The organism is Micromonospora sp. CPCC 205546, assembly GCF_036902715.1.
Taxonomy (GTDB): domain Bacteria; phylum Actinomycetota; class Actinomycetes; order Mycobacteriales; family Micromonosporaceae; genus Micromonospora.
Genome location: NZ_JBAKHL010000016.1, coordinates 56,470 through 111,168, shown reverse-complemented (window position 1 = coordinate 111,168; position 54,699 = coordinate 56,470). Strand labels below are relative to the sequence as shown.

Sequence of the window (54,699 nt, the reverse complement as noted above, 5' to 3'; positions counted from 1 at the left end):
ACCTTGCGGATCTCCAGGTCGTAGTCGAGGAACGGGATGAACTCCGCCCAGGCGTTGTCCCACAGGCGGATCACCGCCGGATACCGGCTGCCCCACTTGTCGGCCAGGTCGTCGAACGCCGCCCTGGCAGCGGTGGCGTTGACGGCGGTGTAGATCGGTTTGATGTCGCGCTTGATCTCGTCCCAGTAGCGCCGTGAGGTGAGACGGAAGGTGTTGCGGATCAGGTGGATCACGCAGGTCTGCACCACCGTCTGCGGCCACACGTTCGTCACGACCTCGGGCAGGCCCTTGAGACCGTCGCAGACGAGGAAGAACACGTCTTTGACGCCGCGGTTGCGCAGGTCGGTCAACACGCTCATCCAGAACTTCGCCCCCTCACCGCCGGCGCCGGCCCACAGCCCGAGGATGTCCTTCTCCCCGTCGAGGGTGACCCCGATCGCGGCGTAGAACGGCCGGTTCGCGACCTGCCCGTCACGCACCTTCACCACGATGGCGTCGATGAACACCGCCGCGTAGATGGCATCCAACGGGCGGTGGGACCAGTCGGTCATCTCCTCGATCACCTTGTCAGTGATCCTCGAGATCGTCTCCTTACTGACCGAGGCGCCGTAGATCTCGGCGAAGTGCGCGCAGATCTCCCCGGTCGTCAGGCCTTTGGCATACAGCGACAACACGACCTCGTCGACCCCGGACAGACGCCGCTGCCGCTTACGGACGATCTGCGGCTCGAACGTGCCCGCCCGGTCCCGCGGCACGTCAATCTGCACCGGACCGTTGGCGTCGGTCAGCACGGTCTTCGAGCGGGTCCCGTTGCGGATGTTGCCCGACCCGGCGCCGGCCTGGTCGTGTTTCTCGTAGCCGAGGTGCTCGGTCATCTCCTCGTTCAGCGCGGTCTCCAGGACCGTCTTGGTCAGCTGCTTGAGCAGCCCGTCCGGGCCGGTCAACGACAGCCCTTGTTCCTTCGCGGCCCGGACCAGCTCGGCGGCAGCCTTCGCCTCCGCCGACGGTTCAGACCGCTTCTTACGTCCGGTCGGGTCGTTCAGTGTCGCGGTCATCACGGCACCCTCCTCACCAGGCACAACGCCCGATGGGTCAGGCCGGAAACACCGTTAGATCCACACTCCCGGGCACGGAACCTGCCGTCCCCGGCCTCCGCAGTTGAGGACCGCGGGTCACACCCAGGTGATGACCCAGTTCCATTGGGCGGTGAGCGTGCCGTTGCCGCCGCCGCCCTGGTTGTGCCGGAAGGCGAACGTGATGATGGTGCGGTAGGAACACGTGTTGGTGAGGCTGCCCCGGCTACCGTGGAACAGGTAGCTGGGGGCAACGACGTGCTGGCCGTAGTTGGTCACCTTGGAGCTGCCGCAGTACAGGTCGCCGTTCTGGGTGACGTTGCCGACGATGATCGAGCGCACGTAGGCCGACAGCTGGTAGCTCCACTGTTCGCTCAGGGAGCTGCCGTAGTTGATCTGCTCGGTGCCGCTGCCGTTGCCGTCACCGAACGACCACGACGGCGCCTGCGGGGTGAACGCGTGGTTGCCTGACGGCGGGAACACCATCGGCGTGGCACCCGAGGCGTTCGGCGCCGGTCGACCATCGAGGGTCAACACGCTGCTGAACCCGGCGACGCTGACGACGGGCTGCTGCGCCGGGGCCGCCGTGGCTGCACCGCCCGGAGCGGCGGCGATGACGCACGCGATCGCCGCGACGAGCGCCATCAGCACGCGGGGCACTACCCTTGAATACGTCCGTTGCATGGTTCCTCCTGGATGAGACCCGGGTTGGGACACAGGACGTGAGCGGCGGCTCGCGCGTGCTGGCAGGCCTCGCGAGCCGCTTCTCGCAAGCAGACTCGAACGCGTCGCGGCGACAATCAAGGCCGATTCAGTAGGGGCCACACGGACCAAAGCCATCGACTACAGTGCGCGAATCAAGCGACACGCTCTGCTATAAGTCCTGCTTGTCGGGCCCGTGGACGCACGCCGTCGCCGCCATCTGAAACTTGCAGATGCTGCTGATTCGCATGCGTCAAGATCTCGTCCACGGTCACGTCCCCTGGCAGGGAAACCCGGACCCGCGAAATCGCTCAGCAGCAAGCCACTGATCAGATTCAGTGGTCTGGGTCGCAGATAGACGGCCCGACGCCGCCAACCTCCGTGGGACATCTCAAGTTCGCTGGAACAGAACAGCCGTCGTGCCAACGCGGTCACTGCGCCGATGACGCCGAAACCCCATAACAGTCATTATGGTGTGCGTCCGATTTGCGGCCTTCGTCTGGGCTCTTTGTCGGTTTGCTATTACCGGTAATTCGATAATCGAGGTAGGGGCGCCCGTCTCGTCGCGAGGTGAGCTGAGCAGCCTTCCCGCGGTCGTCGGGAGGGCCGGCTGGGCGAGTGGGAGGGGTCGTCCATACTGGTCCGCCATGGACCTGGACGAGTACCAGCGCGGGGCCCTCCGCACGGCCGCCCCGCGCGACAAGAAGAACGAACTGCTCCACCTCGTGCTCGGGCTGGTCGGCGAGTCCGGTGAGGTCGCCGAGAAGTTCAAGAAGTGGGTCCGGGACCTCGACAGCGACGAGTCCCGCATCGACCGGGCCGACATCGCCAAGGAACTCGGTGACGTCCTCTGGTACGTGGCGGTGCTCGCCGACTACCTCGATCTCGCGCTGGACGACATCGCGACCGCCAACCTGGCCAAGCTGGCCAGCCGTCAAGGTCGTGGCGTGCTGGGTGGCAGCGGCGACAACCGCTGAGCCGGGGGTCGGCTGGCGCACCTGAACCCGACCTGCGGCGCCCCGAGGGGTTGACGTACCGCCTGGCTACCATGCGGCCATGATCGAGGAACTGATCCGGGCGGCCGCAGCCGGCGACGACGACGCGCTCGAGGAACTGATCGAGATCGCCGCCGCCGAGCCGGCGCGCCTCGTCGGACACCTGAGTCTGCTGCTCGACGCGGGCGTGCTCTGGCCACCGACCTTGTATCGCGGCGCGACCGGAGACGTGGTCCGCCGGATCATCGACGACGTCGACGCCGGGCGCGCGCCGCACCGGCTCAACCATCTGCTGCTCATCCTCGCGCACGCCTCCGACCCGCGCGCTGAGCAGGCCCTGCGACGATGGCAGGAGCAGCCGCCGGCCGGCGCGGACAAACTGCACGTCGGGGCGCTGGCCTACGCCCGCCAGGCCGGCTGGACGGTCGCTCCCGACGGCAGCCGCCGGGAGCTGTGCACACCCACGGCGTACCGGTTGATTCCGAACGAGGTGCCGAGGCCCGCCGACGGCCCTGCCTGCCCGTGGTGCGCCTCCCCGCTGTGGACCATCGCCGACCTCGACACCGGCACCCCCGAGGTGGGTGAGGTCCTGGCCCACACCGGCTGGGCCGGCCGGTTGAGGATCGTGACCTGCCACCTGTGCGCCTGTTACGCGGCGCTGTGCTGCGAGGTCACGCCCGACGGCGAGGCCGTCTGGTGGGCGGGCAACAGCCGCCCGGACTACGCGCCGGTCGCCAACGGACCGGAAGAGCCGCCGGCTGTGCTTCCGGTCGTCGGCCCCCGCCGGGCCTCGCCGTTCGAGGCCAGCGCGTGGGACGAAGGCGGCTCCACCCTGGGCGGCCATCCCGACTGGATCCAGGACGCCGAGCACGTCGACTGCCCCACCTGCCGGCAGCCGATGGACTATCTCGGCCTGGTCGGCGGAGCCGACGTGGACTTCGGTGAGGGCGCCTACTATCTGCACCTGCACGCGCCCTGCGGGGTCGCGGCGGTGAACTACCAGCAGAGCTGACCGCTGCGGCCCGCACGAACACCCCGATCGGCGTCGGTACGGTGAGGCGATGACGACCGAATCCACAGTGCTGATCTCGGCCGGCATGCGGGGAATCTCGGGAACCGTCCACCAGCCCGGCTGCCCCTCACCCGTCAGCGGTGGTCGTTCTCCTTCAACTCGATGACCCAGGCGCGCCGCTCGGCGATCTTGCCGTCGCGCATGACGAACACCTCGGCCATCGACATGCGCATCTCCTCGCCGGTGTCGCGTCGCACCGAGCCGACGAGTTCGGCCATGACCGTGTCGCCCTGCTCCACCATGCGTACGACCTCCAGGAAGCCCGGCCCCTCGATCGCCGCGTCGTACGCCTGCTTGCCCTTGAGATGGAAGGCGCCGAACACCGTCCACTCGATGTCGTCGGTGAGGCAGGACAGGATCTGCGCGTGGTCGTTCTTCCGGAAGCCGTCCAGGTAGGTCTCGACGGTCTGGGTGTTGCGCGACATCAGGCGGTGTCCCCTCGTCTCGGCGGGCCTGCCCGACGGCAGACCTGCCGACGCTAACCCCGAGGTGTGACGGCCGGCCCGTGGGACGCGCCGGCCGTCACACGTCTCAGGACGAGGCCTGCCGGGACCGGTGGTTGGCGTGCTTGCGGGCCGCGAAGTCGTACGCCTCGGCCAGTAGTTGCCGCACCGTGTCCACGCTCGCCTCGCCGGGGTTCACGACACTCACCCAGTGCTGCGGGGCGTAGACCGGATGCGGCAGCACGGTGTCCGTCACCGTGTGGTCGAGTTCCGGCTTGTGGCGCTGCGGAAACAGCGCCCCGTACGCCGAGCGGGACAACCCGATGTTGAGCCGCCACGCACCCGGCCTGTCCAAGGCGGAGGCCTCGTCGTAGTGGTCGCCGGTCACGATCGTCGCGAACGGCAGCTGTCGCTCGGCGGGCAGGTCCCGACCCGGGTCGTAGATGTAGAAGGTGTCCCCGTTCGCCTCCACGACGCTCACCCCGTCGAAGGTCTCGCGGACGTACCGCTTCATGTCCTCAACGTCCATGCCTCAAGTTTTTCATTGAAGTGCCTCTTGAGGCTTACGCCCGATTTCCGCCACCGGTGCGCCGTGCACCCTCAAATCGGGGAACAACCACCCGCGCCGGGCCGCCCGCGACCGGGGCCGGCTCGCGCCGGATCCGGTCGCGCGCGCCGCCGTCAGCCGGTGCCGTCGAGGACGGGGATGAGCTGCTCCTCCTCGTACGTCAGGTGGGCCTCCAGTTCGGTGGTGAGACGCTCGACCTCCCGGCGGGCCTGGGCCGGGTCGGCGTCGGGGTCACCGACGACCTGCTGGAGGCGTTCCACGAGCGCCGCGATGCGACGGTGTTCCTCGCGCAGCCGTGCCAGCGTCGGGGCGAGGTCCGGACGTTGCCCCTCCAGCCTGGTGAGCATGCCGTCGTCCTCGTTGCGGTGGTGGTGGTGCAGGCCGTGGCAGAAGGTCAGGCAGTTGACCCGCAGCTGCGCGCCCAGGCCCGGGCCGCTGCGGGCGACCTCGTCGCGGATCAGCGTCAGCTCACGACGGAACGCGTCGTGGACGAGCTTGAGCGCCGCGCCCCAGGACGCCGCCTCCGGTGGCCCGCCCGCCACCTGGTGCAGGGCCACCACGGGGATCACCCGCGTCGTCCTCGCCTGGTAGGTGGCCCAACCGGGGTCGGCCTCCACGGCCCGGGCGAAGATCTCGTCGCGTTCGGGGCCGGTCAGCACGACGGCGCGGGCCTGGTAGGTGAAGACCCCGTCCTCGACGGTGGCGAGCGGGTCGGCGAGCAGGTTGTGGTACCAGTCCGGGTGCTTCGGGCCGCCCCCGGCCGAGGCGATGACGAGGATGCGTTCCTCGCCGTCTGGCAGGTAGCCGACCGGGGTGGTGTGCGGGGCGCCGGAGCGGGCCCCGGTGGTGGTGAGCAGGATCAGCCGGGCCCCCTCGAAGGGGCCGCCGACCCGGCCGGAGTTGGCGCGGAACTCGTCGATGATCTGCTGGTTGAAGTCGTTGGGCAATGCTCTGCTCTCTGCTCGGGCAGGAGGGTGCGGCCACGGTGGATCGCCCGCCCGGCGACCGGTGGCGGCGAGGATGCGGATACGCCGGCGGACGACCGGCGCGGACGGTGCGGGAAGCGTGATGCGGTGGACGTGGCGTCGACACCGGCGGGGATGCAGGGCATGGGCGGGCCGCGGGCCCGCCCCGGGCTCACCTGGCGGCCGGGTGCCCTGTCCGCTCGTGGCCAATGGCCGACCCGGCAGTCACGCGTCCGACCCTAGTGGTCGGTGGCGGCGGCGGGCAAGCACCGTCGGGTTGCGGGGCGGCGTTCGGGCTACGCCACCCGGCGGCGCCAGGGCGGTCGCCAGCCCCGCCGGCGCGGTGGAGCCGACGGCGCCGGGGTCGGGGCCGGGGCGGCGGTGGCCTCCCGCTCGCTCCGCCAGTGGCGGACCACCTCGTCGGCGTTGACGGGGCGCACCGCGACCCGGGGGCCGGTGGGCGTACGCAGCCAGGAGAGGATCTGGGCGTTGAGGTCGGCGACGAACGCGCGCACGGAGGCCTCGGTCGGCAGGTCCCGCACCTCGTCGGGCACCTGTTCGATGCGGCGGCGCAGTTGCAGCGGCGTCGGCAGCAGCAGGTCGGTGGGGAGCTTCTCGCGCTCCAGGAAGCTCTTGATCCACCACGACTCGTCGTAGGGCTCACCGCGTCCGGGGATGGGCTTGCCCATGCCGGGCAGGTCGTCGAACTCCCCCTGCTCCTGCGCCGCGCGGATGCGCGCCTCGACCGTCGCTTCCCAGCTGTCCACCTGCCGACACCTCCCCCGGCCCCACGGTAACGCGGCCACCGCGTCGCGGCCGACGGAAGAAGTCAGCACCCCGACCGGGCCGGGCATTCCCGGGCGTGCCGGTGGCCGTCGCGGGGGAACGGCGGCCGGGCCGGCAGCACCTCCTGGAAGAGGTAGCCGGCCTTTTCCGCGACGCGGCAGGACGCCGGGTTGTCGATCTGGTGCAGCAGGTCGAGCCGGCGCAGGGCGGCGAACCGCGCGAACGCCCAGTCGGTGACCGCCACCAGGGCGTGCGGCGCGACGCCCCTGCCCCGGGCCGGCGCGGCGGTCCAGTAGCCGACCTCGGCGTCCGCGCCGCCCTCGGTGACGTGCTTGACGATCACCTGCGCCACCAGGGTCTCACCGGCCGGGTGCGGCTCGAGCACGGCGAAGCAGAACCGGTTGCCGTCGACCCAGTCCCGGTGCGCCGCGGCCAGGAACCGGCGCGCCTCGGCGGCCGTGGTCACCGGCGCCCGGGTCGAGCGCCGCAGCACCGGGTCACGGTACGCCGCGATGAGCGCCTCGGCGTCGTCGTCGCGCCACGGGCGCAGCAGGAGTTCCGGCAGGGTCGGGGTGGCCGGGGCGTGCAGCATCGGCACAGTGTGCCCGTCGCCGCGTCGGCGGTGGGGGCGGGCGGCACGCCGAAACGGGTCGGCGGCGCGGCGGCGTACGGCGTAGGGTCGGCGCGAGCCGGGTGCGACGGGGGGACACGGCATGGTCGGTACGGGTGCGCTCGTGGGTATCGCGCTGGTGGCGCTGGGGATGGTGTTGACGCCCGGCCCGAACATGGTCTACCTGGTGTCGCGGTCGGTGACCCAGGGCCGGCGGGCGGGGCTGGTGTCGCTGCTCGGCGTCGCCGCCGGGTTCGGCGTCTACCTGGCCGCCGCGGTCGCCGGCATCGCCACCGTCTTCGTGCTGGTGCCCGCCCTCTACACGGCGGTCAAGCTGGCCGGCGCGGCCTACCTGCTGTGGTTGGCCTGGCAGGCGCTGCGACCGGGCGGGCAGTCGCCGTTCGCCCCGGAGCCGCTGCCGCCGGACCGGGCCCGGCGGCTGTTCACCATGGGGCTGGTCACCAACCTGCTCAATCCCAAGATCGCGATCCTCTACGTGTCGCTGCTGCCGCAGTTCATCGACCCGGCGCGCGGCCACGTGGCCGCGCAGAGCCTGTTGTTGGGGCTGACCCAGATAACGGTGGCGCTGACGGTGAACGCGCTGATCGTGCTCAGCGCCGGCGCGCTCGCCGGGTTCTTCGCCCGCCGGCCGGTGTGGCTGCGGGTGCAGCGCCTGCTGATGGGCACGGTGCTGGCGGGGCTGGCGGTGCGCATCGCCGCCGACCGGTCGCGCGCCGCCGTCGCCATGCCCTGACCGCGAGGCCGTCGGCGACGGCGGGCCGGGCACCCGCGCCGGACCAACGGCGATCGGTGTCGGGGGTACGCCGGGCGGCGGCTCAGCCGTCGGCGCGTTCAGGGACGGCACGGTTCTCCCGGAGCACGGCGACGCCCCCGGCGGGCAGGTGCACGTGCGCGTCGATCGTCGCGCCGGTGAGCAGGTCGATCCCCGCCGCCGGCACCCGCTGCGGCCGGCCGGTGTGGTTGAGCAGGAACAGCCAACTCGCCTCGGCGCCGCGCCGGCGGACCGCCTCGACGCCGACCGGGGCGCCGGGGCAGACGGGTGCCGCGCCGGCCGCCCGCGCCGCGTCCGTCATCAGCCGGCGGTAGGTGGCGTCGTCGGGCCGGGTGGACAGGTACCAGGCCGTGCCGGCGCCGTGGCGGTGGCGGGTCACCGCCGGCAGCCCGGCGAGCGTGCCACCGGCGTACGAGGCCACGGGCTGCGCGCCGGCGAGGCGTACCGTCTCGGCCCAGAGGCGACCGGTCCCGCCGTCCGACAGCGGCACCGTCTTGCCGTCGGCGAGCGGGTGGAACTCCTCGACCCGCACGCCCAGCACGTCGCGGAACGCCCCGGGGTGACCGCCGAGGCGGACCCGGGCGTGCTCGTCGGCGACCCCGCTGAGCCAGGTCACCAGCAGGTGACCGCCGCCGTGGACGTAGCCGCGTACCCAGTCGGCGGTGGCGTCGCAGGCCAGATAGAGGGCGGGCAGCACCAGCAGCCGGTAATCGCCGACCGGGTCGCCGGGCAGCACCACGTCGAGGCCGTACCCGGCGCGCCACAACGCCCGGTGCGCCGCCGACACCTCGTCGCGGTGGCTGAGCCGCGGCGACGGCATCCCCGGGTGGCCCAGGGCCCAGCCGCTGGCGGCGTCCCAGGCGATCGCGACGGGGGCGTCGACCGTGCCGGCGTCGACCTCGCCGAGGCGCTCCAGCGCCGCGCCGAGAACGACGGCCTCCCGGAAGACGCGGGTGTCGGGGCCGGCGTGCGGCACCAGCGCGGAGTGGAAGCGTTCCGCCCCGCCGGCCGGGGCCCGCCACTGGAAGAACATGACCCCCCGGGAGCCCCGGGCGACGTGGGAGAGGCTGTGCCGGGTCATCCGGCCGGGTTCCTTGGCGTGCATCCGCCCGCCGCTGTGGATCTGGTTGGGGGCGCTCTCCATCAGCAGCCACGACGCCGGCCGGCCGACACCGTGGCGGGCCCAGCCCCGGGCCAGGTCGGCGGCGAGGGCGGTCTGTTCCTCGGCGCCGCCGTCGACCGCGTCCGGGTAGTGGTCGATCGCCACCACGTCCACCTCGGCGGCCCAGCGGGCGTGGTCGACGGGCACCCAGTCGGCGAGGACGTGGTTGGTGGTGACCGGGACCGCCGGGTTGGCCGCCCGCAGCAGGTCGCGCTGCTCGGCGTACGCGGCGAGCAGGGTGTCCGACCAGAAGCGGCGGAAGTCCAGCAGGTGCCCCGGGTTGGCCAGGTACTGCGTGGCGCGGGGCGTGTCGATCTGCGTCCAGTCGGTGTAGTGCTGGCTCCAGAAGCTGGTGGCCCAGGCGGCGTTGAGCGCGTCGAGGTCGCCGTGCCGCCCGGCCAGCCAGCGCCGGAACGCCCGCGCGGTGTGCGCGCAGTGGCAGGTGGTGCCGTACTCGTTGTGCACGTGCCACAGCGCGAGGGCCGGGTGGTGGGCGTAGCGCTCGGCGAGGGCGGCGGCGATGCCCCGGGCGGCGGCCCGGTAGGCGGGCGCGGCGGCGCAGTAGGTGTCCCGGCTGCCGTGGTGCAGGCGGACGCCGTCGGCGGTCACCGGCAGCGCGTCGGGGTGCGCCAGCGAGAACCAGGGCGGGGGCGACGCGGTGGGGGTGGCCAGGGCGACGTCGATGCCGCCGTCGTGCAGCAGGTCCAGCACCCGGTCCAGCCAGTCGAAGGTGTACCGGCCGGGCTCCGGTTCGAGTCGCGACCAGGCGAAGACGCCGACGGTGACCAGGTTGACCCGGGCGCGGCGCATGAGGGCGACGTCCTCGCGCCACACCTCGGCCGGCCACTGCTCGGGGTTGTAGTCGCCGCCGTAGCGCAGCCCGCCGTCACCCCACATCCACCCACCGCCATTTTGTTGAGGATGCGTTCAAAATATTGATCGGGTTTGCGCCTGTCAACGGCGATGAATCCCCGGCCGAGTGAAGGTCGTCGTTGACAGTTAGTTGGGAAGCCAAAGAAACTGGCGGGACCGTCGGAACCATCCCGGAGGAGACGCCGATGCCCTACCGACCGCCGCTGGTCCCGTACGAGACCTTCGTGGCCGACCCACCCGACCTGCCGGTGCGGGCCCCCGGCGAGGACGGGGGCGCCGTCGTCGGCCGGGCCGAGGTCGTCGCGACCGACCCGCTCGGGGTGACGTTCAAGGCCGCCCTCTCCGACGGCGCGAGCATGGTGGTACGCGTGGACGCCGCCGGCGAGGGGGCGATCCGGGTACGCCTGAGCGACGACCCGCAGGCCCGCAGCCGTTCCGCGCGGGCGCTGGCGCTGGTGCACCCCGGCACCCATCCGGCCGTCGTCACGGTCGACGACGCCCGCGTCCGGGTCGACGCCGGCGCGGTGGTCGCCGAGATCCGGCTGGACCCGTGGCACCTGCGCTTCCTCGGCCCGGACGGGCGGCCGCTGCTCGAGCAGGACCGGGGAACCCGCGACATCAGCGGCCGGCGGCGCACCCTGCCGTTCGGCCGCTCCACCGTCGAAGGCACCCCCGTCGCCTGGCACGAGAGCTTCGTCGCCCCCGGCGACGAACGCTTCGTCGGCTTCGGCGAGAAGTTCACCCCGCTGGACAAGCGGGGGCAGCGGCCGCTGATGTGGAACTTCGACGCCTTCGGCGGCGAGTCGGACCGCTCCCACAAGAACGTGCCGTTCTACCTGTCGGACCGGGGCTACGGCTTGCTGGTCGACAGCGGGCTGCCGGTGCAGTTCGACGTCTGCCAGTCCACCCACAGCAGCGTGCAGATCCTGGTCCCCGACGACCTGCTGGACTACTACGTCCTTGCTGGCCCGACGCCGGCCGAGGTGCTGAGGCGCTTCGACCGGCTCACCGGCCGGCCGTACCTGCCGCCGAAGTGGGCGTTCGGGGCCTGGGTCTCCTCCGGCTTCTTCCCCGACTCGCAGGAGCGGGTGCTCGAGCGGGGACGCCTGCTGCGCGAGCGCGGCGTCCCCTGCGACGTGCTGCACCTGGACTGCTACTGGCAGGTCGCCGGCCGCTGGTCGGACCTGCGGTGGGACGAGGAGGCGTTCCCCGATCCGCCCGCGATGCTGCGCACCCTCGCCGGGCAGGGCTTCCGGGTCTGCCTCTGGATGAACCCGTACCTGATGACCGACAGCCCGCTCTACGCGCCGGCGGCCGAGGCCGGCTACTTCCTGCGCCGCGCCGACGGCAGCCCGTACGTCGCCGACGTCTGGCACGGCAGCCACCCGGCCAGCGCCATCGTGGACTTCACGAACCCGGCCGCCGTCGAGTGGTTCGCCGGGCTGCTGCGGCCCCTGCTGGAGCAGGGGGTGGCGGTGTTCAAGACCGACTTCGCCGAGGGCGTGCCCGTCGACGCCGTCGCCCACAACGGCATGACCGGCGTCGAGCTGCACAACGTGTACGCGCTGCTGTTCAACGACGTCGTCGCACAGGTGACCGAGGAGGTGACGGGGCACCGGACCGTGTGGGCCCGCTCGTCGTACCTGGGCGGGCAGCGGCACAGCGCCCAGTGGAGCGGCGACGTCAACGCCACCTGGCCGGGGCTGGCCAGCACCCTGCGCGGCGGGTTGTCGCACGGGCTGTCCGGCGTGCCGTTCTGGAGCCACGACACGGGCGGCTTCCACGGCACCCCGACGCCGCAGCTCTACGTGCGCTGGGCCCAGTTCGGCGCGCTGTCGCCGCTGGTGCGCCTGCACGGCACCACCAGCCGCCTGCCGTGGGACTTCCCCGCCGAGACCGAACGCGACGCGGTGGCCGCCCTGCGGCTGCGCTACCGGCTGATGCCGTACCTGTGGTCGGCGGCGGTGCGCGCGGCCGCCGACGGGGCGCCGATGATGCGCGCGCTGCTGGTGGACACCCCCGACGACCCGACGGCCTGGAGCACGGACCTGCAGTACCGCCTCGGCACCGACCTGCTGGTCGCCCCCGTCACGGACCCGTCCGGGCGGCGCGACGTCTACCTGCCCACCGGTGACGACTGGATCGACGCCGCCACCGGCGAGCGGCACCCCGGCGGGCGGCACCTGCGGGTGGACGTGCCGCCGCACCGGCTGCCCCTCTACGTCCGCCACGGCGCGCTCGTGCCGGTGGTCGCGCCGGGCGACACCGTCGGCGACGGGCCGTTCCGCGACGTCACCCTGGTGAGCTGGGGCGGCGTGGACGCCCGCACGGTGCTGCACGACGTCGACGGCGACACGGTCGTGACGGCCGTACGCGACGGCGACACCCTGCGGGTGGAGACCGACGGCCCGCTGCGGGTGACGCGCGTCAGCGTCGTCGGCGCGGACGCTCCGGCCCGGCTGCTGCTCGACGGCGAACCGGTGGTCCCGGCGCCCTTCGACGCGTGGTTGCCCGATCCCGCCTGAGCCGAGGCGGCGCCCGGCCCGCGACGGGCCGGGCGCCGCGCGGGTCGGCTCAGCCCTTCACGGCGCCGGTGATGACGCCCTTGGTGAAGTGCCGCTGCACGAACGGGTAGACGACCACGGCGGGGATGACGGTCACCACCACCACCGCCATCTTCACCGCCAGCGTCGGCGGGTACGCGGTGACGCCGGGCAGGCTGACCGCCGCCCCGGACACGTTCGGCGACTGCCCGGCGAGAATGTAGCTCTGCAACACCCGCTGGATGGGGAACTTGTCGTTGTCATCGATGTAGAGCACCGCGTTGAAGTAGGCGTTCCAGTAGCCGACGGCGTAGAAGAGGCCGACGACGGCGATCACCGCCTTGGACAGCGGCAGCACGACGCGCAGCAGGATGTGCAGCTCCCCCGCCCCGTCGATGCGGGCGCTGTCGAGCAGCTCGCCGGGCACGTTCATGAAGAACGCCCGGATCACCACCAGGTTGAACACGCTGATCGCGCTGGGCAGGACCAGCGACCAGATGCTGTCCTTGAGCCCGAAGCCGGTGACCACGAGGTAGCTGGGCACCAGACCGGGGAAGATCAGGAAGGTCAGCAGGAAGAAGAAGAGCAGCCCCCGGTGCCCCACCGACCCCGGCCGCGACAGCCCGTACGCCGCCAGCACGGTGAGCACCAGGCTCACCGTGGTGCCGAGCACGGTGACGAGGGTGCTGATCCACACCGCCCGGCTGATCTGTCCGCCGCTGAAGATGGTGACGTACGCCGAGGGGTCGATCTCGCGGGGCACCATCACCATCCCGCCGGCGGTGTCGATCGTGTCGCGCGAGGCGAGGCTGGTCACCAACACCGCCCACAGTGGCACGAGCACGGCCGCGACGAGCAGCGTGAGCAGCACGGCCTTTGCGAGGGTGCCCGCCGCCGTGGGTGGTTCCTCCCAGGCAGGGCGTCCGGAACGTCGTCGCCGCCGGTCGGCGCCGGAACGGACGGGCGCCGGTGCGGCGCCACTGAGCTGCGCGGTCATGATCTCGAATACACCCCCTGCTCGCCGAGTCGGTGCGCCACCCTGTTGGCGGCGAGGATGAGCACCAGCCCGACCACGGCCTTGAACAGCCCGGCGGCGGCGCCGAGGCCCCACTGCTGGGTGCTGATCGCCTGGTAGTAGACGAACGTGTCCAGCACCTCCGCGGCCTCCCGGCCGACGGCCTCGCGTTGCAGGATGAACTGCTCGAAGCCGACCGACAGGGCGTCACCGAGGCGCATGATGAGCAGCAGCACGATCACCGGGCGCAGGCCCGGCAGGGTGATGTGCCACAGCCGCCGCCACCGCCCGGCCCCGTCGGCCGCCGCCGCCTCGTAGAGGTGGGGGTCGATGGCGGCGAGCGCGGCCAGGAAGACGATGGCGCCCCAGCCGAGGTCCTTCCACACCGCCTCGGCGGTGACCAGCACGATGAAGGTGTCCGGGTCGGTCATGACGTCGAACGGCTGCATGCCGGCCTCGCGCATCTCCTGGGCCAGCAGCCCGGCCCCGCCGAGCATCTGCACGAAGAACGTGACCACGAGCACCCAGCTGAAGAAGTGCGGCAGGTAGACCACGCTCTGCACGAATCCGCGCAGTCGCGCGGAGACCAGGCTGTTGAGCAGGACGGCCAGCAGGATCGGCAGCGGGAAGAAGAAGACGAGCTGGAACGCGGTGATGGTCAGGGTGTTGCGCACCGCGTCCCAGAACAGCGGGTCGGCGAAGAGCGCCTCGAAGTTGCCGAAGCCGATCCACTCGCTGCGCCAGAACGCCTCGACGGGGTCGTCGCCGACGAACGGGTTGTAGTCCTGGAAGGCGATGACGTTGCCCAGCGTGGGCAGGTAGTGGAAGACCAGCAGCAGCGCCGCCGCCGGCGCCGTCATGGCCAGCAGCGGCCAGTCCCGGCGCAGCCGGTCGCGCAGGCGGCGTCGGGCCCGTACGGGCGGGGTGCCGGCGGGTGGGGCCTGGCCGCCGGCCGCCGGCGCGTCGGTGAAACCCGGCGCCGGCGAGCTGCCCGCCGCTGACGACGGCGAGGTGGCCGGGGCGCTCATCGGCCGTTGTCGGCGAGCGCCTTCTCGTGGAACGCGCGCCCCTCCTCGCCGCCGGAGGCGAGGAACTCCTTGCGGACCTGCGCCAGGTCGCCGACAGGACGGCGGCCCCGAAGGATGTCGCGGATCTTGTCGTCGGTCGGTTGAATGATCTTCGACCAGTTGGCTGGCAGTTCCAGCTTGATGCCGGCGAAGAGGTCCTTCTCCATGAGGGCGATGTTCTTCTGGTAGTAGCCAAGGTAGTCGCGCACGTAGTCGGGGGTGTCCCCGCTGCGCACCTTGACCGGGACCCGCCCGCCGATGTGGGTGTACTGCGCGCCCAGCTCCTTGCGGCCCAGCTCCGTGGGGACGGGGCTGCCGTCGGCCGAGCGGGTGAAGTGCCTGCCCTCCACCCCGTACTCGCGCAGCTCGAACTCGCGGCTGCCGAAGGGCGCGGCGCACCAGTTGAGCACCCGCAGCAGCTCGTCGACGCGCTCGGCGCCCAGCCCCTTCTTGACGAAGGTGTAGAACACCGGCTTCTCGCTGCCCCAGATGACCGGCTGCGCCCCGGCGGCGCCGAAGACCGGCAGCGGCTGCATGTCGAAGCTCGGCAGCTCCTTGACCCGCTCGCCCTGCATGCCCTGCCAGGCGCCGAGGCCGTCCTGGTACATGAGGATCTTGCCGGCCTTGAACAGCTGCTTCTCGTCGGCGCCCTTGCTGGCCACGGTGTCGGGGTGCACCAGCCCGTCGGCGAACAGCTTCGCGGTGAACTCCAGGGCGGCCGCGAAGGCCGGGTTCTCGAACTTGTGCTCCAGGCCGCCGTCGGGCTTCCTGCGCCAGGTCTGCTGGCAGCCGAAGAACTGCTGCACCATGTCGAAGACGCTGCCGAAGGCCCACACCCCCTTGGCGGGATCGGTGACCTCGCGGCCCAGCTCGTGCAACTCCTGCGGGGACTTCGGCGCCGCCAGGGCGGCCTGGGCGAGCAGGTCGGCGCGGTGGAACACGGCGTACGCGAACGGCCCGTCGGTCGGGAACGGAACGGCGTACAGCCGCCCGCCCCACACCGAGTACTCCCAGGCGCCGGTCGGCAGCGCGCCCAGGTAGGGGTACTTCGCGGCGGCGTCGCCCTTGAGGTGGTCGGTGAGGTCCTCGAACAGCGCCTTGACCGCGTCGGAGAACCGGGCGACCTTGTCGACCTCCCAGTTGGGGGCGCTGAGCAGGTCGGGCACGTCGCGGGCGCCGAGCATCGCGTTGAGCTTGTCGGCGTACGTGGTGCCGTCCTGCAGGCTCGGGTTCACCTTGACGCCCAGCCGGGCGTTGACCGCCGCGAGGTAGGAGTTGCGGCCCACGGTCGGCGGGGCAGGGCCCCACCACGGGCTCATGGTGCGGATCTGGGGGCCGCCCCGGCCCGGCTGCTCGGTGACCGCGTCGACGAGGCTGCGGGGATAGCTGAGGTAGCCGTCGGGGATCGGTCCCTCGCCGGGGATGTCCGGCTTGAGCAGCTCGGCCGGCTTGTGGGCGGGCAGCACCGCGCGGATGGCGTCGGCCTTCGTGGCGCTGCCCGCGCTTCCGGCCTCTCTGCTGCATCCGGCCAGGGTGGCGCCGCCCATCGTCGCGGCGGCGCCGAGGCCGAGCAGGCGCAGCAGGGACCGGCGGTCGGTGGATGCGCCCGGCAGGGACGGCTTCACGGCGCACTCCCTTCGTCTTCGGTGGCGGTTTCGCGGAACGTGCGCGTCCGGCTAGGATTAGTTGGGCTTCTAGCCGAACAAACTAATCGACGGTGATCCGTCCCACAAGACGGCGACCCCCGAGACGTACGCGATGATGGGGCCGCGTGCGGCACCACCCCGATCGCCTACCGTCGCCCAGGGAGCGGACTGACCGTGATCAGCAGCCACAACGAACCGCGGCCGAGCGACCTCGGCGACGTCCGCACGGCCAACCGGGCCGTGGTGCTGCGCCACGTACGCCGGCACGCCCCCTGCTCCCGGGCCGACATCGCCGCGCACACGGGGCTGAACAAGGCCACCGTCTCCAGCCTGGTCGGCGAGCTGATCGAGCGGCGGCTGCTGCGCGAGACCGGGCTGACGGAGAACCGGGTCGGCCGACCCGCGACCATGCTCGTCCTCGACGGCGCCCCGTACGCGGCGCTGGGCATGCAGATCGGCGCCGACGAACTGGTGGTGGTCGCCATCGACCTGGCCGGCACCCGGCTGCTCACCTGGCGGCGCGCCTTCGCCGCCCCGTCGTCCTCCCCCACCGAGACGGTCCGCGCGCTGGCGACGCTGGCCCGGCGGGCGATCACCCGACTGACCGGGCAGGACCGTCGGGTGCTGGGCCTCACCGTGGGCGTGCCCGGCCTCGTCGACCCCGAGGGCGCCGTCCCCCGGGCCACCGCCCTCGGCTGGCGGGACGTGGCCCTCGCCGCCGACCTGCGCGCCGCGTTGCGCGAGCCCGGCCTCGCCGTCGACGTCGACACCGACGCCAACCTCGCCGCCCTGGCCGAGCACCGCCACGGCGCGTACGCCGGCAGTGCCCACCTCGTGCATCTCACCGGCGGGGCGTCGGTCGGCGCGGGGATCGTCGCCGACGGCCGGCTGCTGCGCGGCGGCCGGGGCTTCGCCGGCGAGATCGGGCACCTGACGCTCGACCCGACCGGTCCCGCCTGCGGCTGCGGGCGGCGCGGCTGCCTGGTCGCGTACGCCGGGCTGCCGGCGGTGGTCGCCCGCCTCCTGCCCGACACGCGGCAGGACGGGCCCGTGACCGACTTCCTGCCGGAACTCGAACGGATCCAGGCGCTGGCCCGTCAGGACGACCCGGCCGTGCGGACCGGGCTGTCCGACGTCGGCTGCCACCTCGGGCACGCCGCCTCGGTCCTGGCCAACCTGCTGAACCCGCAGGCCGTGGTGCTCGGCGGGCACTTCGCGGTCCTGGCGCCCTGGCTGCTGCCCGCGGCCCGGGCGGAGTTCGCCGCGCGCACCCACGCCCCGGCCGCAGGCGGCTGCCTGCTCGACGCCTCCGCCCTCGACTCGGCGGCCACCGCGCTCGGCGGCGCCACCGCCGCGCTCGCCGCGGTGGAGTCCGGGCGGCTGCCGGCGGCCTGAGGCCCGTCCGTGGTTTCCAGACCAGGAACGACGCTGGGAACTGAGGACGGAGAATGGCGCTGAGGATGATCCTGGCCTGACGGGCCCCGCCTCGGGGGCCGGAGCGCAGCACGCTCCAGCCGAGCCGATGAGGGCTGTCAGGATACGACCGAAAGCGGCGATGAGCGATCCTGAGTTGAACCTGCCGCAGGTGAGGTGCCGGGGCGCAGGGGACTTCTTCGCGCACCCGCTCAGACCGGTCGACGTCGCACTCGATAGCGCAGGTGGAGGACCCGGTTGCCCTGGATCGTCACGTCAGGGTCCTCCAACAGGTGCTGGGCGTGGAGCGACCCGAAGTAGCGTTTGCCGGACCCGAACACGACGGGTACGACGTCCATGCGCACCTCGTCGACCAGGCCCGCGGCAAGCACCTGGCCACCGACGTCGCCCGCGGCGACCTCGACCACGCGGTCACCCGCGAGCTCCTGCGCCTTGGCCACGGCTGCCTCGACGCCGTCGACGAAGTGGAACGGCGCCTCGGGGTCCCAGCCCTCCGGCTCCGGCCGGTGCGTCACGACGACCACGTGGTCGACCCCGCCCGGAGGCTTCCCGTCCCAGCCGTCCGTCAGGTCGAAGACGTGGCGGCCGACGATCGTCGCCCCGATCTGGTCCCAGTACGCCCGGGTGTAGTCGTAGGACGCCTGCGACACCTTCAGCTCGCCGCTGTCGTCCAACGCGACGTCACCATTGGACAACCAGTCGAACAGCGGCCCGGGCTGGTCGTTCTCGTCCGCGACGAAACCGTCCACCGACACCGAGCTGTACATGACCACCTTGCCCACGTGGCTCTCCTCTGCTTGGGACCCCCAAATTAGCGTGTCGTGAGCTGTCGCTCTTGTAGAAGTCAATCGGCCGGCAGCGGCCAGCCGTCCAGCGCGTGGCCGGGATGTTCGCACAGGAACCGCCGCCGGACTTGACGTACGGGCAACGCCGACGGCCCCGGCGGCAGCGCCAGCCGGGCGTACGGCGACGCACCCTCCAGGTAGTGAAGGCAGGGACGAGTAGCCGACCCCGGCTTACAATTCGACGTGGTCGATTCGACGTGCCGATAGAGCCAGTCAAAGGTGCCTGGCACCTTCTCGGAATCCCGACCGACAAGCGCAGGCGCCAGGACGTCCGCGAGCAATTGTGTGGATTAGGCTCGCCGCATGGGACTTTTGACGTTCAGCATCAACGTCACTCTGGACGGCTGCGTCGACCACCAAGAGGGAATCGTCGACGACGAGACACACGCCATCTTCACCCGCCTCATGGACGAGGGTGGGGCGATGCTGTGGGGCCGTGTCACCTACGAGATGATGGAGAGCTACTGGCCGGCGGTCGCCCGCGGCGACGAAGAGGCGCCGCCGGCGATGCGCGAGTGGGCGGTCAAGCTGGAGGCCAAGCCGAAGTACGTGGTGTCGTCGACGCGGAAGGACTTCCCGTGGACCAACAGCCACCACATCGCCGGCGACCTGCGCACGGGCGTGCAGAAGCTCAAGGACGCGACCCCGGCCGGCGTGCTTCTTGGTAGCGGCAAGCTCGCGACCGAGCTGGACCGGCTGGATCTGATCGACGAGTACAAGTTCCTCGTCCACCCCAGGATCGCAGGCCACGGCCCGACCCTCTACCAGAGCGGGCTGCCCGGCACGCGCCGGCTCGAGCTGGTCTCGGCGAAGCCGCTCCGCAGTGGCGCGGTCGCCATGCACTACCGGCGCGCGCGCTGACCCAGGGCAGCCGCATCGCGCCCACCTCGCGGACCACGAGGGCGAGGTGCCTGCGCCCGGACCACAGGTCCCCACCGGCAAGGGCGCCGGGGCCGGTCCTCCTCACGCGGTTCGAACTCCCGCGCTTCGTCCATCACCACCTCGTGGACGAGAGGACACCGACGCACCGGCTCAAGAACGGACACCCGATGGATCGATTGCACGTCTCCACCAGTCGGACGGGCCCCGAGCGCGGGTCTTGACCGCACCGGCGCGAGGGTGCCAACCTCGAACCGCCGCCTCGTGGCATGGGCACCCGGGCGGCCTGTTCCGCGCAGTCGTCGAAGCGCTTCACCGCTTCCGGGCCGACGGCCGCCACCCTCACACCGCGATGCCGCTCGCGTCACCGTTCGTCGAAGCGCTTCGACACGGTCGTGTGGCGGACCCACGGAAGGCGCCCGACCATGACCGACCACCCCGCCCGCCGCCCGCAAGCCCTCGTCGAAGACCTGCTGGGCCGGCTCACCCTGCCGGAGAAGCTCGGCCTGCTGCACCAGTGGCAGGCGCCCGTGCCCCGCCTCGGCCTGCCCGCGTTCCGCACCGGCACCGAGGCGCTGCACGGGGTGGCCTGGCTCGGGCGCGCCACCGTCTTCCCACAGGCGATCGGGCTCGCCAGCAGCTGGAACGCCGAACTCGTCCGGGCCGTCGGCGCCGCCGTCGGCGACGAGGTCCGCGCCAAGCACCACGCCGACCCCGAGCGGGTCGGGCTCAACGTGTGGGCACCGGTGGTCAACCCGCTGCGCGACCCGCGCTGGGGACGCAACGAGGAGGGCTGGTCGGAGGACCCGTGGCTGACCGGCCGGCTCGCCACCGCCTACGCCCAGGGGCTGCGCGGCGAGCACCCCGACCGGCTGCGTACCGCCCCGACGGTCAAGCACTTCCTCGGCTACAACAACGAGACCGACCGGGCCACCACGTCCAGCGAACTGTCCCCCCGCGTGCTGCACGAGTACGAGCTGCCCGCCTTCCGCGCCCCCCTGGCCGCCGGCGCGGCCGTCGCCGTGATGGCCTCCTACAACCTGGTCGACGGGGTGCCGGCGCACCTGAGCCCGCTCATCGCCGGCGAGCTGCGCCGGTGGGCGCCCGAGGAGCTGATGGTCGTCGGGGACGCCGGCGCGGTGAGCAACATCGCCGGGGTGCAGGGCCACCTGCCCGACCACGTCAGCGGCTACGCCGCCGCCCTGCGCGCCGGGATCGACAGCTTCACGGAGGACGACGCCGACAGCGCCCCGACCGTCGCGCGGCTGACCGAGGCGCTGGAACGGGGTCTGATCAGCGTGTCCGACGTGGACCGCGCCGTGCGGCGCATCCTCACCGTCCGGGTCCGCCTCGGCGACCTGGACCCGCCGGGCGACGACCCGTGGGCCGGCGTCGCGCCGGACGTCGTCGACCGCCCCGCGCACCGGGACCTCGCCCGCGAGGCCGCCCGCCAGTCGATCGTGCTGCTGCGCAACGACGGGCTGCTCCCGCTCACCGGTGCGCGACTGCGGGTGGCCGTGCTCGGCCCACTGGCCGACGCCGTGCACACCGACTGGTACAGCGGCACCCCGCCGTACACGGTCACCGCGTACCAGGGGCTCGTCGAGCGGCTGTCGGCGGTCACCACCCACCCCGGCACCGACCGGATCGCGCTGCGCGTCGACGGGCGTTACGTCGGCTGCCCGGACACCCCGGACGGCGGCCCGCTGACCCTCGGCGCCGACGCCACCGGCTTCGACGTCTTCGACTGGGGACGCGACGTGGTGGCGCTGCGCGCCGCGGGCAACGGCCGTCACGTCGGGGCCGACGAGACCGGCGCGCTCGCCAACGACCGCCCGGGGCCGGGCGGCTGGGTGGTCCGGGAGACCTTCCGGTTCCACGAGGGCCCCGACGGCACCGTGCTGCTGCACCACCTCGCCACCGACCGGTACGTCGCCGCCGACGCGCACGGGCGGCTGCGCGCCGACGCCCCGACGCCGGGCGACGCGACCCCGTTCACGGTGGACCTGCTGGCCGACGGCGCCGCCGAGGCCGCCGCCCTGGCCGCCGCCGCCGACGTGGCGGTGGTGGCGGTCGGCAACCATCCGATGGTCAACGGCCGCGAGACCGAGGACCGCGTCGACCTGGCCCTGCCGGCCGGGCAGGAGGCGCTGCTGCGGGCGGTGCACGCCGCCAACCCGCGCACCGTGCTGATGCTGACCAGCAGCTACCCGTACGCGTCCGGTCGGGTCGGGACGCGCCTGCCGGCGGTGCTGTGGTCGGCGCACGGCGGCCAGGAGCACGGCACCGCGCTGGCCGACGTGCTGCTGGGCCACGCCGAGCCCGGCGGTCGACTCACCCAGACCTGGTACGCCGACGCCGCCGAGCTGCCCGACCTGCTCGACTACGACGTGATCGGCGCCGACGCCACCTACCTCTACCACCGCGGCGACCCGCTGTACCCGTTCGGCCACGGGCTCAGCTACACCCGCTTCGACTACGCCGCCCTGCGGTTGAGCGCCGCCGAGGCCACCGCCGGCGAGGAGGTCGAGGTGCGCGTCGAGGTCACCAACGCCGGCGAGCGCCCCGGCGAGGAGGTCGTGCAGCTCTACACGCGCCAGCGCCGCTCCCGCGTCAAGCAGCCGCTGCGCCAGCTGCGCGACTTCGCCCGGATCAGCCTCGCGCCGGGGCAGCGGCAGGTGGTCCGGCTGCGGCTGCGTACCGCCGAGCTGAGCTGGTGGGACGACACCCGGGGCCGCCGCGTGGTGGAGGACGCCACCCACACCGTCCTCGTCGGGCGCTCCGCGCGCGACGTGCGGCTGGTCGGCGCCCTGGCCGTACGCGGCGACGAGGCGGCCCCCCACGGCCGGGCGGCCGTGCCGGCGTCGGGGCGGGCGCGGTGAGCGGGGCGCGCCGGCGCCCGCCGCCCGGGCAGCCCACCATCGCCGACGTCGCCCGGCACGCCGGGGTCGCGGTGAGCACCGTGTCGTACGTGCTCAGCGGCAAGCGCGCCATCTCCGAGGCCACCCGCGCCCGGGTGCTGGCCGGCATCCGGGCGCTCGGCTACCACCCGCACGCCGGCGCGCGGGCCCTGGCCAGCCGGCGGGCCAACGTGATCGCGCTTGTCCTGCCCCTGCGCGCCGGTATGCAGGTGCCCGTGGTCATGCAGTTCGCCATGGCCGTGGTCACCACCGCCCGCCGCTTCGACCACGACGTCCTGCTGGTCACCTCCGACGAAGGGCCCGCCGGGCTGCGGCGCGTCGCCGCCACCGCCCTGGTCGACGGCGTGCTGGTGATGGACGTGGAGCTGGACGACCCGCGGGTGCCGCTGCTGCGGGAGCTGACCCGGCCGGGCGTGCTCATCGGCCTGCCCGCCGACACCACCGGCCTGACCTGCGTGGACCTGGACTTCCACCGGGCCGGGTGGGCCTGCGTGGCGCACCTGGCCGGGCTGGGCCACCGGCACGTCGCCCTGCTCGGCGCGCCCGCCGCCGTCTACGACCGGGGCACGGGCTTCGCGCACCGCACCCGCGCCGGCGTGGCCGAGTCCGCCGCCGCGCACGGCGTCGACGCGGTGGCGCTGCCCTGCGAGGAGGGCGCGGTGGCGGTGCGCCGCACCCTCACCGACCTGCTGCAACGCCACCCCGAGGTGTCGGGGCTGATCGTGCAGAACGAGGCCGCCGTCGGCCCGGTGCTGGCCACGCTGCCCGCCCTGGGCCGGCGGGTGCCGCGGGACGTGTCGGTGGTGGCCGTCTGCCCGGACCGCTTCGCCGAGCAGGCCAGCCCGATGCTCACCGCCGTGCCGGTGCCCGCCGAGGAGATCGGCACGCGGGCCGTGGCGCTGCTGATGGGCAAGCTCGACGGCGAGGCGGTGCCGGAGGTCACCCTGCTGCCGCCCCGGCTGACGGTACGCGACAGCACCGCCGCCCCCGCCCCGAGCGCGGGGGCCGGCCGGTGACCGCCGGGCCGCCGCCGGACGCGCACCGCATCGTCGACACCGCCCCCGCCGGGCGCTGGGAGGACGCGTTCCTCTCCGGCAACGGCGAGGCCGGCATCATGGTGTACGGCCGGCCGCACGCCGAACGCATCGTCGTCAACCACCACCGTTTCGTCCTGCCCAACGGCACCCGCGACGCCCGGCCGCCCGAGCTGGCCGCCCTGCTGCCGCGCATCCGGGAGCTGATCCTCGCCGGCCGGCGCGCGGAGGCGAGCCGGCTGCTCGCCGGCGACGGGGTGCTGCGCTGGACGCAGTCGTTCCACCCCGGCTTCGCCCTCACCGTCGACGCCGTCGCGCCCGGCCCGGTCGGCGACTACCGGCGGCGCACCGAGTTCGGCACCGGGGAGATCGTCGTCGAGTGGGCGGGCGGGCGGCGGCGCTCGTTCGTCTCCCGGGCCGACGCGCTGGTGGTCACCCACGTCGACGCGGGCCCCTGCGAGGTGGGGGCCACCGGCGAGCTGCCCGGCCGGCCGGAGTCGGTGCGCTACGCCGTCGCCGCGTACCGCCGGGGGGACCTGGTGTTCCTGCGGGTGCGGGGCCGCTACCCCGACGCGGGCGGCGCGTACGGCTTCGAGGGGCTCACCCTGCTGCGCGGCGACGTGGCGGTCGTCGGCGGCGACCGGGTGACGGTACGCGGCCCGGCGCTGCTGACCACGGTGCTCGACCGCCCCGAGGTGCCGCCGTGGCGCACCGGCGAGCTGGAGAAGCGGCTGGCCGCCCACGCCGAGGCCGACTACGAGATGCTGCTGGCCCGGCACGTGGCGCTGCACGGGCGCGCCTACCGGCGGGTGAGCCTGCACCTGCGGGTACCGGCCGCGCAGCGGGAGCTGCCCGTGGGCGAGCTGATCGCGGCGCAGCACGCCGAGGCGGACACGCTCCATCCGGCGCTGCTGGAGCGGTTGTTCCACGCCGGGCGCTACCTGCTGCTCAGCGCCAGCGGCGTGCTGCCGCCCCGGCTGACCGGGCTGTGGCTCGGCTCGTGGGACGCCGCCTGGGCCGGCGACTTCACCACCGACGCCAACCTGAACCTGCAACTGGCCGGCGCGAACGTGGGCGCCCTGCCGGAGGTGACCGCCGCGCACGCGAACCTGGTGCGCGGCCAGGTCGACGACTGGCGGCGCAACGCGCGGGCGGTCTACGGCGCGCGGGGCCTGCTGGCGCCCAGTCGCACCGACGGCGAGCACGGGCACCTGTTCCACCTGCACGCCGACTGGCCGTTCGCGGCGTGGCTGCCCGGCGCGCACTGGCTGCTGCACCCGCTGTACGAGCGCCATCTGGTCACCGGCGCGCCCCTCGGGGAGGTGGCCGGCTGGCTGGCGGAGGTGGCGGACTTCTTCGCGGACTTCCTCACGGTCACCGACGAGGCGGGCACGGTGCTCGTCGTGCCGTCGTACTCGGCGGAGACCGGCCCGTACGACGAGCGGGGGCGGGCGGTGCACGTGGCGGTGAACGCCACGATGGACGTCGCCGCCGCCCGGCACGCCCTGCGTACCGCCGCCGAGGTTACCGGCGTCGACCGGTGGGCGGGGCTGCTTGCGCGGTTGCCCGCGTACCGGGTGGACGGGCGCGGGGCGCTGGCCGAGTGGGCCTGGCCCGGCTACCGCGGCGACGACGACCACCGGCACGTCAGCCACCTCTACCCGGTGTGGCCGCTGGACGAGATCAACCCGGACGACACCCCCGAGCTGGCCCGGGCCGCGCACCGCGCGTTGACGCTGCGCGGCGACGAGAACCTCTCCGCGCACGGCAGCCTGCACCGGGCGCTGGCCGCCGCCCGGCTGCACGACGGCGCGCTGACGGCCGTGAACCTGCTGAAGATCCTCGGCAACGACATGTTTTTCCGGTCCCTGATGAGCGCGCACAATCCGGGACTGGTGACGTACAACGCCGACGCCGCGCACGCCCTGCCGGCGGTGCTGATCGAGTCGCTGGTGCAGTCCCGACCGGGGCTGCTGCGGCTGCTGCCGGCCCCGCTGCCGGGCCTGGACGCCGGGGTGCTGCGCGGGGTCACCTGCCGGGGCCGCGTCGGCGTCGAGGAGCTGTCCTGGTCGCCGGGGCGGGTGCGGGCCCGCCTGCTCTCCCCCGTCGCGCAGCGGCTGCGGGTGCGCAGTCCGTACGGCGAGCGGGACGTGGACCTCCGGGCGGCGACGCCGGTCGAGGTGGCCTTCGGCGCGCCGGAGCGACGGGCGGTGGCCGGACAGGGGTGATCTCGTGCGCCCGGCCACGTATGGGCGGGCGGCGCTCAGAGCGCGTCGGGCCGGTCGAGCGCCGGATGCCGTTCACCGGCGGCGGCGTGCCACACGGGGGCGTCCTCGGGCAGCGCGGTGTCGATGCGCAGCCGCGCCCACTCGTCGATCTCCGGCAGGTCGGCCGGGTCGAACCAGGCCACCTCGGTGGACTCGTCGTCGTTGACGCGCGGCTCGCCGCCCACCGCCCGGCAGCGGAACCAGACGTTGAGGTACTCGCAGGCGTCGCCGTTGGGGTAGACGACGCGGTGCGTGGCGAGGCCGGCGACCCGCTCGACGCGCACGTGCACGCCGGTCTCCTCGTACACCTCCCGCAGGACCGCGTCGGCGGGTTGCTCGCCGGGGTCGATGACGCCGGCGGGCACCGACCAGCGGCCGTTGTCGGCGCGCCGGGCCAGCAGCACCCGCCCGGTGTCGTCGCGCACGACCGCGCTGACCCCGGGCAGCAGGAGCAGGTCGTGTCCGACGTGGGCGCGCAGCCGGGCGACGTACGGGGAGATGGCCACGTCGGCCACGCTAGCCGGTGGTGTCGCGGTGCCGGCGACGCATCCCGGCGGCCAGTGGCGCGGCGTCCAGGTCGCCGGCGGCGATCCGGGCGGCGACGGTACGGCGCACGAGCCGGTCGGCCAGCGCCGGCGCGTGCCGGCCGAGGGCCAGCTCGAGGCACCCCCGCCGGGTGGTGGCCACGTCGCGCGGCGCCCTGCGGGCGGTGGCGGCGCGCAGGATCGCCGCGACGACCCCCTGCACCGGTTCCGGGCGGGACACGCCCCGCAGGGACAGCCCGGCGTCGGCGGTGCTGTCGTGGATGGGCGAGGCGACCATGCTCGGGTAGACGACGCTCACCCCGACGTGGGTGCCCACCTCGTGGCGCAGCGCGTCGGCGTAGGCGACCAGGGCCCGTTTGCTGACCCCGTACGCGGCGGCCAGGGGCAGCGGCATCAGGGCCATCCGGCTGGCCACGAAGACCACCCGGCCCCGGGCGGCCTCCAGGGCGGGCAGCGCGGCGGCGGTGGTCCGCCAGGCGGCGAGCAGGTTCACCTCCAGCTGTCGGCGCACCACCTCGTCGGGTGCCAGCTCGGCGGGGGCGGGGCCGCCGACACCGGCGTTGTTGACCAGCAGGTCCAGCCCGCCGAGGCGGTCCACGGCGGCGGCGACCGTGGGCGCCACGGCGGCGGGGTCGGTCAGGTCGCAGCCGAGCACCGGCACGGCGTCGGCGCGGCCCTCGACGTCGAGGGTGCCCGGCTCGCGGTCGACGCCGACGACCCGTGCCCCGGCGACGGTGAACGCGGCGCACAGGTGCCGGCCGAAGGTGCCGCTGGCCCCGGTGACCAGCACCCGGCGGCCCCGCAGCGCGCTCACGCCGTGGCCCCGGTGGCGCGGGCGCGGCGGGCGCCGGCGGCCAGTTCCCGCCTCAGCTCGGCCAGGTACGCGTCGAAGTCCACCCGCATCGCGGGTCGCCGCTGGCCCCAGCGGGCGGTGGCGGCGCGCAGCTCGGCCCGGCAGGCGGCGCGCTGTGCGTGCGGCTCGGGCAGGGCGTAGCGGCCCGACAGCTGCGCCGCGACCAGCTTGGCCTGGGCCTCGACCAGCGGGAACGCGGCGCCGGTGGACTGCATCAGCCCGACGAACGCCAGCCCGGGCACGTCGAGGTGGAACACGTGCCGGTACAGCGGCAGGGTGTCCGCCCCGTCGCCGAGCAGCGCGGGGTCGAGGAACCCGATCTCCACCCGGTAGCCGGTGCACCAGATCACCAGGTCGACCTCGTCGACGCGGCCGTCGGTGAAGGTGACGCGCCGGCCGTCGAAGCCGGCGATGCCGCGGCGGGGCTCGATCTCGCCGTGGGTGAGCCGCGACAGCAGCCCGTCGGAGAGCGTCGGGTGGTCCTGGAGGAAGCCGTGGGCGGGGGCGGGCAGGCCGTAGCGGGCGGGTGGGCCGACGGTCGCGGCGAGCAGGCGCTGGGTGATGCGCTGGCGCAGCCGCCACGGCAACCGTCGGGCCAGGGCGCCGTTGAGGGTGTCCGACGGGCGGCCCAGGAGGTGTTTCGGCACCACCCAGACGCCCCGGCGCAGCGACAGCAGGGTGCGCCGGGCCGCGTACGAGGAGTCCACGGCGATGTCCATGGCGGAGTTGCCGCCGCCGACGACCAGGACCCGCCGGCCGGCGAGCTGTTCGGGCCCCCGGTAGGCGTGGCTGTGCAGCTGCTCGGCGGTGCAGTCGCCCGCGGGGGCGGGGTCGGGTGGTTTCGGCGCCCGGTTGTGGCCGTTGGCGACGACGACGGCGTCGACGGTGACCTCGACGGCGCCGTCGGGTCCGTCGGCGTGCACCGTCCACCGGCCGTCGCCGGTGGGAGCGACGCGGTCGACGGTGTGCCGCAGCCGCACGGCGTCGTGCAGCCCGAAGCGGTCGGCGTAGTCGGTGAGCCAGCCGGCGACGCGGACGTGGTCGGGATAGTCCGGCCAGTGCGCCGGCATCGGGTGGTCGACGAACTCGGTGCGCGCCTTGCTGGTGTTCAGGTGCAGGGTCCGGTACGCGGGCGAGCCGGGCGCCCCGTACACCCACAGGCCGCCGACCCGCTCGGCCGCCTCGAAGGCGACGGCGGGCACGCCGACGTCGGCGAGGGCCTTGAGGGTGGCCAGTCCGGCCGCGCCCGCGCCGATGACCGCCACCTTCGGCTGCGCACCCATCGTCGACTCCTCACCGTTAATCCAACGTGCGTTGGATAATGGCCCGGTGCGCCTCGGCGCGTCAAGGCGTCGCCGGCCCGTACAACCCGTCGAGGAGGCGGTGCACGAACGCGCGGAACTCCCGCCGCTGCCGCGCCTGCGACCCCCCGCCGGCGGCCAGGGCCACCACGTGCCCGTGCACCGCCCACACCAGGCTGCGCACCGTCACGTGCGGCGCCGGCTCGACCAGCGCCCCGGCCGCCGCAGCGGCGGTGAGCAGGTCGGCGACGAGCCGGTACAGCGGGGCCGCGTACCGCTCGTCGAGCTCGGCGTGCCGCTGCGGCTCCAGCCAGCGGCGCAGCCACAACGCGGTGGTCTCCGGCCGGTCCTCCAGGAAGTCCACGAACACGTCCACCAGGTCGTGCAGCGCGCGGCGCACCTCGCCCGGCCCGCTGTCCAGCGCCTGCCGGGCGCGCCCGGCCGCCGCCTCGAGCACCTCCCGCTCGGCGGCGAAGACCCGGGCGAAGCAGGCGTCGTAGAGCTGCGCCTTCGTACCCGTGTGGTGCGAGACCGTGGCGACGTCCACGCCGGCGGCCGCCGCGACCTCCCGCAGCCCGACGGCGTCGAAGCCGCGCCGGGCGAACAGCGCGGTCGCGGCGGTGAGCACCACCTCGCGGGTGGCGCGGGTCTCCTCGCGGCGGGGCCGCCCGGGTCGGCGGCGGGGCATGGTCATGGCCGCCATTCTGCCCCTACAATCCAGCATCCGTTGGATTGCGGGCGGTGTGCCCGCCGAGGAGGCCGCCATGACCGGGCTCGACCAGCAGCAGGCCGGCACCGACACCACCGTCCTGCCCCGCGGGCCGTTGGTCGGCTTCGCCGCCGGCTCCCTCGGCATGGGCGTCTGGGTGACCGTCCCCGGTCTGCTGCTGCTCTACTTCCTCACCGACGTGCTGGCCGTCGCCCCCTGGCTGGCCGGCCTGGCGCTGCTGCTGCCGAAGGTCGCCGACGTGCTGCTGCACCCCTGGATCGGGCACCGCTGCGACGTCGAGCAGGCACGCCGGGGCGACCGGCGGCGACTGCTGCTGCTCGGCTGTGCCCTGCCGCTCGCCTTCGCCACGCTGTTCGCCGTGCCCGGCGGCCTCACCGGCGCCCCGGCCGCCGCCTGGGTGGCGCTCGCCTTCGTCGCCGGCAACCTGCTCTTCGCCGCCTACCAGGTCCCCTACCTGGCCACCCCGGCCGACCTGCGGATCGGCTACCACGAGCGGACCCGCCTGATGGCCTTCCGGATGGTGGTGCTGACCCTCGGCATCCTCGTCTCCGGGCTGCTGGCGCCCCTGCTGGCCGGCGGCGAGGACGCCACCCGCGCCGGCTACCAGCGGATGGGCGTGCTGCTGGCCGTCGGGATGCTGGCCGCGATGCTGCTCGGGGTGGCCGGCATCGCCCGGCTGCGCCGGGCCGCCGCCGCGGCACCGGCACCGCACGGCGGGGGCTGGCGGGGGCTGGCCGTGGCGCTGCGCGACCGGCAGTTCCGTTGGCTGGTCGCCGCGTACCTGGCCATGTCCACCACCACCCACCTGGTGCTGGCCGCGGTGCCCTACTACGCCGAGTACGAGCTGGGCCGCCCCGGGCTGACCACCGTGCTGGTGGCGGCCTTCGTCGCCCCGGCGCTGCTGGTCACCCCCGCCTGGCTGGTGGCGGCCCGTCGGGTCGGCAAGCAGCGGGCGCTGCTGGGCGCGCAGGGCGCCTTCGCGGCCGGCTCGCTGGTGCTCGCCGTCGGCCGTCCCGCGGGGCTGCCCGTGCTGGTGGCCGCCGTGGCGGTGCTCGGCGTCGCGTTCGCCGGCATGCAGCTGCTGCCGTTCTCGATGGTGCCCGACGTCATCCGTGCGGGCGGCGGCGCCGCCGGCACCTACACCGGGGTCTGGACCGCCACCGAGGCCACCGGCGCGGCGCTGGGCCCGTGGGCGTACTCGCTGTGCCTGGCGGCGGGCGGGTTCGTCGCCTCCACCGCCGGCGAGGGCGTCACGCAGCCCGACGGCGCGTTGGACGCGATCCGCTGGGGCTTCGGGTTGCTGCCCGCCGCGGCGATGCTCGTCGCGCTGCTGCTGCAACGCCGCTACACCCTGGACCGCACGGCCCGCACGGCCGGCTGAGCCACCAGGCGCCGCGCCGGGCCACCCCCGGCCCGGCAGTAGACTGCGCCCTCGATGGACGCCGAGCCCACCCCCGCCGAGACCCGCCCCTGCGCCCACTGCGGACGCCAGGTGCCGCAGCGCGTCGGCGCCGGCCGGCCGTTCCGCTACTGCCGCGACAACGACGGCGCCTGCCAACGGGCCTCGCGCAACAGCCGGATGCGGCACCGCAACGCCCCCGGCCTGCCCGGTCAGGTGGCCCGCACCTGGGAGGCGGTGGACCGGCTGGAGCAGGTCGCGGAGACCCTCGCCGACGCCCTGCACGCCGAGCTGTCCCCGGTCGGGGTGGAACGCCAGCTCGCGCAGGCCCGTGCCGACGCTGCGACGCAGGTCGCGGCGGCCCAGACCGAACGCGACGAGGCCCGCCGCGACGCCGAGGACGCCGCCGCGGCCGCCGTCCGGGCCCGCGAGGAGGCCCGATCCGCCGCCGCCGAACGCGACGCCGCCCACGACGAGGCCCGGCGCGCCGCCGAGCGGGCCACGACCGCGGTCGAACGCGCCGACCGGGCGGAGGCCGCCCGCGACGACGCCCGCCGGCAGGCCAGCGCCGCGGAGGCCCTGCGCACCCAGGCCGAACGCGACCGCGACACGGCCCGCCACGAGCTGCGTGCGCTACGCGTCGAGATCGACGCCGAACGCCGCCGCACCACCGAACTCACCGGCGAACGCGACGCCGCCCGCGCCGACGCCGACCGGGCGACGCGCGCCGCCACCGAGGCCCTCGACCGCGCGCAGCGCCTGCACGCCGAGGCCGAGCAGGCCCGCGAGCGTGCCGGACAGGCCCGCGCCGAGGCCGACGCCGCCCGCGCGACCGCCGCCGAGGCCGACACGGCGCGGCAGCGCGCCGAAGCCGCCCACCGGGACGCCGAGACCGCCCGGCGACACGCCGAGGCGACCGCCGAGCAGGCCCGCGTGGAGCTGGCAGATCTCGCCGGCCGGCACGACACGCTGCGCGCCGACCTGGCCGTCGCGCGCGAGGCCGCGAGCGCCGCCGAGGGTCGCGCCGCCGAGTTGACCGTACGGCTGCGCGCCGCCGAGACCGACCGCGACGAGGCGCAGCGGCGTACCGCCCAGCTGGCCGACCAGGTCAGCCACCTCGCCGCCGCCCTGGCCAATCTCGGCGCCCCCGGCCCCACCCGGCAGCCCACCTGAGCACCCCGGACGGCGAGGCAGGCCACGGCCGCCACCAGCACGATCAGGACCACGACCGGTGAACACACGAGCGCGACGGGGAGCACCGGGACCCAGATCCGCACGTCGCACCCGTACGGTCACCGACCGCGGCATCACGCGCGGCCCTCCAGTTCGGCGACCGCCTGCTGCGCGGTGATCTCGCCGCGGCGCAGCCGCTCGATGACGTCGGCCCGCGACGGCGCCGGATCGGTCTCGACGAAGTCGAGCATCCGCGCGATCCGGTTCAGTCGTGACTTGACCGTCGGGTAGCTCACCCCGAAGATCCGCTCCATCTCCTTGATGGAGCCGTGGCACCGCTTGGTTCCGGCGTGGCCCAGCACCCGCCCGGCTCATCCCATGGGCGACGACCTGGCAGACGCGTCGGTGGCGGCGTCGGCGTAGCGACGGGCCAGCCGCGCGAAGGCGTCCCGGAGCTCGGCCGGACCGACGACCTCGATGTCGACGTCGAAACGGCCGATGGAGGCGGCCAGACCGACCCACGACCACGAACCCAGGACGAGCCGGCAGCGGTGCGGGCCGAGCTCCTCGACGAGCGCGTCGTGCAGGTACTGGGACACCACCGCGGCCGGCAGGTCGAGGATCACCTCCCCACGGCAGGGCCAGCCGTCGGCGCCCCCGGAGCCCCGGAACCGGCTGGTCACGAAGGCCGCCACGTCACCCCCGGGCAGCTCACGCGGCGTGAACCGGGGTCCGGTGGGGGTACGCGGGCTGATCCGGTCGGCGCGGAAGGTGCGCCAGTCCCCGCGGTCGAGGTCCCACGCCACCAGGTACCAGCGTCCGCCCCACGTGACGAGGTGGTGCGGCTGCACCCGACGCGGCGCAGGCAGCCCACCGCCGTCGTCGGCCTCGGGTGGGGTCACGGGGGTGTAGTCGAAGCGCAGCACCTCGCGGGCGTGCACGGCGGCGCCGAGCGCCATGAGCACGCCGCTGTCGACCTGCCGGGCCGCTCGCGTCGGGGACCGCTCGACGGCGGTTACCTGGAGGATGTCGATGCGGTGGCGCAGCCGGGCGGGCATGACCTGCCGGACCGTGTGCAGTGCGCGTGCCGCGGCCTCCTCGATGCCGGCGCCGGCGGTGGTGGCGCTCTGCAGCGCGATGGCCAGCGCCACGGCCTGCTCGTCGTCGAACAGCAGCGGCGGCAGCTGCGCACCGGCGGCGAGGCGGTAGCCACCGTCGGGTCCCTTGACGGCTGCGATGGGATAGCCGAGCTCGCGCAGCCGCTCGACGTCGCGCCGTACGGTGCGCGCGCTCACGTCCAACCGCGCCGCCAGCAGCGTCCCCGGCCAGTCCCGGCGGGCCTGCAGCAGCGACAGCAACGCCAGCAGGCGCGCGGAAGTTTTCGGCATTCCCCCATGGTGCCCGCAGAAGCGGACACATCCTGTCCGCTTCGGCTGCGAACGTAGGTCACGTGCCTACCGACGACAAGAAGGACCCGAACGCCGTGACCGACACCGCCACCGCCACGCCCCCGTCGACCCTCGACCCCGAGCGGGCCGACCTGCTCGCCGCACTCTCGACCGCCCGATCCGCCCTGACCGGCGCCGTCCGCGGCCTCACCGACGAGCAGCTCGGCCAGCGCCCGACGGTCAGCGCGCTGTGCCTGGGCGGGCTGATCAAGCACGTCGCGGCCATGGAGCGGTCGTGGCTGCGTTTCGTGGTCGAGGGCCCCTCGGCCATGTCCTTCGACCTGCCCGACGGGGTCACCTGGGCCGACATCACGGCCGGCAGGGTCCGCGAGGTGCCGCGGTGGCTCGTCGAGCACGAGGCCGGCTTCCAGATGCTGCCCGGCGAGACCCTGGCCGGGATCCTCGCCCACTACGCGCAGGTCGCCGCCCGCACCGAGGAGACCGTCGCCGCCGTCGCCGACCTGTCGACGACCCACCCGCTGCCGCCGGCACCGTGGCACGAGGTGACGGGGGTGCTCAGCGTGCGCGGGGCGCTGATGCACGTCATCGCCGAGACCGCCCAGCACGCCGGGCACGCCGACATCCTGCGCGAGAGCCTCGACGGGCAGCGGGCCACCTGAACGCCCCGCGTCCCGGCCACCCGAGCGGGAGCCGCCCGAACCCGTCCCGTGGATCCGCAGGGAAGACGTGCACCGATGACCGTTCTCGACAGCCGGGCGCTCAACCGCGCCACCCTGGCCCGGCAGCTGCTGCTCGACCGCGCCGACGTGCCGGTCCTCGACGCCGTCGCGCACCTGGGCGGCCTGCAGGCGCAGGAACCACAGGAGCCGTTCGTCGGGCTCTGGTCCCGGGTGCGCGGGTTCGACCCGGCGGCGCTGTCGAACCTGCTGACCGGCCGGCGCGTGGTGCGGATGCACCTCATGCGCCGCACCGTGCACCTCGTCACCGCCGACGACGCACTGGCGTGGCGGGCCCGCCACGCCGGCATGCTGCGCCAGCGGGTACTCGGGGTCTACCGTCACGAGCTCGCCGGCGTGGACCTCGACGAACTCGCGACGGCGGGCCGGGAGGTGCTGGCCGACGGCGGGCCCCGCTCGATGACCGGGCTCGCGCGGGCGCTCGCCGACCGATGGCCGGCACCGGGACCGAGGGCGCTGGGCGAGATGCTGCTCGCCGCCCTCGTCCCGGTGGTGCAGCTGCCGCCACGCGGGCTGTGGCGCACGACCGCAGGCGTACGCAACGTGCTGCTCTCCTCGTGGCTGGGCCGCGAGATCGACCCGCCGGCCCCGGCGGGCGGCGATCCGGTCGGCGAGGCGCTGGTGCGCCGCTACCTGGCCGCGTTCGGACCGGCCGCGACGGCCGACGTGCGCGCCTGGTGCGGCCTCGCCGGGCTGCCCGCCGCGGTGGCGGCGATCCGCGACGAGCTGGTCGAGTTCCGCGACGAGCGGGGGCGGCGACTGTGGGACCTGCCCGACGCGCCGCGCCCCGACGCCGACACGCCCGCGCCGGTGCGGTTCCTGCCGGCGTTCGACAACGCGCTGCTCGGCTACGACGACCGCAGCCGCATCGTCGACGACGCCCACCGGGGCCTGTCGGTGGCCGGCGAGCGTGTCGTCCTGGTCGACGGCCGGGTCGCCGCCACGTGGAGCGGCACGGCCGACACCGTGACCGTCACCCCGCTGCGCCGCCTCTCCCGCGCCGAGCGCGCCGCCGTCACCGGGCAGGGACGGTCGCTGGCGTCGTTCCTCTCCGACGACGCCGGCGGACGCGTACGCATCGCCGCGTCCACGCACTGAGCACCGCACCGCCCGGGGCAGCGGGGAGACCCGTCACCGGGCCATGATGCGGGGGTGGGAAAGACACATGAGCGCATCGAGGGGCGGCTGCGCACCTTCGTCGAGGAGCAGCCGCTGTTCTTCACCGCCACGGCCCCGCTGTCGGGTGACGGCACCATCAACCTGTCGCCCAAGGGGCTGCGTGGCTCGTGGGCGGTGCTCGACGCGCACACCGTGGCCTACCTGGACTTCGCGGGCAGCAACGCCGAGACGATCGCGCACCTGCGGGAGAACGGGCGCATCACGCTCATGTGGTGCGCGTTCGAAGGGCCACCGAACATCGTGCGGGTGCACGGCCGCGGCGAGGCGGTGTTCCGCGACGACCCCCGCTGGGCCGAGCTGACGGGGCACTTCCCGGACATCGACACCAGCGTCCACGGCCTGCGGGCGATCATCGTCGTACGCGCCGAACTGATCCGCGACACCTGCGGCTACGCGGTGCCGTTCATGTCCTACGACGCCGACCGCGACCTGCACGCCCGGCGCTTCGCCCGCGAGGACGACGCGTCGCTGAGCGACTACTTCGCCGGCAAGGACCACGTGGCGCGCAGCATCGACGGGCTGCCGGGTCTGCCCCTGCCGCTGCCACCGACCCCGCCGGGCTGACCCGACCGCCGGCCCCGGCTCTGCCGGCGTCGCGTCCTCCTCGGGCGCAGAAGCGCGCTCCGGGCCCACGGGCGGCCACCGGCGCGTCACCGGCCATCGCTGTGACGGTTGCGGGCGCGGCGGCTACCATCGCCGGTGGCAGCGCAGACGCCGCGCCAGCGGCGGCCCGGCCCGGGGCGCCCCCGCCAGGCGGCTGACATGGCCGGCTGGCATGGCCGGCTACCCTTGTGCAGGCCCGCCCGGCATCCGGGCGGGGAATGGCCCGGCGGGAACGGACCGTTACACCGAGTACACCAGCACCACGAACGAGGGGAAGTCGATCATGGGCGAGCGTATGCTGCGCGGAAGCCGTCTGGGCGCGGTCAGCTACGAATCCGACCGCAACACGGAGCTCGCGCCGCGTCAGACCCGCGAGTACCTCTGCGCCAAGGGCCACCAGTTCGAGGTTCCGTTCGCCGTGGACGCCGAGGTCCCCATGACCTGGGAATGCAAGTTCGACGGCAGCGTGGCCCGACTGGTCGACGGCAACGAGCCGGAGCAGAAGAAGGCCAAGCCGCCGCGCACCCACTGGGACATGCTGCTGGAGCGGCGCTCCATCGCCGAGTTGGAGGACATCCTCGCCGAACGGCTGCAGGAGGTCCGCACCCGCCGCGGCCGCGCCTGAGCCGCACGGACGCCACGGCGCCTCAGTTGCGGCCCGGTTCGACGATCTCACCCTCGATGGCCCGACCCTCGTCGACGATCGTCGGCTCAGCCACCGGCGCCGTGTCCGCCGACTGCGGGGCACCCCGACGCACCCGCACCCGCCGCGGCCCGAAAAGGTCACCCGCGACCATCGACGACACCCGCCGCTCCGCGGCCCGCTGCACCCCGCTGCGGGCCAGCCGACGCACCGGCGGCACCAGCAACAACACCCCCACCAGGCCGCTGAGCAGGCCCGGCAACGCCAGCAGCAGCGCGCCCAGCAGCCCGACGAGACCGTCGGTGACCTGCCGCCCCGGCGGCTGACCGGCCTGCGCGGAGACCTTGAAGCCACGCCAGGCGCGCATCCCCTCCCGCCGCAGCAGCACCAGCCCCAACAGCGACAGCGCGAACACCGCCAGCAGCGCCGAGCCGAACCCGACGGCCCGCCCCACCACGACGAACACCACCAGTTCCAGCAGCACCGCCCCCAGCAGGGCCAACGGCACAAACCTCAGTCCTCGGCGCATCTCACCCCACTCACCATCCGCGGCGCCCCGGCACGACACACCCGCGCGGGCGCCGGCGCCCCGTCCAGCATGACACGCCGCCACTCAGGGCCAGCGCACCTGACCGGTGGGGGTACCGTGCAGGCCCCGCCGCACCGCCAACCGCCGATCCTGCACACCCCACGCGGTGATCCGCCACAACGCCTCCGCCACGATCAGCGGGCTCATCTTGCTGCTGCCGCGCTCCCGCTCCGCGAACGTGATCGGCACCTCCACGATGCGCGCCCCCGACCGGTGCGCCAGCCGCGACAGCTCCACCTGGAACGAGTAGCCCTGCGAGCAGACCGACTCCAGGTCGATCTCGTCCAGGGCCGCCAGCCGGTACACGCGGTAGCCACCGGTGGCGTCCGACAACGGCATGCCCAACGCCAGCCGCGCGTACAGGTTGCCGCAGCGCGACAACAGCAGCCGCCGCAGCGGCCAGTTCACCAACCGCGCCCCGCTGGTCCACCGCGAGCCGATCACCACGTCGGCGTCGCGGGCCGCCGACAGCAGCGCCGGCAGGTCCTCCGGGGCGTGCGAGCCGTCGGCGTCCATCTCCACCACCGCGTCGAAGCCACGCCGGCGTGCCCACGCGAACCCCGCCAGATAGGCCGCGCCCAGACCCTGCTTGCCCTCGCGGTGCAGCACGTGCACCCGCCGGTCCGCGCCGGCCAGGGCGTCGGCGAGCGCACCCGTGCCGTCCGGGCTGTTGTCGTCGGCGACCAGGACCTCCACCGCCGGCGCCGCCCGACGCACCCGCGCCACGATCCGCGCCACGTTGTCGGCCTCGTTGTAGGTCGGAATCACCACGAGCACCCGACCCACCCCCGGATGACCGGTGTCCGCTCGGGTGCCGGTCGTCTCGCCCACCGTCGCCCCCCTCCGCCGGCGTACCGGCTGGTGTCACCCGGCGTGGTGCCGGCGGCGCAGCACGGCCGCGCCGACCAGGGACCCCACGGCCAGGGCGGCCAGCGCCACCTCCGGCCACAGCCCGACCCGGGTGGCCAGCGTGCGCCCGTCGTCCAGCCGCAGCTGCCGCACCACGACCGCTCGGGTGTTGAACCCGGTGGCGTCGCTTACCCGCCCGTCCGGGGCAACGAACCCGGACACCCCGACCGTGGAGGCCATCAACGCCGCCCGCCCGTGCTCCACCGCCCGCAACCGCACCATGGCCAACTGCTGGCGCGCCTCCGCCACGTCGAACGTGGCGTTGTTGGTCTGCACCACCAGCAGCTGCGCCCCGCCCGTCACGGTGTCGCGCACCACCTCGTCGTAGGCGACCTCGAAGCAGATCACGTCGCCCAGCACCGCCACCCCCGTACGCAGCACCCCCGGCTCGCTACCCGGCACGAAATCGGCGCGCACCCGGTCGACCTGCGTGCTGACCATCCGGGCCAGATCACGCATCGGCACGTACTCGGCGAACGGCACCGGATGCCGCTTCGTGTACAGCTGCTCCAGGTCAGGGCCGCCCCCCGGCCGCCACAGGATCCCGGCGTTGCGGACCTGACCGTCGCCCGGACCGCGCAGCACGGCGCCGACCAGGATCGGGGCGCCGACCGCGTCGGCGGCCTGCGAGATGCGCGCCCCCGCGTCGGTGTCGCGCAGCGGGTCGATGTCGCTGGAGTTCTCCGGCCACACCACCAGGTCGGGTCGGGGCCGCACACCGGCCGCCACCTGCCCCGCCAGCTCGATCGTGGCGTCGACGTGGTTGTTCAGCACCGCCTGCCGCTGGGCGTTGAAGTCCAGGCCGAGCCGCGGCACGTTGCCCTGCACGATCGCCACCGTCACCGCGTCACCACCGCCCACGGCCGCCACCGGCACCAGCAGCCCCACCACGGGCACCGCGACCGCCGCGGCGCTCAGCGCCGCGATCGGCGCCAGCCGCCGCGGCGACTCCCACGCCCGCCACAGCGCCACACCCACCAGCCCACCGACCAACGCCACCGCGAACGTCACCAGCGGCGCGCCACCCAGCGCCGCCAACCGCAGCAGCGGCGAGTCGCCCTGGCTGAACGCCAGGCGCCCCCACGGGAACCCGCCGAACGGGGTGCGGTCGCGCAGCGCCTCCTGCCCCACCCACAACACCCCGGTCACCGCCGGCCAACTCCACCGCACCCGGTCCACCAGCGGCGACACGTACGCGCCCGCCGCGCCCAGCAGCGCCACGTAGCCGGCCTGCAGCAACGACAGCAACACCCACGGCAGGTAGCCGGTGTGCAGATTCGTCCAGCTCAGCAGCGGCGCGAACAACGCCACACCGGTCAGGAAACCCAACCCCGCGCCCGCGCGCATCCGACGGCGGTGCGTCGCCGCGGCCAGCAACGCCACCCCCAGCGGCGCCAGCGGCCACAGCCCGTACGGCGGAAACGCCGCCAGCAACGCCAGGCCGGCCACCACCGCCATCGGCACAGCCACCGGCAACGGCAACGCCCGCCCGGCAGGCAGCCGGCTGTCGTCCCCGGCCGGCGCCGGCGCAGTCCCCACGATCACGGGCCGAAGGCTACCCGCCCGCACCGCCGGCACCCCGCCCGGCGCTGCGATACGACCCGTCGCGGCCCGTCCGGGCGAATCCTGCCCCACCCGCGCGCAGAAGGGGACCCGAACACAAATCGGGGCGCGGCTCGCGCCGCGCCCCGATGCTCCCAGGCCCTTCCCGGCCGGTGGGGCGAGAATGAGCTGCGCCGACCTTCGGACCGACCCGACGCGGACTGGCTGTCCCCGCCTGGCCGTTGTCTACTGGCCGTGCACCTCACCCTGCCCGTACACCGGTAACCGCGGCCGGTTCGCGCCGCCCCGCCGACCCCCGCCCGCTGGACCTGGCCGCCGCGACGCACTGCTCACATGTCGCTCGGCCAGCGGACGAAGGGACGAAGCGAACAACAGCCGCTTCCCGTAGTAGGACTCAAAGACGGTACGGCGTAGACCCCCGCCGCTGTCAACCCACCCGGGCCTGTCGTGTGATGCACCACGGCGTGTCGCGTCGGCGAGTCTCAATGCGTGGCCAGGTGCCGACGCAGCAACGCCACCGCCGCCTCCGGATGCTCCGCCGCCAGCAGCCCACCGGCGGCCAGCACGTAGTCGACGTCGACCACCGGCCGGGCCGCGCGCGGCAACGCCCACCCACCGGCGTGGTCTGCCAGCACCGCACCCAGCACCCCCGCCGCGTCCGCGTCCGCCGCGTGCCGCAGCACCCCACCGGACCCCACCATCAGCCGCACGTCCCGCAGATCCCGGCCGGCCCGCTCACCCGTGGCCACCCCCCGCGCGTGCCGGCGCAGCGCCACCGTCGCCGCCAAGGTTGCGATCCGGGCATCCACCGCCCGGTCCGCGTCCCCCGACGGCAGGAACCCCGGATCGCCGGCGCGCGCCGCCGCCCCCGCCGCCAGAGCGTCGCGCTCCGCGTCGGACAGCAACCGCTCCTCGTCGGCCGCCCGCACCACCCCCGGCGCGCTCCACCGCATCCCCAGGTCCCCCTCGACCGTACGGGCCCGCCACAGCGACCCCGCCACCTCCCGCCCCGGCCCGGTGGCCCGCTCGTCCGGCGTGAGCACCGAATACACGTCGGTCGTGGCACCACCCACGTCCACCACCACCAGATCACCACCCAGGGTGTCGGCCAGCACCTCCACCCCCGTCAGCACCGCGTCGGGGGTGGCCGCCCGCACCAGCCGCGCGAACCGCGACCCCCGCGACAGCCGCTTCCCCCCGATCACGTGCCGCAGGAACACCTCCCGGATCGCCGCCCGCGCTGACGCCGGCGCCAGCACCCCGATGCGCGGCAGCACGTTGTCCGCCACCGTCACCGGCACCCCCGCCCCCACCAGCACGGCGTGCAGCTCGTCGCGGACCACCACGTTGCCGGCCAGCACCACCGGCACCCGCCAGCGCGCCCTCGCCAGCCGCGTCGCGTTGTGCGTCAACGTCTCGGCGTCACCACCGTCGGTGCCGCCCACCAACAGCACCACGTCCGGGCGGGCCGCCCGCAACGCCGCCAGGTCCGCCGCACCGAGACGACCCGCCGCCACGTGCACCACGTTCGCGCCCGCCGACAAACCCACCCGCCGCCCCGCCTGCGCGGTCACCAGAGGCTCGTAGCCGATCACCGCCAGACGCAACCCACCACCGGCCGACGAACACACGTACCACGGCGCCCCACCCGCCACCAGGCCGGCCGTGGCCGCCGCCACCGCCGCATCCAGGCCGTGCAGCACGTCCGTGCCCACCGTCGTCGGCGCCGAGGCCGCCGCCGCCAACGCGCCACCGTCGAGATCCACCACCGCCACCTTCGTGTACGTGGACCCCACGTCGGCGCAGACCGCGTACCTCACGCCACCGGCGGAACGACCACCGTGCCGGTCGCCGTGACCGCCACGATCGGCTCGGCGAGCACCTCCGCGGCCGACTCACCCCGATCCGGACGCCCCCGGCACACCACCGCCGCCACGAAGTCGATCGTGCGGCTACGCGTACCCACCCGGGTCACCGTCGCCGTCACCTCCAACACGTCACCCGCCCGCATCGCCGCCCGGAACTGCACATCCGAGTACGACGCGAACAACCCCTCGTCGCCGTCGGTACGGATACACACCTCCGTGGCCACGTCCCCGAACAACCCCAACGCGTACGCCCCGTCGACCAGGTTGCCCGCGTAGTGCGCGTGCGAATACGGCACGTACCGCCGGTGCACGACCCTCAGACCGACCCGCGAATCACTCATGCCTTCGCCTTCTTCTCCGTGATCAACGCGTGCACCAGGAAACTCGCCACCTCACCCGGGGTCGTCCCCCGGCCGAAGATCCGATCCACGCCCAACTCGCCGGCCATCGACTCGTCGAAACGCGGCCCACCCACGATCAGCAACGGCCGACGCCCCGCCGGCATCGCCTCCCGGAACGCCGCAGACATCTCCCGCGTGTTGTGCAGATGCGCGTCGCGCTGCGTCACCACCTGCGACACCAGCACCGCGTCCGCGCGCTCCACCCGCGCCGCCTCCACCAACTCCGGCACACTCACCTGCGCCCCCAGGTTCGTGACCTTCAACTCCCGGTAGTACTCCAGGCCCTTCTCACCGGCGATGCCCTTGACGTTGAGGATCGCGTCGATGCCGACCGTGTGCGCGTCCGTGCCGATGCACGCCCCCACCACCGACAACTTGCGCCGCAACCGCCGCTTCACCACCGCGTTGACCTCCTTGGCGCTCAGCAGCGGGAAGTCACGCTCCACCACCTGCACCGCCGACAGGTCCACCAGATGGTTCACCCGCCCGTACACCACGAAGAACGTGAACCCGTCGCTCATCGGCTTCGCGTGCACCAGCATCGCTGGATCGATGCCCATCTTGTTCGCCAGCTGCACCGCCGCGCCCTCGGCCCGCTTGTCGTGCGACACCGGCAACGTAAACGACACTTGCACCATGCCGTCACCCGTGGTGTCCCCGTACGGCCGGACGATCTTCTTCCCGGCGTCCCCGCCGGCCTCGACGGCGCTCACGCCCGTGCCACCTCTCCACCCGCCACCGCCGGCGCCTCCAGGATCTCCGTGGCCGGATTGAAGTAGTCCGCCTCGTGCGCGGCCACCCCCGCCAGCCCCTTGCCCCGATCCGCCGGCCGCTTCATGATCCCGAACGTGCCCTCGGCGATCGCCGACAGCAACGACTGCTCACCGATGCGCTCCAGCAGGTCGATCGCCTCACCCAGCACCCGGTTGGCCCGCTGCTGGATGAACCCGCCCGGTGCCGGCACGAAGTCCTCGTGCAACCCACCGGCCGCACCCAGCACGTAGCGCACGTTCTGCAGGGCGATGTCCCGGTCCGACAACCACGGCGTCACCACCGCCTCGGTCATCATCCCCACCAGCAGGATCCCCTGCCCCGTCATCGTCCCCACCAGGTTGAAGAACCCGTCCAGCAGGTTCCCGCGGAACACGTCACCGGTCATGTGCTTCGTCGGCGGCATCCACTTCAGCGGCGCGTCCGGGAACAACTCCCGCGCCAACAACGCGTGCGCCAACTCCAGCCGGAACGACTCCGGCACATCCGGATTGATCTCGAACGCGTGCCCCAGCCCCAACTGCCAGTCCGCCAACCCCGCCTCGTGCGCGAAGAACTCGTTGAGCAACTGCGACACCGTCACCGTGTGCGCCTCGTCCACCGCGTCCGCCGTGGTCAGGTAGTTGTCCTCACCGGTGTTGATGATGATCCCCGCCCGCGCGTGCACCTGCCGCGAGAACCGCTGGTCCACGAACGTACGGACCGGATTGATGTCACGGAACAGAATCCCGTACATCGAATCGTTCAACATCATGTCCAGCCGCTCCAGGCCGGCCAACGTCGCCATCTCCGGCATGCACAGACCCGACGCGTAGTTCGTCAACCGCACGTAACGGCCCAACTCCCGCGACGACTCGTCCAACGCCGCCCGCATCAACCGGAAGTTCTCCTGCGTCGCGTACGTGCCCGCGAAGCCCTCCCGCGTCGCCCCCTCCGGCACGTAGTCCAGCAACGACTGCCCCGTCGAGCGGATCACCGCGATGACGTCCGCACCCGCCCGCGCCGCCGCCTGCGCCTGCGGAATGTCCTCGTAGATGTCGCCCGTCGCCACGATCAGATAGATCCACGGCCGCTGCTTCGGATCCCCGAACCGCTTCACCAGCCGGTCGCGCTCCGCACGCCGCCGGTCGATCGCCCGCACACCCGCACCCACCGCCCTGCGCGCCGCCTTCCGCGCCGCCGTGGCCGCCTTCCTCGTCGGCACCTCGAACCGCACCGACCCCGCCGCCGCCTTCTGCGCCAGCAACGTCACGTCACCGATCTGCTCCCGGGCGAGCGCGTCGAACACCGGCAACGCCACCCCGTGCCCCAACCCCACGTCCGCGACCACCGCGTCCACGAGCCGGTTCACCCACGGAATACCGTCCGGATCGGCACCACCCACCCCGGCCAGCCGCAGCACCGCCCGCTCCACCGACACCGTCGTGTGGCTGCGCGCCAGATCCACCACCGGCTGCCCCGCCCGGCGCGCCAACTCCCGAGCCCGCGCCACCAGCCGCGGATCCAGATCAAGCTTGCCCGTCACACCGTCACCCCACCCTGCCCCGCGACGGCGCCACACGCCGTGCCGATGCATCGCTCGCTCACGAAGACCCTTCCTCGAAGATCACGTCACCGCGCAACACCGTGCGCCGACACACCGGCAGCGGCGTCGGATCCTGCGGACCGCGCGCCTCCGGATCCTGCGCCAACAGCACCGGCAACCCCCGGTCCACACCCGCCGGCGTCGACCACACCGCGAACGTCGCCGGCGCCCCCAACGCCAACACACCCTCGTTGTCCAGACGCACCGCCCGCCAGCCGCCCCGCGTGTGCGCCGCGAACGCCGCCCGCACACTCATCCGCTGCGCCGGACTGTGATGCCACACCGCCGCCCGCACCGAACCCCACGGATCCAACGGCGTCACCGGCGAATCCGAACCGAACGCCAACGCCACCCCGACCCCGTGCATCGCCCCCATCGGGTTCGACTCCAACGACCGCGCCAGGCCCAGCCGCGACTCGTACATCCGACCCGCACCACCCCACAACCGGTCGAACGCCGGCTGCATGCTCGCCACGATCCCGTACTCCACGAACCCCGCGATCAACCGCTTGTTCATGACCTCCGCATGCTCGACGCGGTGCCGCGCCGCCCGCACCCGATCCGTGCCCAGCTTCTCCGCCGCCCCCGCGAACCCCTCCAGCACCGTCGCGATCGCCGCGTCACCGATCGCGTGGAAGCCACCCTGCACACCGTGCGCCGCGCAGTCCAACAGATGCTCCCGCACCTGCTCCGCACTCAGGTAACCGTGCCCGCAACCCCCCTCACCGTCCAGGTAGTCCCGCGACACGTGCGCCGTACGCGACCCCAACGCCCCGTCGGCGAACAGGTCACCGCCGGCCCCCACCGCACCCAACTCCCGGGCCCGCGCCGCACCCAGCAGCTCACCCCAGTACCCGTACACCTCCGCCACACCGTCACCCGACAACGCCAACAGACCCGTGAAATCCTCCTCGTCGGAGATCTCCGGACCACCACACTCGTGCACCGCCGCGACACCCAACGACGCCGCATGCGCCAACGCCGCCCGCTGCGCCGCCACCCGCTGCGCCCGCGTCACCGACGCGAACGCCGCCGCCCGCACCACGTGGTGCGCGTCGCGCCGCAACCAACCCGACGCGTCGTACCCGGCCGCCGACACCACCCGCGGACACGCCGCCAGCATCGCCGCCGACACCAGCGCCGAATGGATCGACGCCTGCGACAGATACACCCGCCGGCCCCCGGCCGCCCGGTCCAGCACCACCGCGTCCGGCAGCTCCGGCACCGGCCAGCTCGACTCGTCCCAGCCGTGCCCCAGCACCACCGCGTCCGACGGCAACCCCGCCGCGAACCCCGCCACCGCGTCCAACAACTCCGCCGCCGACCGCACCCCCGACAGGTCCAGCCCCGACAACGCCAACCCCGTGTCCGTGGCGTGCACGTGCGCGTCCACGAACGCCGGCGTCACCAACGCTCCGTCCAGATCCACCACCCGATCGGCGGCCGGCGCGTCCGCGTCCACCCCCAACCAGGAGATCCTGCCGTCGGTGACCAGCAGAGCCGTCGCGCTCGGATCGGCCGGGCAGTGCAGCGTCCCGCCGCGGTACAGAGTCGAGGGGTTCGTCATGACCATCAGTCTGCCGCCAGACGCGCCTCGAACAATGCCCGCACCCCCGACTCCGAGCGCAGCAGACCCAACGCGAACTCCGCGTGCCCCGGCACGTACCCGTTCCCGACCAGCATCGTCACGTCCGCCGCCAGGCCCTCCGCCCCCAACGCCGCCGCCGCGAAACTCGTCGCCATCGAGAAGAACACCACCGTGCCACCATCCGCCGTCGCCAACACCGCACCGTGCTCACAGCCCGGCACGTCCACACAGACCACCGTCACGTCCGCCGGCGCCCCCAACGCCGTCGTCACCGCCGTCGACAACGCCACCGGATCCCGGGCATCGGCCAACGCCACCGCGTCCGCCAGACCCACCGCCGCCAGCGCGTCCCGCTCCGCCACCACCGGCACCACCCCGACCGTACGGGCGGCGCCCGCCCGCCGCGCCGCCGCCAGCGACAGCGACCCGCTCTTACCCGCGCCACCGATCACCGCCACCCGCACCGGCGTCGGGTCCCCCGCCCGCTCCCGCTCCGCCACGTACCGCGACACCACCCGCGCCGTCAGCGCCGGCGCCCCGCACACGTCCAGCACCGCCAGGGACAACTGCGCATCGAGATCCGCCGGCAGCACCGCCGCGATCGACCGGGCGAACAGGATCGCGTACCCGTCGCACGGCACCTGCTCGCTGCGTCCGTCCCAGCGGGCCAACCCGTCGAGGATCGTCAGCGGCGTCAGCGTCAGCGACACCAGCGTCGCCACCCGCTCCCCCGCCTTCAAACCCAGCGGGGAACGCCGCCCCGCCTCCTCCACCGTGCCGATCAGCATCCCGCCCGACCCGGTCACCGGGTTCTGCATCTTCCCCCGGGCGGACACGATCTCGAGCACCTCGGCGCGGACCGCGTCGCCGTCCCCGCCGTGCTTCTCCCACAACTGCCGGAAGCTCGCCGCGTCGAGGTTCAACCGCTCCACCCGGATGCGCACCTCGTTCGGCGCGATCTCCGGGCGCGCATCCAGCCGCCACGCGGCCTGCGGCAGCACCCCCGCCGGTTCCACGACGCGGTGCAGACCCACCGGTGACGTCACGCGACCTCCCCTGTCATGCCGCTCGAAGCCCTGACCAGGACTCGCGTAGCGGGAAAACTTACGGCAGACTAATTTCTTCGCCGGATATTTTCCAGTAGCCTTCGGGGTCGCTGATCAACCGCACACATCGAGGAGGGGCCGTGACCCAGACCCAACCGGTGGAGACCCTGTCCCCGCCCCGCCCGGCGCCGGTCGCGGTCCCCACCGCCGGACAGCCCTACGAATACCGCCGCGCGCCCCTCGTCGAACCCGACTGGACCCGCTTCCCCGGCTGGCGCCACATCACCCGTGACCAGTGGGAGAACGCGCAGTGGCAGCGCGTCAACTGCGTCAAGAACATCAAGCAGCTGCGCACCGTCCTCGGCGACGCGGTCGACGAGTCCTTCTACGCCGACCTCGAGGCCGACCAGAAGGCCCTGGCCACCATGTCCATGCTGGTGCCGCCGCAGATGATCAACACCATGGTCCCGTTCGCGCCGATGAGCACCGAGGCGTTCCTCGCCGACCCCGTCCGGCGCTACATGATCCCCGTCGCGTCCGACCGGCGCACCGACTGGCCCTCCCACCCGTACGCCAGCCGCGACTCCCTGCACGAACACGACATGTGGGTCGCCGAGGGCCTCACCCACCGCTACCCCACCAAGGTCCTCGCCGAACTGCTCTCCACCTGCCCGCAGTACTGCGGGCACTGCACCCGCATGGACCTCGTCGGCAACTCCACCCCCGCCGTCGACAAGCTCAAGCTCACCCTCAAGCCCGTCGACCGCTACGACGCCCACATCGGCTACCTCAAGGCCCACCCCGGCGTACGTGACGTCGTCGTCTCCGGCGGCGACGTGGCCAACGTGCCGTGGAAGAACCTCGAGTCCTACCTGATGCGGCTGCTGGAGATCGAGACGATCCGCGACATCCGGCTCGCCACCAAGGCCCTCATGGGCCTGCCCCAGCACTGGCTGCAGCCCGACGTCGTCGAGGGCCTCGAGCGGGTCGCCCGCACCGCCGCCCGGCGAGGCGTCAACCTCGCCATCCACACCCACGTCAACCACGCCCAGTCGCTCACCCCGCTGGTCGCCAGGGCCGCCCAGACCGCACTCGACGTCGGCGTACGCGACGTACGCAACCAGGGCGTGCTCATGCGCGGCGTCAACGCCACCGCGCCCGACCTGCTCGACCTCTGCTTCGCCCTCCAGGGCGAGGCGGGCATCCTGCCGTACTACTTCTACATGTGCGACATGATCCCCAACGCCGAACACTGGCGGGTCCCGGTCTGGCACGCCCAGCAGCTCCAGCACGACATCATGGGCTACCTGCCCGGCTACGCCACCCCCCGCATCGTCTGCGACGTCCCGTTCGTCGGCAAGCGCTGGGTGCACATGCTCACCGAGTACGACCGCGACCGCGGCATCTCGTACTGGACGAAGAACTACCGCACCTCCATCGAGTCCGCCGACGCCGAGGCGCTCAACAAGCGCTACGCCTACTACGACCCGATCGACACCCTGCCCGAGGCCGGGCAGCAGTGGTGGGCCGAACACCGCAACGACTGACCCCACCAGCGTCACGTCACCCCCGGAGCCGACCACCGGCCCGGGGGTGACGTGTCTTCCGGCCCCGCCCGGGCCGGCACGCTTTCCGGCGCGGGTGCCGCGCTGGGTCCATCGGGCGGCGTCGACCGCCTTCCGCTCCCCCTGCCCCGCGCTTTTTCGTGTCGGCGCCGGTTGCGTTCGTCCGGTGCGGCGGCCCACACACCCGCTAGGGCATCCTAGGACACTAGGTGAAGAGGGAAAGCCGATCGTCTGGTTGACTGGACGAATGGGAGAGATCCTGCTGATCCGGCATGGCGAGACCACCTGGAGCGCCAGCCGCCGGCACACGTCGTACACCGACCTCCAGCTCACCCCCGACGGCGAGCGGCAGGCCCGCGCCCTCGGCGGGTTCCTCGCCGGCCGGCGCTTCGCCGGCGTCCTCGCCAGTCCCCGCGCCCGGGCCCAGCACACCGCCCGGCTGGCCGGGCTCACCGTCACCGACACGCTCGACGACCTCGCCGAGTGGAACTACGGCGAGTACGAGGGGCGCACCACCGCCGCCATCAGCGACGACCACCCCAACTGGTCCATCTGGACCGACGGCTGCCCCGGCGGGGAGTCCCCGAACCAGGTCGGAGAACGCCTCGACCGGGTGCTCGCCCGGGTCCACCCGCTGCTCGACCGGGGCACCGTCGCCCTCGTCGGGCACGCCCACAGCCTGCGCGTGCTCGGCGCCCGCTGGGTCGGCCTGCCACCGTCGGCCGGCGGCCTGCTGCGGCTGGACACCGCCACCGTCAGCGTGCTCGGCCACGAGCACGGCCGACGGGTCATCCTGCGGTGGAACCAGCCGGTTCCCCCGACGCCCGCGAACGCGCCCGAGCGTGGGGCTCGGCACTGATCTTCGGCGGCCGGTTCTCGTAGGGCGTCGACAGCACCACCGTGGTGCGGGTGGTCACGTTCGCCGCCGTGCGGATCTCCTGCAGCAGCCGCTCCAGGTCGGCCGGGCTGGCCACCCGCACCAGCAAGAGGTAGAAGTCCTCCCCCGCCACCGAGTAGCACGAGTCGATCTCGGGCAGGTGGGCCAACCGCTCCGGCGCGTCGTCGGGCTGCGACGGGTCGAACGGACGGATCGCCACGAAGGCGGTCAGCGGCAGGTCGAGAGCCTCGAAGGAGACCCGGGCGGCGTACCCCTTGATCACGCCGCGCTGCTCCAGGCGACGCACCCGCTGGTGCACGGCGGAGACCGACAGGCCCACCTTCTCCGCCAGATCGGTGTACGACAGCCGACCGTCAGCGGTCAGCGCGGCGATGATGGCGCGGTCGATCTCCTCCACGGCGTGCAACCTACCGGGAAAACCGCTCCACGGCGACGACGCGTCCCGCCGGCGCAACTGCCACGCCGGCGGGACGACACCCGTCAGCCCTTCGCCAGGGCCCGGGAGATGACCAGCCGCTGGATCTGGTTGGTGCCCTCGACGATCTGCAGCACCTTGGCCTCCCGCATGTACCGCTCCACCGGGTGGTCGGCCACGTAGCCGGCGCCACCGAGCACCTGCACCGCGTCGGTGGTCACCCGCATCGCCACGTCCGTGGCGAAGAGCTTCGCCTTCGCCGCCTCGATCGAGTACGGCCGACCGGCGTCGCGCAGTCGGGCCGCGGCCAGCATCAACGCCCGGGCCGCGGAGATCTGGGTGGCCAGGTCGGCGAGCGTGAACCCCAGTCCCTGGAAGTCGATGATCGCCTTGCCGAACTGCTGACGCTCCCGGGCGTAGCCGACCGCGTAGTCGAGCGCCGCCTGGGCCAGCCCGACCGCGCAGGCCGCGATGCCGAGGCGCCCCGAGTCGAGGGCGGACATGGCGATGGTGAAGCCCGCCCCCTCCCCGCCGATCAGCCGCTCGGCCGGCACCCGGGCCGAGTCGAAGGCGATCTGCGCCACCGGGGAGGCGCGCAGCCCCATCGTCCGCTCGGCCGCCTGCGGCGCGATGCCCGGCGTGTCGCGGTCGGCCAGCAGGCAGGAGATGCCCTTCGGGCCGGGCCCGCCGGTGCGGCAGAAGATGTTGTAGAAGTCCGCCACCTGGGCGTGGGTGATCCACGCCTTCGTGCCGTCGACCACATAGGTCTCGCCCTCGCGCATGGCCCTCGTGGTCAGCGCGGCGGCGTCCGAGCCGCCCTGCGGCTCCGACAGGCAGTACGCCCCGAGCAGTTCCCCGCCGACCATGTCGGGCAGCAGCTTGCGCTGCTCGTCCGTGCCGAACTGCGCCAGCGGGTAGCAGGACAGGGTGTGCACGCTGACCGCCTCGGCGACCGCGAGCCAGCGGCTGGCCAGGATCTCCAGCACCTGCAGGTAGACCTCGTAGGGCTGGGCGGCTCCGCCGTGCTCCTCGGCGTACGGCAGGCCGAGCAGGCCGGCCCGCCCGAGGGTGCGCAGCACCTCCCGGGGGAACTCCGCGCGTTCCTCGAACCCGACGGCGCGCGGCGCGAGCTCCCGGTCGGCGAGTTCGGTGGCGAGGTCCAGCAGGTCGTGGGCCTCGTCGGTGGGCAGGATCCGGTCGACAGTCATAGCGCGATGAGCTCCGTGGGGGTGGTGTTGAGCCGTTGCACGCCGTCCGTGGTGCAGACGACGATGTCCTCGATGCGGGCGCCGTGGCGGCCCGCCAGGTAGATGCCGGGTTCGACGGAGAACGCCATCCCCGGCTCCAGGCGGCGGTCGTTGCCGGCCACCACGTAGGGCTCCTCGTGGCCCTCCAGGCCGATGCCGTGGCCGGTGCGGTGCAGGAACCGCGCGCCGAAGCCGGCGGCGGCGATCGGCTCGCGGGCCGCGGCGTCGACGTCCTCGGCGGTCACTCCGGGCCGGACGGCGGCCACCGCGGCCCGTTGGGCGGCGTGCAGCACCGCGTAGTAGTCGACGAACTCGGCCGGCGCCGGGGCGCCCGCGACGTAGGTGCGGGTGCAGTCGGAGCGGTAGCCCGAGGGCATCGTCCCGCCGATGTCCACGACGACCGGCTCGCCCGCGCCGATGGGCCGGTCGGAGGTGCCGTGGTGCGGGCTGGCGCCGTTCGGGCCGGCGGCGACGATCACGAAGTCCACGCTGACGTGCCCGGCGGCGCGGATCGCCGCGGCGATGTCGGCGCCCACCTCCGCCTCGGTGCGGCCCGGGCGCAGCCACTCCCCCATCCGCCGGTGCACGGCGTCGATGGCCGCACCCGCCTCGGCCAGCGCCGCGACCTCGGCCGGGGACTTACGCAGGCGCAGCTCGCGCAGCACCTCCGAGGCCAGCCGCTGGGCGGTGCCGGGCAGCGCCGCGCGCAGGACCAGGACCTGCTCGGCCCACATCCGGTCGGCCAGCCCGACCGCCGCCACCGGTCCGCCGAGCGCGGCGACGAGCAGCGGGTACGGGTCGGTGCCGTCGGCGTGCTCCACGATGCGTACGCCGGTGGCCGGCGCCGGGGACGCCTCGGCGGCCGGGCGCTCCAGGGCGGGCACGATCAGGGTGGCCTCGCCCTGCGCGGGCAGCACGAGGCAGGTGAGCCGCTCCCCTTCGTGGGCGTCGTAGCCGGTCAGGTAGCGCAGGTCGGCGCCGGGGGTGAGCAGCAGCGCGTCCAGGCCCGCGGCGGCGGTGGCACGCCGCGCGTCGGCAAGTCGCCGGGGCGGATACAGCTCGTCGGATCCCACGCGGTCAGCTTAACGGTCGTTCGGGCATCGCCCCAGCCCGCCCGGCACCGGGAAGCGTTCCCCAATGCATCGAACATCGTCGTTGACGCGACAGTTAACACTCCTTAGGATTTGGCTGCCTCGAGGATGTCCACCCCCGTCCCGCCCGTACGCCCGCACCCGGCGCCCGATCGTCCCGTGCCGCCCGGCGCGGGCGGCACGGCCGCCGCTACCCGCCCACGGGAAGGCCCCGATGCCCTCATCGCTGCCCCGCCTCCGGTCGGCCCTCGCCGCCGGCCTGCTCACCCTGGCCACCGCCGCCGCCACCCTCGCCCTGGTCCCCGCCCCCGCGCAGGCCGCCGTGCTGCCCAACGGCTTCCGCAGCGTCGGCTACCTGCCGTCCTGGAGCGGCGACGTCAACGCCGTGCAGTACGGCAAGCTCACCCACGTCAACTACGCGTTCGTGCTGCCCAACGGCGACGGCAGCCTCCGCCCGGTGGAGAACCCGGCCAAGCTCTCCCAGCTGGTCTCGCGCGGTCACGCCAGCAACGTCAAGGTCTCGATCGCGATCGGCGGTTGGAACAACGGCGACGACTCCGCCTTCGAGGCGCTCGCCGCCAACCCCGGCAGCCGCACCACGTTCGTCAACAACGTCGTCAACTTCGTCAACCAGTACAACCTCGACGGCGTCGACATGGACTGGGAGTACCCGGACCCGGGCGCCTCGGCCACCAACTACACCGCGCTGATGCAGCAGCTGGCCGGCGCCCTGCACAGCCGGGGCAAGCTGCTCACCGCCGCCGTGGTCTCCGAGGGCTGGTACGCCGAGGGCGTGCAGCCGGCCGTGTTCGGCCACGTCGACTGGCTCAACATCATGGCGTACGACGGCGGCAGCCCGCACGCCAACTACGACTGGTCGGTCAACGCCGTCAACTTCTGGAAGTCCCGGGGTCTGCCCGCCCGCAAGGCGGTGCTCGGCGTGCCGTTCTACAGCCGGCCCGGCTACCACACCTACGCCTCGCTGGTCGCCATGGACCCGGCCAACGCCAACCGCGACTGCACCACCGTCGGCGGGACCCAGCAGTGCTACAACGGCATCCCCACCGTCAGGCGCAAGACCCAGTGGGCCATGGCCAACGCCGGCGGCATCATGAACTGGGAACTCAGCCAGGACACCACCGGGGCCACCTCCCTGGTGAGCGCCATCTACGACACCGCCACCGGCGGCAGCACCCCGCCGCCCGTCGGGCGCACCGGCCCGATCACCGGGATCGGCGGCAAGTGCGTGGACGTGGCGGCCGCCTCCACGGCCAACGGCACCGCCGTGCAGCTCTACACCTGCAACGGCACCAACGCCCAGAGTTGGACGGTGGGCACCGACGGCACGCTGCGCGCCCTCGGCAAGTGCGCCGACGTGACCAGCGCCTCCACCGCCAACGGCGCCAAGGTGCAGCTGTGGGACTGCAACGGCACCGGGGCACAGGTCTGGCAGGCCCAGTCCAACGGCACGCTGCGCAACCCGGCGTCCAACAGGTGTCTGGACGCCACCGACAACAGCTCCGCCGACGGCACCCGGCTGCAGATCTGGGACTGCTTCGGCGGCGCCAACCAGGTCTGGCGACTGCCCGCCTGATCCGGCACGGGCCCCGTCTCCGCCTCGGCGGGGCGGGGCCTCTGCGCCCGCCGGTGGCCCCTCGTCAGGCCGTGGCCCCTCGCCGGCGCCGCGACCCCGCCGTCGGCAGGCGCACGCTCACCCGCCGACTCCGTCCGGGTCCATCGGCAGCGCGGCGGCGATCCGGCGGACCCGGTGCGCGTGGGTCAGCACGTCCACGCTGTCGACGTACTGGTCGACCGCCCCGATCGGCGCGCGTCCGCGCAGCGCCGGGTCGGCGGTGGCGGCCCGCAGCGCGGCGGCGACCCGATCGGCGCCCAGGACCAGGAACGGCCGCCCGTGAAACGGCCGGGGCCGGGCGCGCACCGGGGCCACCAGGCCGGTGGCGTCGGTCCAGGCCGCGACCGCCGCCAGCGCCCGGACCAGACCGGCCTCCCGGGTCCGCCAGTCGCCGGGGCCCAGCGCGTCGGCCAGGGCCGCGACGACGGGCGCCGCGTCGGGCAGCCGGGCGAACAGCGTGCCCAGCCACTTGTCGTACGGGGGCCAGCGGCGGTGCAGCAGCAGGCCGAGCCGCATCAGGTCCCGGGCCAGCCCGGCGGTGACCACCCGGCTGCCGAGGTCGTCGCCGCTCTCGGCGCATCGCCCGGGCAGGTGCTCGGCCTGGGCGACACGCGTCCACGCGGCGGCGAGCACGTGCCGCCACACGTCGTCCGGATACCAGGCCAGCGCCGCCCGTGCCCCGGTCAGCGCGCCGTCGAGGCCGTCGTGGAAGACCGCGCCGCCGGTCACCTCGGCCAGCCGCTGCGTGGGCGTGGCCAGCCAGTCCGCCGTGCCGACGCCGGCGGCGGGATCGAAGCCCAACCGGTCGCGCCACCAGCCGCCCAGCTCGTGGATCGTGACGCCGTGGCGGCTGCCCGCCCGGTCGGCGACCCCCAGCCTGCCCACCCCGCTGAACCGGGTCGGCCACCCGAGGAACTCCGTCGGGAGGTCGGCGTCCAGCGTCGCGCCCACGGCCGGGATCCGGGCCGCGTCGGCCGCGGCGACGAAGAGCTGCCCCCGCGGCCCCCAGTCGTGGTCGGTGGAGCGCGGGGTGTCCAGGCCGAGCAGCTCCGAGCCGCCGTCGAGCAGGCCGGCCGCGTAGCGCAGGCCGGGATGGCGGCGGCGCAGGATCGGGGCGAGCACCTCGTCATGGAACCGGCGGCCCAACGTCAGGCCCGCAACGAACGTCACACCGGCAAGTCTGCGCCGCGGGCGGCGGGCCCGCAGCCCGGTTTCGCCGCCGCCCGCCGTACCCGCCGATAGGCTGGCGCGGACGGGTCGCCGAC

Annotated in this window: 48 protein-coding genes and 1 pseudogene; 18 read left to right on the top strand and 31 right to left on the bottom strand. The window is 73.8% G+C overall.

The features are described from left to right. Positions 1-1,055, bottom strand: a 1,055-nt coding sequence (locus tag V6U77_RS11300) for an IS256 family transposase (protein WP_334606211.1), incomplete at its 3' end; no start/stop codon positions are given. 117 nt (positions 1,056-1,172) lie between these two features. Then, positions 1,173-1,733 (bottom strand): hypothetical protein, encoded by a 561-nt coding sequence (locus tag V6U77_RS11295; RefSeq protein ID WP_334606210.1) that lies wholly within the window; start codon positions 1,731-1,733, stop codon positions 1,173-1,175. A gap of 689 nt (positions 1,734-2,422) precedes the next feature. Here V6U77_RS11295 and V6U77_RS11290 point away from each other — a divergent pair. Next, positions 2,423-2,752 (top strand): nucleoside triphosphate pyrophosphohydrolase family protein, encoded by a 330-nt coding sequence (locus tag V6U77_RS11290; RefSeq protein WP_334606209.1) that lies wholly within the window; start codon positions 2,423-2,425, stop codon positions 2,750-2,752. A gap of 79 nt (positions 2,753-2,831) precedes the next feature. Next, positions 2,832-3,782 carry a hypothetical protein gene (locus tag V6U77_RS11285; RefSeq protein ID WP_334606208.1) on the top strand — a complete coding sequence of 317 codons (951 nt, stop codon included), beginning with the start codon at positions 2,832-2,834 and terminating at the stop codon, positions 3,780-3,782. A 134-nt stretch (positions 3,783-3,916) separates the two neighbouring features. On the opposite strand, the gene V6U77_RS11280 is transcribed toward V6U77_RS11285, so the two are convergent. The 5 genes from V6U77_RS11280 to V6U77_RS11260 all read right to left on the bottom strand — a co-directional run bounded on the left by V6U77_RS11280 (position 3,917) and on the right by V6U77_RS11260 (position 7,196). Then, on the bottom strand, positions 3,917-4,267 hold the full coding sequence (locus tag V6U77_RS11280; protein WP_334606207.1) for a nuclear transport factor 2 family protein: 351 nt from the start codon (positions 4,265-4,267) through the stop codon (positions 3,917-3,919). A gap of 106 nt (positions 4,268-4,373) precedes the next feature. Next, positions 4,374-4,814 carry a DUF6194 family protein gene (locus V6U77_RS11275; RefSeq protein WP_334606206.1) on the bottom strand — a complete coding sequence of 147 codons (441 nt, stop codon included), beginning with the start codon at positions 4,812-4,814 and terminating at the stop codon, positions 4,374-4,376. A gap of 152 nt (positions 4,815-4,966) precedes the next feature. Continuing rightward, a complete protein-coding gene (locus tag V6U77_RS11270) occupies positions 4,967-5,800 on the bottom strand; it encodes a nitroreductase/quinone reductase family protein (RefSeq protein WP_334606205.1) in 834 nt (277 codons plus the stop codon). A 314-nt stretch (positions 5,801-6,114) separates the two neighbouring features. Next, complete coding sequence (locus V6U77_RS11265) at positions 6,115-6,585, bottom strand: J-domain-containing protein (RefSeq protein ID WP_334606204.1); 471 nt, start codon at positions 6,583-6,585, stop codon at positions 6,115-6,117. Between the two features lie 62 nt (positions 6,586-6,647). After that, on the bottom strand, positions 6,648-7,196 hold the full coding sequence (locus V6U77_RS11260) for a GNAT family N-acetyltransferase (RefSeq protein ID WP_334606203.1): 549 nt from the start codon (positions 7,194-7,196) through the stop codon (positions 6,648-6,650). A gap of 121 nt (positions 7,197-7,317) precedes the next feature. Here V6U77_RS11260 and V6U77_RS11255 point away from each other — a divergent pair, with 121 nt between their 5' ends. After that, positions 7,318-7,968: a LysE family translocator gene (locus V6U77_RS11255; protein WP_334606202.1), complete on the top strand. Its 651-nt coding sequence runs from the start codon at positions 7,318-7,320 to the stop codon at positions 7,966-7,968. Between the two features lie 82 nt (positions 7,969-8,050). Here the strand turns inward: V6U77_RS11255 and V6U77_RS11250 are convergent, their stop codons facing one another. After that, positions 8,051-10,066 carry a beta-galactosidase gene (locus tag V6U77_RS11250; RefSeq protein ID WP_334606201.1) on the bottom strand — a complete coding sequence of 672 codons (2,016 nt, stop codon included), beginning with the start codon at positions 10,064-10,066 and terminating at the stop codon, positions 8,051-8,053. Positions 10,067-10,227: 161 nt separating this feature from the next. Here V6U77_RS11250 and V6U77_RS11245 point away from each other — a divergent pair, with 161 nt between their 5' ends. Continuing rightward, entirely contained in the window at positions 10,228-12,567 is a 2,340-nt protein-coding gene (locus V6U77_RS11245) for a TIM-barrel domain-containing protein (RefSeq protein WP_334606200.1), read from the top strand. Between the two features lie 49 nt (positions 12,568-12,616). On the opposite strand, the gene V6U77_RS11240 is transcribed toward V6U77_RS11245, so the two are convergent. From V6U77_RS11240 to V6U77_RS11230, 3 genes are read right to left on the bottom strand one after another with little or no spacing between them, the layout of a single operon-like run. Next, the gene (locus V6U77_RS11240) at positions 12,617-13,582 is read right to left on the bottom strand and encodes a carbohydrate ABC transporter permease (protein WP_334606199.1); all 966 of its coding nucleotides are present in this window, start codon (positions 13,580-13,582) and stop codon (positions 12,617-12,619) included. Further along, positions 13,579-14,628, bottom strand: coding sequence for an ABC transporter permease (locus tag V6U77_RS11235; RefSeq protein ID WP_442934414.1), 1,050 nt, complete (start codon positions 14,626-14,628; stop codon positions 13,579-13,581). The genes V6U77_RS11240 and V6U77_RS11235 overlap by 4 nt, the downstream gene beginning before the upstream one ends. Beyond that, the gene (locus tag V6U77_RS11230) at positions 14,625-16,292 is read right to left on the bottom strand and encodes an extracellular solute-binding protein (protein ID WP_334606198.1); all 1,668 of its coding nucleotides are present in this window, start codon (positions 16,290-16,292) and stop codon (positions 14,625-14,627) included. The genes V6U77_RS11235 and V6U77_RS11230 overlap by 4 nt, the downstream gene beginning before the upstream one ends. A 195-nt stretch (positions 16,293-16,487) precedes the next feature. Here V6U77_RS11230 and V6U77_RS11225 point away from each other — a divergent pair, with 195 nt between their 5' ends. Next, positions 16,488-17,708, top strand: a complete 1,221-nt coding sequence (locus V6U77_RS11225; protein ID WP_334606197.1) for an ROK family transcriptional regulator — start codon at positions 16,488-16,490, stop codon at positions 17,706-17,708. A gap of 230 nt (positions 17,709-17,938) precedes the next feature. On the opposite strand, the gene V6U77_RS11220 is transcribed toward V6U77_RS11225, so the two are convergent. After that, entirely contained in the window at positions 17,939-18,529 is a 591-nt protein-coding gene (locus V6U77_RS11220) for a dihydrofolate reductase family protein (RefSeq protein WP_334606195.1), read from the bottom strand. A 366-nt stretch (positions 18,530-18,895) separates the two neighbouring features. On the opposite strand from V6U77_RS11220, the gene V6U77_RS11215 reads away from it, so the two are divergent. The 4 genes from V6U77_RS11215 to V6U77_RS11200 all read left to right on the top strand — a co-directional run bounded on the left by V6U77_RS11215 (position 18,896) and on the right by V6U77_RS11200 (position 25,654). Beyond that, entirely contained in the window at positions 18,896-19,453 is a 558-nt protein-coding gene (locus V6U77_RS11215; RefSeq protein ID WP_334606194.1) for a dihydrofolate reductase family protein, read from the top strand. Between the two features lie 443 nt (positions 19,454-19,896). Next, entirely contained in the window at positions 19,897-22,353 is a 2,457-nt protein-coding gene (locus V6U77_RS11210) for a glycoside hydrolase family 3 C-terminal domain-containing protein (RefSeq protein ID WP_334606193.1), read from the top strand. Beyond that, positions 22,350-23,408 carry a LacI family DNA-binding transcriptional regulator gene (locus V6U77_RS11205; protein WP_334606192.1) on the top strand — a complete coding sequence of 353 codons (1,059 nt, stop codon included), beginning with the start codon at positions 22,350-22,352 and terminating at the stop codon, positions 23,406-23,408. The genes V6U77_RS11210 and V6U77_RS11205 overlap by 4 nt, the downstream gene beginning before the upstream one ends. Next, complete coding sequence (locus tag V6U77_RS11200) at positions 23,405-25,654, top strand: glycosyl hydrolase family 95 catalytic domain-containing protein (RefSeq protein WP_334606191.1); 2,250 nt, start codon at positions 23,405-23,407, stop codon at positions 25,652-25,654. Before V6U77_RS11205 ends, V6U77_RS11200 begins: the two co-directional genes overlap by 4 nt. A gap of 35 nt (positions 25,655-25,689) precedes the next feature. Here the strand turns inward: V6U77_RS11200 and V6U77_RS11195 are convergent, their stop codons facing one another. The 4 genes from V6U77_RS11195 to V6U77_RS11180 form a co-directional block, all read right to left on the bottom strand. Further along, on the bottom strand, positions 25,690-26,199 hold the full coding sequence (locus tag V6U77_RS11195) for an NUDIX hydrolase (RefSeq protein WP_334606190.1): 510 nt from the start codon (positions 26,197-26,199) through the stop codon (positions 25,690-25,692). Between the two features lie 10 nt (positions 26,200-26,209). Then, positions 26,210-27,052: an SDR family NAD(P)-dependent oxidoreductase gene (locus V6U77_RS11190; protein WP_334606189.1), complete on the bottom strand. Its 843-nt coding sequence runs from the start codon at positions 27,050-27,052 to the stop codon at positions 26,210-26,212. Then, on the bottom strand, positions 27,049-28,374 hold the full coding sequence (locus V6U77_RS11185) for a flavin-containing monooxygenase (RefSeq protein ID WP_334606188.1): 1,326 nt from the start codon (positions 28,372-28,374) through the stop codon (positions 27,049-27,051). The genes V6U77_RS11190 and V6U77_RS11185 overlap by 4 nt, the downstream gene beginning before the upstream one ends. Positions 28,375-28,435: 61 nt before the next feature. After that, on the bottom strand, positions 28,436-29,086 hold the full coding sequence (locus tag V6U77_RS11180; protein ID WP_334606187.1) for a TetR/AcrR family transcriptional regulator: 651 nt from the start codon (positions 29,084-29,086) through the stop codon (positions 28,436-28,438). A 70-nt stretch (positions 29,087-29,156) separates the two neighbouring features. On the opposite strand from V6U77_RS11180, the gene V6U77_RS11175 reads away from it, so the two are divergent. Then, a complete protein-coding gene (locus V6U77_RS11175) occupies positions 29,157-30,503 on the top strand; it encodes an MFS transporter (RefSeq protein ID WP_334606186.1) in 1,347 nt (448 codons plus the stop codon). Between the two features lie 54 nt (positions 30,504-30,557). Then, positions 30,558-31,694 (top strand): hypothetical protein, encoded by a 1,137-nt coding sequence (locus V6U77_RS11170; RefSeq protein WP_334606185.1) that lies wholly within the window; start codon positions 30,558-30,560, stop codon positions 31,692-31,694. Between the two features lie 134 nt (positions 31,695-31,828). On the opposite strand, the gene V6U77_RS11165 is transcribed toward V6U77_RS11170, so the two are convergent. Together V6U77_RS11165 and V6U77_RS11160 are read right to left on the bottom strand one after the other, a co-directional pair. Then, on the bottom strand, positions 31,829-32,056 hold the full coding sequence (locus tag V6U77_RS11165; RefSeq protein ID WP_334606184.1) for a DUF2089 family protein: 228 nt from the start codon (positions 32,054-32,056) through the stop codon (positions 31,829-31,831). A gap of 9 nt (positions 32,057-32,065) precedes the next feature. Then, entirely contained in the window at positions 32,066-33,082 is a 1,017-nt protein-coding gene (locus tag V6U77_RS11160) for a helix-turn-helix transcriptional regulator (RefSeq protein WP_334606183.1), read from the bottom strand. 62 nt (positions 33,083-33,144) lie between these two features. Between V6U77_RS11160 and V6U77_RS11155 the strand changes: the two genes are divergently transcribed. From V6U77_RS11155 to V6U77_RS11140, 4 genes are all read left to right on the top strand, one after another. Then, positions 33,145-33,762 (top strand): DinB family protein, encoded by a 618-nt coding sequence (locus V6U77_RS11155; RefSeq protein ID WP_334606182.1) that lies wholly within the window; start codon positions 33,145-33,147, stop codon positions 33,760-33,762. A gap of 75 nt (positions 33,763-33,837) precedes the next feature. Beyond that, entirely contained in the window at positions 33,838-34,938 is a 1,101-nt protein-coding gene (locus V6U77_RS11150) for a winged helix DNA-binding domain-containing protein (protein ID WP_334606181.1), read from the top strand. A gap of 54 nt (positions 34,939-34,992) precedes the next feature. Then, positions 34,993-35,583 carry a pyridoxamine 5'-phosphate oxidase family protein gene (locus tag V6U77_RS11145; RefSeq protein ID WP_334606180.1) on the top strand — a complete coding sequence of 197 codons (591 nt, stop codon included), beginning with the start codon at positions 34,993-34,995 and terminating at the stop codon, positions 35,581-35,583. 322 nt (positions 35,584-35,905) lie between these two features. After that, positions 35,906-36,247 carry an RNA polymerase-binding protein RbpA gene (locus V6U77_RS11140; RefSeq protein ID WP_091636146.1) on the top strand — a complete coding sequence of 114 codons (342 nt, stop codon included), beginning with the start codon at positions 35,906-35,908 and terminating at the stop codon, positions 36,245-36,247. Positions 36,248-36,269: 22 nt separating this feature from the next. Here the strand turns inward: V6U77_RS11140 and V6U77_RS11135 are convergent, their stop codons facing one another. The 9 genes and pseudogenes from V6U77_RS11135 to V6U77_RS11095 all read right to left on the bottom strand — a co-directional run bounded on the left by V6U77_RS11135 (position 36,270) and on the right by V6U77_RS11095 (position 46,573). Then, positions 36,270-36,794, bottom strand: coding sequence for an FxsA family protein (locus tag V6U77_RS11135; RefSeq protein WP_334606179.1), 525 nt, complete (start codon positions 36,792-36,794; stop codon positions 36,270-36,272). A gap of 84 nt (positions 36,795-36,878) precedes the next feature. Beyond that, on the bottom strand, positions 36,879-37,685 hold the full coding sequence (locus V6U77_RS11130; RefSeq protein WP_334606178.1) for a polyprenol monophosphomannose synthase: 807 nt from the start codon (positions 37,683-37,685) through the stop codon (positions 36,879-36,881). Next, positions 37,681-39,359, bottom strand: a pseudogene (gene lnt / locus V6U77_RS11125) (apolipoprotein N-acyltransferase); the annotation flags it as partial. The pseudogene lnt and the gene V6U77_RS11130, both read right to left, overlap by 5 nt. A gap of 449 nt (positions 39,360-39,808) precedes the next feature. Beyond that, entirely contained in the window at positions 39,809-41,146 is a 1,338-nt protein-coding gene (locus tag V6U77_RS11120) for a glutamate mutase L (protein WP_334606177.1), read from the bottom strand. After that, entirely contained in the window at positions 41,143-41,535 is a 393-nt protein-coding gene (locus tag V6U77_RS11115; RefSeq protein ID WP_334606176.1) for a hotdog domain-containing protein, read from the bottom strand. The genes V6U77_RS11120 and V6U77_RS11115 overlap by 4 nt, the downstream gene beginning before the upstream one ends. Further along, positions 41,532-42,308, bottom strand: coding sequence for an OAM dimerization domain-containing protein (locus V6U77_RS11110; RefSeq protein ID WP_442934413.1), 777 nt, complete (start codon positions 42,306-42,308; stop codon positions 41,532-41,534). The genes V6U77_RS11115 and V6U77_RS11110 overlap by 4 nt, the downstream gene beginning before the upstream one ends. Beyond that, positions 42,305-43,891 (bottom strand): lysine 5,6-aminomutase subunit alpha, encoded by a 1,587-nt coding sequence (locus tag V6U77_RS11105; protein ID WP_334606175.1) that lies wholly within the window; start codon positions 43,889-43,891, stop codon positions 42,305-42,307. Before V6U77_RS11105 ends, V6U77_RS11110 begins: the two co-directional genes overlap by 4 nt. Before the next feature lie 58 nt (positions 43,892-43,949). After that, complete coding sequence (locus V6U77_RS11100; RefSeq protein ID WP_334606174.1) at positions 43,950-45,518, bottom strand: amidohydrolase; 1,569 nt, start codon at positions 45,516-45,518, stop codon at positions 43,950-43,952. 5 nt (positions 45,519-45,523) lie between these two features. Continuing rightward, the gene (locus V6U77_RS11095; protein ID WP_334606219.1) at positions 45,524-46,573 is read right to left on the bottom strand and encodes a zinc-binding alcohol dehydrogenase; all 1,050 of its coding nucleotides are present in this window, start codon (positions 46,571-46,573) and stop codon (positions 45,524-45,526) included. 152 nt (positions 46,574-46,725) lie between these two features. Between V6U77_RS11095 and V6U77_RS11090 the strand changes: the two genes are divergently transcribed. Together V6U77_RS11090 and V6U77_RS11085 are read left to right on the top strand one after the other, a co-directional pair. After that, complete coding sequence (locus V6U77_RS11090; protein ID WP_334606173.1) at positions 46,726-48,132, top strand: KamA family radical SAM protein; 1,407 nt, start codon at positions 46,726-46,728, stop codon at positions 48,130-48,132. Between the two features lie 265 nt (positions 48,133-48,397). Continuing rightward, positions 48,398-49,009 (top strand): histidine phosphatase family protein, encoded by a 612-nt coding sequence (locus V6U77_RS11085; RefSeq protein ID WP_334606171.1) that lies wholly within the window; start codon positions 48,398-48,400, stop codon positions 49,007-49,009. On the opposite strand, the gene V6U77_RS11080 is transcribed toward V6U77_RS11085, so the two are convergent. The 3 genes from V6U77_RS11080 to V6U77_RS11070 all read right to left on the bottom strand — a co-directional run bounded on the left by V6U77_RS11080 (position 48,939) and on the right by V6U77_RS11070 (position 51,783). Continuing rightward, positions 48,939-49,445, bottom strand: a complete 507-nt coding sequence (locus V6U77_RS11080) for an Lrp/AsnC family transcriptional regulator (RefSeq protein WP_334606170.1) — start codon at positions 49,443-49,445, stop codon at positions 48,939-48,941. The genes V6U77_RS11085 and V6U77_RS11080 overlap by 71 nt on opposite strands. Positions 49,446-49,528: 83 nt before the next feature. Beyond that, positions 49,529-50,671, bottom strand: coding sequence for an acyl-CoA dehydrogenase family protein (locus tag V6U77_RS11075; protein ID WP_334606169.1), 1,143 nt, complete (start codon positions 50,669-50,671; stop codon positions 49,529-49,531). Then, entirely contained in the window at positions 50,668-51,783 is a 1,116-nt protein-coding gene (locus V6U77_RS11070) for a M24 family metallopeptidase (RefSeq protein ID WP_334606168.1), read from the bottom strand. Before V6U77_RS11070 ends, V6U77_RS11075 begins: the two co-directional genes overlap by 4 nt. A gap of 232 nt (positions 51,784-52,015) precedes the next feature. On the opposite strand from V6U77_RS11070, the gene V6U77_RS11065 reads away from it, so the two are divergent. Then, a complete protein-coding gene (locus tag V6U77_RS11065; protein ID WP_334606167.1) occupies positions 52,016-53,395 on the top strand; it encodes a glycosyl hydrolase family 18 protein in 1,380 nt (459 codons plus the stop codon). Positions 53,396-53,512: 117 nt separating this feature from the next. On the opposite strand, the gene V6U77_RS11060 is transcribed toward V6U77_RS11065, so the two are convergent. After that, entirely contained in the window at positions 53,513-54,604 is a 1,092-nt protein-coding gene (locus V6U77_RS11060) for a DUF4037 domain-containing protein (protein ID WP_334606166.1), read from the bottom strand. Positions 54,605-54,699 lie beyond the last annotated feature (95 nt).

What these genes read in the sequence shown, in the direction of transcription:
- V6U77_RS11290 (WP_334606209.1), top strand. Translation starts at nt 2,423, where the DNA reads ATGGACCTGGACGAGTACCAGCGCGGGGCCCTCCGCACGGCCGCCCCG.
- V6U77_RS11285 (WP_334606208.1), top strand. Translation starts at nt 2,832, where the DNA reads ATGATCGAGGAACTGATCCGGGCGGCCGCAGCCGGCGACGACGACGCG.
- V6U77_RS11280 (WP_334606207.1), bottom strand. Translation starts at nt 4,267, where the DNA reads ATGTCGCGCAACACCCAGACCGTCGAGACCTACCTGGACGGCTTCCGG.
- V6U77_RS11275 (WP_334606206.1), bottom strand. Translation starts at nt 4,814, where the DNA reads ATGGACGTTGAGGACATGAAGCGGTACGTCCGCGAGACCTTCGACGGG.
- V6U77_RS11260 (WP_334606203.1), bottom strand. Translation starts at nt 7,196, where the DNA reads ATGCTGCACGCCCCGGCCACCCCGACCCTGCCGGAACTCCTGCTGCGC.
- V6U77_RS11255 (WP_334606202.1), top strand. Translation starts at nt 7,318, where the DNA reads ATGGTCGGTACGGGTGCGCTCGTGGGTATCGCGCTGGTGGCGCTGGGG.
- V6U77_RS11250 (WP_334606201.1), bottom strand. Translation starts at nt 10,066, where the DNA reads ATGTGGGGTGACGGCGGGCTGCGCTACGGCGGCGACTACAACCCCGAG.
- V6U77_RS11245 (WP_334606200.1), top strand. Translation starts at nt 10,228, where the DNA reads ATGCCCTACCGACCGCCGCTGGTCCCGTACGAGACCTTCGTGGCCGAC.
- V6U77_RS11240 (WP_334606199.1), bottom strand. Translation starts at nt 13,582, where the DNA reads ATGACCGCGCAGCTCAGTGGCGCCGCACCGGCGCCCGTCCGTTCCGGC.
- V6U77_RS11235 (WP_442934414.1), bottom strand. Translation starts at nt 14,628, where the DNA reads ATGAGCGCCCCGGCCACCTCGCCGTCGTCAGCGGCGGGCAGCTCGCCG.
- V6U77_RS11215 (WP_334606194.1), top strand. Translation starts at nt 18,896, where the DNA reads ATGGGACTTTTGACGTTCAGCATCAACGTCACTCTGGACGGCTGCGTC.
- V6U77_RS11210 (WP_334606193.1), top strand. Translation starts at nt 19,897, where the DNA reads ATGACCGACCACCCCGCCCGCCGCCCGCAAGCCCTCGTCGAAGACCTG.
- V6U77_RS11185 (WP_334606188.1), bottom strand. Translation starts at nt 28,374, where the DNA reads ATGGGTGCGCAGCCGAAGGTGGCGGTCATCGGCGCGGGCGCGGCCGGA.
- V6U77_RS11180 (WP_334606187.1), bottom strand. Translation starts at nt 29,086, where the DNA reads ATGACCATGCCCCGCCGCCGACCCGGGCGGCCCCGCCGCGAGGAGACC.
- V6U77_RS11175 (WP_334606186.1), top strand. Translation starts at nt 29,157, where the DNA reads ATGACCGGGCTCGACCAGCAGCAGGCCGGCACCGACACCACCGTCCTG.
- V6U77_RS11170 (WP_334606185.1), top strand. Translation starts at nt 30,558, where the DNA reads ATGGACGCCGAGCCCACCCCCGCCGAGACCCGCCCCTGCGCCCACTGC.
- V6U77_RS11160 (WP_334606183.1), bottom strand. Translation starts at nt 33,082, where the DNA reads ATGCCGAAAACTTCCGCGCGCCTGCTGGCGTTGCTGTCGCTGCTGCAG.
- V6U77_RS11150 (WP_334606181.1), top strand. Translation starts at nt 33,838, where the DNA reads ATGACCGTTCTCGACAGCCGGGCGCTCAACCGCGCCACCCTGGCCCGG.
- V6U77_RS11140 (WP_091636146.1), top strand. Translation starts at nt 35,906, where the DNA reads ATGGGCGAGCGTATGCTGCGCGGAAGCCGTCTGGGCGCGGTCAGCTAC.
- V6U77_RS11135 (WP_334606179.1), bottom strand. Translation starts at nt 36,794, where the DNA reads ATGCGCCGAGGACTGAGGTTTGTGCCGTTGGCCCTGCTGGGGGCGGTG.
- V6U77_RS11115 (WP_334606176.1), bottom strand. Translation starts at nt 41,535, where the DNA reads ATGAGTGATTCGCGGGTCGGTCTGAGGGTCGTGCACCGGCGGTACGTG.
- V6U77_RS11100 (WP_334606174.1), bottom strand. Translation starts at nt 45,518, where the DNA reads ATGACGAACCCCTCGACTCTGTACCGCGGCGGGACGCTGCACTGCCCG.
- V6U77_RS11085 (WP_334606171.1), top strand. Translation starts at nt 48,398, where the DNA reads ATGGGAGAGATCCTGCTGATCCGGCATGGCGAGACCACCTGGAGCGCC.
- V6U77_RS11075 (WP_334606169.1), bottom strand. Translation starts at nt 50,671, where the DNA reads ATGACTGTCGACCGGATCCTGCCCACCGACGAGGCCCACGACCTGCTG.
- V6U77_RS11065 (WP_334606167.1), top strand. Translation starts at nt 52,016, where the DNA reads ATGCCCTCATCGCTGCCCCGCCTCCGGTCGGCCCTCGCCGCCGGCCTG.